The 56354-nt window shown below is 67.3% G+C and carries 50 protein-coding genes and 1 pseudogene (1 of these 51 running past the window's edge); 10 read left to right on the top strand and 41 right to left on the bottom strand.

The genetic code is table 11. The annotated features are described in order from the left end of the window. The 7 genes in view from trbL to trbB are tightly spaced (at most 29 nt apart) and all read right to left on the bottom strand, a layout consistent with a single transcriptional unit that may run on beyond the window. Nucleotides 1-1011, bottom strand: partial view of a P-type conjugative transfer protein TrbL gene (gene trbL / locus ACSSVZ_RS06790; RefSeq protein WP_453969035.1) — the 5' portion only. It extends 270 nt beyond the left edge of the window; the window shows 1011 of its 1281 coding nt (coding positions 1-1011); the start codon lies at nt 1009-1011; its stop codon lies off the left edge, out of view. Then, on the bottom strand, nt 1008-1268 hold the full coding sequence (gene trbK-alt / locus ACSSVZ_RS06785; RefSeq protein ID WP_453969034.1) for a putative entry exclusion protein TrbK-alt: 261 nt from the start codon (nt 1266-1268) through the stop codon (nt 1008-1010). The genes trbL and trbK-alt overlap by 4 nt, the downstream gene beginning before the upstream one ends. Before the next feature lie 9 nt (nt 1269-1277). Continuing rightward, complete coding sequence (trbJ, locus tag ACSSVZ_RS06780) at nt 1278-2012, bottom strand: P-type conjugative transfer protein TrbJ (protein ID WP_453969033.1); 735 nt, start codon at nt 2010-2012, stop codon at nt 1278-1280. After that, nucleotides 2009-4438 (bottom strand): conjugal transfer protein TrbE, encoded by a 2430-nt coding sequence (gene trbE, locus ACSSVZ_RS06775; RefSeq protein WP_453969032.1) that lies wholly within the window; start codon nt 4436-4438, stop codon nt 2009-2011. Before trbE ends, trbJ begins: the two co-directional genes overlap by 4 nt. Before the next feature lie 12 nt (nt 4439-4450). Further along, the gene (locus ACSSVZ_RS06770; protein ID WP_453969031.1) at nt 4451-4723 is read right to left on the bottom strand and encodes a VirB3 family type IV secretion system protein; all 273 of its coding nucleotides are present in this window, start codon (nt 4721-4723) and stop codon (nt 4451-4453) included. After that, nucleotides 4723-5022, bottom strand: coding sequence for a TrbC/VirB2 family protein (locus ACSSVZ_RS06765; protein WP_229646956.1), 300 nt, complete (start codon nt 5020-5022; stop codon nt 4723-4725). Before ACSSVZ_RS06765 ends, ACSSVZ_RS06770 begins: the two co-directional genes overlap by 1 nt. Before the next feature lie 29 nt (nt 5023-5051). Continuing rightward, nucleotides 5052-6038, bottom strand: coding sequence for a P-type conjugative transfer ATPase TrbB (trbB, locus tag ACSSVZ_RS06760; RefSeq protein ID WP_453969030.1), 987 nt, complete (start codon nt 6036-6038; stop codon nt 5052-5054). 441 nt (nt 6039-6479) lie between these two features. Here trbB and ACSSVZ_RS06755 point away from each other — a divergent pair, with 441 nt between their 5' ends. Continuing rightward, a complete protein-coding gene (locus ACSSVZ_RS06755) occupies nt 6480-8327 on the top strand; it encodes a Z1 domain-containing protein (protein ID WP_453969029.1) in 1848 nt (615 codons plus the stop codon). Between the two features lie 282 nt (nt 8328-8609). Here the strand turns inward: ACSSVZ_RS06755 and ACSSVZ_RS06750 are convergent, their stop codons facing one another. The 15 genes from ACSSVZ_RS06750 to ACSSVZ_RS06680 form a co-directional block, all read right to left on the bottom strand. After that, nucleotides 8610-9788 carry a hypothetical protein gene (locus tag ACSSVZ_RS06750; RefSeq protein ID WP_453969028.1) on the bottom strand — a complete coding sequence of 393 codons (1179 nt, stop codon included), beginning with the start codon at nt 9786-9788 and terminating at the stop codon, nt 8610-8612. Continuing rightward, nucleotides 9785-12436, bottom strand: coding sequence for an ATP-binding protein (locus tag ACSSVZ_RS06745; RefSeq protein ID WP_453969027.1), 2652 nt, complete (start codon nt 12434-12436; stop codon nt 9785-9787). The genes ACSSVZ_RS06750 and ACSSVZ_RS06745 overlap by 4 nt, the downstream gene beginning before the upstream one ends. 128 nt (nt 12437-12564) lie before the next feature. Further along, nucleotides 12565-12993: a CopG family transcriptional regulator gene (locus ACSSVZ_RS06740; RefSeq protein WP_453969299.1), complete on the bottom strand. Its 429-nt coding sequence runs from the start codon at nt 12991-12993 to the stop codon at nt 12565-12567. A gap of 5 nt (nt 12994-12998) precedes the next feature. Then, entirely contained in the window at nt 12999-14978 is a 1980-nt protein-coding gene (locus ACSSVZ_RS06735; protein WP_453969026.1) for a conjugal transfer protein TraG, read from the bottom strand. A 24-nt stretch (nt 14979-15002) separates the two neighbouring features. Next, nucleotides 15003-16742 (bottom strand): relaxase/mobilization nuclease domain-containing protein, encoded by a 1740-nt coding sequence (locus ACSSVZ_RS06730; RefSeq protein ID WP_453969025.1) that lies wholly within the window; start codon nt 16740-16742, stop codon nt 15003-15005. A 243-nt stretch (nt 16743-16985) separates the two neighbouring features. Further along, nucleotides 16986-17762 (bottom strand): lytic transglycosylase domain-containing protein, encoded by a 777-nt coding sequence (locus tag ACSSVZ_RS06725; protein WP_453969024.1) that lies wholly within the window; start codon nt 17760-17762, stop codon nt 16986-16988. Nucleotides 17763-17804: 42 nt separating this feature from the next. Then, nucleotides 17805-18350: a S26 family signal peptidase gene (locus ACSSVZ_RS06720; RefSeq protein ID WP_453969023.1), complete on the bottom strand. Its 546-nt coding sequence runs from the start codon at nt 18348-18350 to the stop codon at nt 17805-17807. Then, nucleotides 18347-18874, bottom strand: coding sequence for a DUF2840 domain-containing protein (locus ACSSVZ_RS06715; protein WP_453969022.1), 528 nt, complete (start codon nt 18872-18874; stop codon nt 18347-18349). The genes ACSSVZ_RS06720 and ACSSVZ_RS06715 overlap by 4 nt, the downstream gene beginning before the upstream one ends. Further along, a complete protein-coding gene (locus ACSSVZ_RS06710; RefSeq protein ID WP_453969021.1) occupies nt 18871-19128 on the bottom strand; it encodes a hypothetical protein in 258 nt (85 codons plus the stop codon). Before ACSSVZ_RS06710 ends, ACSSVZ_RS06715 begins: the two co-directional genes overlap by 4 nt. Next, nucleotides 19125-19778 carry a ParA family partition ATPase gene (parA, locus tag ACSSVZ_RS06705; protein WP_453969020.1) on the bottom strand — a complete coding sequence of 218 codons (654 nt, stop codon included), beginning with the start codon at nt 19776-19778 and terminating at the stop codon, nt 19125-19127. The genes ACSSVZ_RS06710 and parA overlap by 4 nt, the downstream gene beginning before the upstream one ends. Next, on the bottom strand, nt 19775-20929 hold the full coding sequence (locus ACSSVZ_RS06700) for a replication initiator protein A (protein ID WP_453969019.1): 1155 nt from the start codon (nt 20927-20929) through the stop codon (nt 19775-19777). The genes parA and ACSSVZ_RS06700 overlap by 4 nt, the downstream gene beginning before the upstream one ends. A gap of 15 nt (nt 20930-20944) precedes the next feature. Continuing rightward, nucleotides 20945-21226 (bottom strand): helix-turn-helix transcriptional regulator, encoded by a 282-nt coding sequence (locus ACSSVZ_RS06695; RefSeq protein WP_149578527.1) that lies wholly within the window; start codon nt 21224-21226, stop codon nt 20945-20947. A gap of 140 nt (nt 21227-21366) precedes the next feature. Further along, nucleotides 21367-21870: a DUF2285 domain-containing protein gene (locus ACSSVZ_RS06690; RefSeq protein ID WP_453969018.1), complete on the bottom strand. Its 504-nt coding sequence runs from the start codon at nt 21868-21870 to the stop codon at nt 21367-21369. Further along, nucleotides 21791-22135: a transcriptional regulator domain-containing protein gene (locus ACSSVZ_RS06685; protein ID WP_453969017.1), complete on the bottom strand. Its 345-nt coding sequence runs from the start codon at nt 22133-22135 to the stop codon at nt 21791-21793. The genes ACSSVZ_RS06690 and ACSSVZ_RS06685 overlap by 80 nt, the downstream gene beginning before the upstream one ends. 127 nt (nt 22136-22262) lie before the next feature. Further along, nucleotides 22263-22520: a DNA -binding domain-containing protein gene (locus tag ACSSVZ_RS06680; RefSeq protein ID WP_453969016.1), complete on the bottom strand. Its 258-nt coding sequence runs from the start codon at nt 22518-22520 to the stop codon at nt 22263-22265. A gap of 207 nt (nt 22521-22727) precedes the next feature. Between ACSSVZ_RS06680 and ACSSVZ_RS06675 the strand changes: the two genes are divergently transcribed. Next, nucleotides 22728-22946, top strand: a complete 219-nt coding sequence (locus ACSSVZ_RS06675) for a helix-turn-helix domain-containing protein (protein ID WP_138397488.1) — start codon at nt 22728-22730, stop codon at nt 22944-22946. Between the two features lie 180 nt (nt 22947-23126). On the opposite strand, the gene ACSSVZ_RS06670 is transcribed toward ACSSVZ_RS06675, so the two are convergent. Beyond that, on the bottom strand, nt 23127-24080 hold the full coding sequence (locus ACSSVZ_RS06670; protein ID WP_453969015.1) for a substrate-binding domain-containing protein: 954 nt from the start codon (nt 24078-24080) through the stop codon (nt 23127-23129). A gap of 227 nt (nt 24081-24307) precedes the next feature. On the opposite strand from ACSSVZ_RS06670, the gene ACSSVZ_RS06665 reads away from it, so the two are divergent. Continuing rightward, a complete protein-coding gene (locus tag ACSSVZ_RS06665; RefSeq protein ID WP_453969014.1) occupies nt 24308-25156 on the top strand; it encodes a sulfite exporter TauE/SafE family protein in 849 nt (282 codons plus the stop codon). A gap of 86 nt (nt 25157-25242) precedes the next feature. Here ACSSVZ_RS06665 and ACSSVZ_RS06660 read toward each other — a convergent pair whose 3' ends face one another. The 7 genes and pseudogenes from ACSSVZ_RS06660 to ACSSVZ_RS06630 form a co-directional block, all read right to left on the bottom strand. Then, on the bottom strand, nt 25243-25572 hold the full coding sequence (locus ACSSVZ_RS06660) for a DUF736 domain-containing protein (protein ID WP_453969013.1): 330 nt from the start codon (nt 25570-25572) through the stop codon (nt 25243-25245). 650 nt (nt 25573-26222) lie between these two features. Further along, nucleotides 26223-26663: pseudogene (locus tag ACSSVZ_RS06655) on the bottom strand (hypothetical protein). Nucleotides 26664-26800: 137 nt separating this feature from the next. After that, complete coding sequence (locus ACSSVZ_RS06650; protein WP_229644176.1) at nt 26801-26968, bottom strand: hypothetical protein; 168 nt, start codon at nt 26966-26968, stop codon at nt 26801-26803. A 387-nt stretch (nt 26969-27355) separates the two neighbouring features. Further along, entirely contained in the window at nt 27356-28279 is a 924-nt protein-coding gene (locus ACSSVZ_RS06645; RefSeq protein ID WP_453969012.1) for a DUF2493 domain-containing protein, read from the bottom strand. Nucleotides 28280-28582: 303 nt separating this feature from the next. Beyond that, complete coding sequence (locus ACSSVZ_RS06640) at nt 28583-29620, bottom strand: DUF7146 domain-containing protein (RefSeq protein WP_453969011.1); 1038 nt, start codon at nt 29618-29620, stop codon at nt 28583-28585. A gap of 91 nt (nt 29621-29711) precedes the next feature. Next, nucleotides 29712-31775, bottom strand: coding sequence for a ParB/RepB/Spo0J family partition protein (locus ACSSVZ_RS06635; RefSeq protein ID WP_453969010.1), 2064 nt, complete (start codon nt 31773-31775; stop codon nt 29712-29714). A gap of 173 nt (nt 31776-31948) precedes the next feature. Next, entirely contained in the window at nt 31949-33145 is a 1197-nt protein-coding gene (locus ACSSVZ_RS06630; protein ID WP_453969009.1) for a DUF932 domain-containing protein, read from the bottom strand. Nucleotides 33146-33365: 220 nt separating this feature from the next. On the opposite strand from ACSSVZ_RS06630, the gene ACSSVZ_RS06625 reads away from it, so the two are divergent. Continuing rightward, on the top strand, nt 33366-33962 hold the full coding sequence (locus tag ACSSVZ_RS06625) for a hypothetical protein (protein ID WP_453969008.1): 597 nt from the start codon (nt 33366-33368) through the stop codon (nt 33960-33962). Nucleotide 33963: 1 nt separating this feature from the next. Continuing rightward, nucleotides 33964-35052, top strand: coding sequence for a helix-turn-helix domain-containing protein (locus ACSSVZ_RS06620; RefSeq protein ID WP_453969007.1), 1089 nt, complete (start codon nt 33964-33966; stop codon nt 35050-35052). Between the two features lie 15 nt (nt 35053-35067). Here the strand turns inward: ACSSVZ_RS06620 and ACSSVZ_RS06615 are convergent, their stop codons facing one another. Beyond that, on the bottom strand, nt 35068-36129 hold the full coding sequence (locus ACSSVZ_RS06615) for a site-specific integrase (protein ID WP_394036800.1): 1062 nt from the start codon (nt 36127-36129) through the stop codon (nt 35068-35070). A gap of 112 nt (nt 36130-36241) precedes the next feature. Here ACSSVZ_RS06615 and dusA point away from each other — a divergent pair, with 112 nt between their 5' ends. Together dusA and ACSSVZ_RS06605 are read left to right on the top strand one after the other, a co-directional pair. Continuing rightward, nucleotides 36242-37240 carry a tRNA dihydrouridine(20/20a) synthase DusA gene (gene dusA / locus ACSSVZ_RS06610; protein WP_453969006.1) on the top strand — a complete coding sequence of 333 codons (999 nt, stop codon included), beginning with the start codon at nt 36242-36244 and terminating at the stop codon, nt 37238-37240. A 514-nt stretch (nt 37241-37754) separates the two neighbouring features. Further along, entirely contained in the window at nt 37755-38591 is an 837-nt protein-coding gene (locus tag ACSSVZ_RS06605; RefSeq protein WP_453969005.1) for a DUF2189 domain-containing protein, read from the top strand. Nucleotides 38592-38777: 186 nt separating this feature from the next. On the opposite strand, the gene ACSSVZ_RS06600 is transcribed toward ACSSVZ_RS06605, so the two are convergent. The 3 genes from ACSSVZ_RS06600 to cobA all read right to left on the bottom strand — a co-directional run bounded on the left by ACSSVZ_RS06600 (nt 38778) and on the right by cobA (nt 45033). Then, nucleotides 38778-42608: a PAS domain S-box protein gene (locus ACSSVZ_RS06600; protein WP_453969004.1), complete on the bottom strand. Its 3831-nt coding sequence runs from the start codon at nt 42606-42608 to the stop codon at nt 38778-38780. Nucleotides 42609-42902: 294 nt separating this feature from the next. Continuing rightward, the gene (locus tag ACSSVZ_RS06595) at nt 42903-44210 is read right to left on the bottom strand and encodes a cobyrinate a,c-diamide synthase (protein WP_453969003.1); all 1308 of its coding nucleotides are present in this window, start codon (nt 44208-44210) and stop codon (nt 42903-42905) included. After that, nucleotides 44200-45033 carry a uroporphyrinogen-III C-methyltransferase gene (gene cobA / locus ACSSVZ_RS06590; protein ID WP_453969002.1) on the bottom strand — a complete coding sequence of 278 codons (834 nt, stop codon included), beginning with the start codon at nt 45031-45033 and terminating at the stop codon, nt 44200-44202. Before cobA ends, ACSSVZ_RS06595 begins: the two co-directional genes overlap by 11 nt. Nucleotides 45034-45065: 32 nt before the next feature. Here cobA and ACSSVZ_RS06585 point away from each other — a divergent pair, with 32 nt between their 5' ends. Further along, complete coding sequence (locus tag ACSSVZ_RS06585; RefSeq protein WP_453969001.1) at nt 45066-46163, top strand: cobalt-precorrin-5B (C(1))-methyltransferase; 1098 nt, start codon at nt 45066-45068, stop codon at nt 46161-46163. Nucleotides 46164-46166: 3 nt separating this feature from the next. Then, the gene (locus tag ACSSVZ_RS06580) at nt 46167-46913 is read left to right on the top strand and encodes a cobalt-precorrin-6A reductase (RefSeq protein WP_453969000.1); all 747 of its coding nucleotides are present in this window, start codon (nt 46167-46169) and stop codon (nt 46911-46913) included. Here the strand turns inward: ACSSVZ_RS06580 and cobM are convergent. The 7 genes from cobM to ACSSVZ_RS06545 form a co-directional block, all read right to left on the bottom strand. Continuing rightward, the gene (cobM, locus tag ACSSVZ_RS06575) at nt 46885-47688 is read right to left on the bottom strand and encodes a precorrin-4 C(11)-methyltransferase (RefSeq protein WP_453968999.1); all 804 of its coding nucleotides are present in this window, start codon (nt 47686-47688) and stop codon (nt 46885-46887) included. The two genes, ACSSVZ_RS06580 and cobM, sit on opposite strands and share 29 nt — an antisense overlap. Beyond that, nucleotides 47685-49511, bottom strand: a complete 1827-nt coding sequence (gene cobJ, locus ACSSVZ_RS06570; protein WP_453968998.1) for a precorrin-3B C(17)-methyltransferase — start codon at nt 49509-49511, stop codon at nt 47685-47687. The genes cobM and cobJ overlap by 4 nt, the downstream gene beginning before the upstream one ends. Further along, nucleotides 49502-50209: a precorrin-2 C(20)-methyltransferase gene (gene cobI, locus ACSSVZ_RS06565; RefSeq protein WP_453968997.1), complete on the bottom strand. Its 708-nt coding sequence runs from the start codon at nt 50207-50209 to the stop codon at nt 49502-49504. The genes cobJ and cobI overlap by 10 nt, the downstream gene beginning before the upstream one ends. After that, nucleotides 50206-51411 (bottom strand): precorrin-6y C5,15-methyltransferase (decarboxylating) subunit CbiE, encoded by a 1206-nt coding sequence (gene cbiE / locus ACSSVZ_RS06560; protein WP_453968996.1) that lies wholly within the window; start codon nt 51409-51411, stop codon nt 50206-50208. The genes cobI and cbiE overlap by 4 nt, the downstream gene beginning before the upstream one ends. Continuing rightward, nucleotides 51408-52064 (bottom strand): precorrin-8X methylmutase, encoded by a 657-nt coding sequence (locus tag ACSSVZ_RS06555; protein ID WP_453968995.1) that lies wholly within the window; start codon nt 52062-52064, stop codon nt 51408-51410. Before ACSSVZ_RS06555 ends, cbiE begins: the two co-directional genes overlap by 4 nt. Further along, nucleotides 52061-53293: a sirohydrochlorin chelatase gene (locus ACSSVZ_RS06550; protein ID WP_453968994.1), complete on the bottom strand. Its 1233-nt coding sequence runs from the start codon at nt 53291-53293 to the stop codon at nt 52061-52063. The genes ACSSVZ_RS06555 and ACSSVZ_RS06550 overlap by 4 nt, the downstream gene beginning before the upstream one ends. 194 nt (nt 53294-53487) lie before the next feature. Continuing rightward, on the bottom strand, nt 53488-54078 hold the full coding sequence (locus tag ACSSVZ_RS06545) for a HupE/UreJ family protein (RefSeq protein ID WP_453968993.1): 591 nt from the start codon (nt 54076-54078) through the stop codon (nt 53488-53490). A gap of 416 nt (nt 54079-54494) precedes the next feature. On the opposite strand from ACSSVZ_RS06545, the gene ACSSVZ_RS06540 reads away from it, so the two are divergent. After that, nucleotides 54495-56279 carry a putative bifunctional diguanylate cyclase/phosphodiesterase gene (locus tag ACSSVZ_RS06540; RefSeq protein ID WP_453968992.1) on the top strand — a complete coding sequence of 595 codons (1785 nt, stop codon included), beginning with the start codon at nt 54495-54497 and terminating at the stop codon, nt 56277-56279. The last annotated feature ends 75 nt before the right edge of the window (nt 56280-56354 follow it).

Here is a 56354-nt window from a genome sequence, read left to right as displayed (position 1 = left end):
GACGCCGGACACCCCGGATTGACCGGCAGCTCCCGCGCTGTACGCGGATGCGGCTCCTCCGGCGAGGCTCACGCCAGCACGAGCCGCAGCGGCTGTTCCGGCGAGCGCAGCACCTGCCCCTCGCACCGCGAGGCCAGCCGCGCCGGCTCCCGCGAGCGCAGCACCTCCCCCAGCAAGGCCGGTCCCCACGGCAGCGCCAGCGCCCAGCTGTGGCGCGCCGGTGATCAGTCCGGTGGCGATGCCGGGTCCGAAGATGCCCAGACCGAGGAGCGCCAGTGCTGCCAGCACGGCGGACAGGGCCTGGCTGATGGTCGGCTGGGCATCGCCATAGGAGGTTGTGAACTCAGAGAACAGCCCGGAGCCGATGCCGACGATGACCGCCAGCACCATCACCTTCACGCCGGACGCCACAATGTTGCCGAGCACCTTCTCGGCAAGAAAGGCGGTCTTGCCGAAGAAGGCGAAGGGGATGAGCACAAAGCCGGCGAGCGTCGTCAGCTTGAACTCGATGAGGGTGACGAAGAGCTGCACCGCCAGGATGAAGAAGGCGATCAGGATTAGGAGCCATGAGACCAGCAGCACGGCGATCTGCACGGCATTGACGAAGATCGCCACCGGCCCGGTGAGCTGGCTTGCGGCATCCAGCAGCGGCTGGCCGGCGGCGAGCCCGACTTCCGCGAGGCGCCCCGGGCGCAGGAACTCCGCCGTGCCGATGGCGGACCCGCCGGCCTTGAGGCCGAGCCCGGCGAAGCTCTCGAAAACGATCTTCGCAAGGCCGTTGAAGTTGCCGATGATCCAGGCGAAGAAGCCGATGGCGAGCGTCTTCCTCACCAGCCGGCGCATCACGTCCTCGTCGGCGCCCCAGGCCCAGAACAGACCGGCAAGGGTGATGTCGAGGGCGATCAGCATGGAGGAGAGGCCCGTCACCTCGCCCTTGATCAGGCCGAAGCCGGAATCGATGTAAGTGGTGAAGGTGTTGAGGAAGGTGTCGATGACGCCCACGTCGTTCATGGCGTCCCTCCCTCGGCCGGCTTGCCGAAGAAGCGGCGACGGCTCTCTTCCCAGATCGCGGCGCAGCGCGCGTCGATGGGGTCAGCGATCTCAATCTGGGCACAGCCCTTGAGATCCGCCGACGAGACAGGTGCCACCTTCTCCCTCACGACGACGTTTGGCTCCGCTCGCCGGCCGGCTGCGGTGGCCAGCGCCGCCAGCACGGCGCCGACCACGGCCGCGACCATGAGAGTTCTGAGCGCGGTGCCCTGATCCATGATGGCTCCTCAGTTGCCACGGAACATGGTGACGGCAGACGGCTGGTAGCTCGACCGGTTGGAGAAGCGGCGGTAGCGCTCCTGCCCCTCCGACACCGCGGTCGCCTGCTCGGCTTCGGACAGGGCCTGCGCCCTTCCGCTGGCGGCGACCACGGCAGTGAGATCGGACAACTGCTGGGCCTGGAGCGCCTGGAGCTGGTTGCCAGCCTGCATGGCCTGCAGCGCACCGGTCGCCGCCTGACTCTGGTCCAGCAACGTCGCGTTCTGCTGGCGGTTGGTGTCGAGATTGCCGACGACTCCGGCCTGCACCCGCATGGCGTCCTGAAGGCCCGCGACTGTGGTCTGCCAGAGGGTCTTGGCCTGGGCGACCAGGGCGGCATCCGTGGCACTCAGGGAGACCGAGCCGTACTGACCCTGAAATGCCCGGTCGATGGCGGTGACGTCATAGGTGATCTTCTGCGCTTCCCCGAGCAACTGCTGGGTCCGCTGGGCCGGCTGCTGGAGCGCACTCAAGGAGGAGTACGGCAGGCTCGCGAGGTTGCGGGCCTGGTTGATCAGCATCTGCGCTTCGTTCTGCAGCGAAGTGATCTGGTTGGTGACCTGCTGCAGCGCCCGTGCCGCCTGGAGGAGGTTCTGAGTATAGTTTGAGGGGTCAAAGACCACGGCCTGTGCTGCGGCGGGCGCGAGCGGGCACATGAGGAGCGGCGCGGCGACGAACGCCGCCCGCAGCATCGAGCGGATCATGAGCGTGTCTCCAGAAGGTCGAGGGTGGGGATGAGGTCGGCGGCCCAGCCGAGGCCGCGATGCCGCTGCCAGGCGGCGAGGAAACCATCGCGCCCATGCTCGGCGAGGATCTGCGAGAGCGCAGCCTGATCGGTCTTGGACCCGGCGGCGCACAAGGCGAGAGCCACCTGCGAGAGCCCGAGCTCGAACAGGCGGTTGCCGCGTCGGGACTGGCAGTAATAGTCCCGCTTGGGCGTTGCCCGCGCGAGGATCTCGATCTGCCGGTCGTTGAGGCCGAAGCGTCGGTAGATGGCCGTGATCTGGGGCTCGACAGCCCGCTCGTTGGGGAGCAGCAGCCGGGTCTGACAGCTTTCGATAATGGCGGGGGCGATGGCCGAGCCATCGATGTCCGAGAGGGACTGGGTGGCGAACACCACGCTGGCGTTCTTCTTGCGCAGGGTCTTCAGCCATTCCCGCAGCTGGCCGGCGAAGCCCGGATCATCGAGGGCGAGCCATCCCTCATCGATGATCAGGAGGGTGGGCGATCCGTCGAGCCGATCCTCGATGCGGTGGAACAGATAGGACAGTACGGCCGGCGCTACGCTCGTGCCGATCAGTCCTTCGGTCTCAAAGGCCTGGACGGACGCCTGCCCCAGGTGCTCGGCCTCGGCGTCGAGCAGCCGGCCATGGGCGCCACCGATGCAATACGGGCGCAGGGCCTGCTTCAGCGCATTGGATTGGAGCAGGACGGCAAGGCCGGTGAGGGTGCGCTCTTCGACGGGCGCGGAGGCGAGCGAGGAAAGCGCCGACCAGATGTGCTCCTTCACCTCCGGGGTGACGGAGACGTCTTCCCGGGTGAGGATCGCCACGATCCAGTCCGCCGCCCATGTGCGTTCAGGCAGTTCATCCACGCGGGCGAGCGGCTGGAGCGCGATGCTGTCCTCGGCGAGGCTTCCGCCCAGATCATGCCAGTCGCCACCCATGGCGAGGGCCGCGGCTCGGATGCTGCCGCCGAAATCGAAGGCGAACACCTGGGATCCGGCATAGCGCCGGAACTGCAGGGCCATGAGCGCCAGCAGCACCGACTTGCCGGCGCCGGTCGGGCCCACCACCAGAGTGTGCCCTACATCTCCCACATGGAGCGAGAAGCGGAATGGGGTCGACCCCTCCATCTTACCGTAGAACAATGGTGGCGCCGCAAAATGCGCGTCCTGCTGGTCGCCCGCCCAGACCGCCGAGAGCGGGATCATGTGCGCGAGATTGAGGGTGGAGATGGGCGGCTGGCGGACATTGGCATAGACGTGCCCGGGCAAGCTGCCGAGCCAGGCGTCCACGGCATTGATGGTCTCGACCATGGCGGTGAAGTCGCGCCCCTGGATCACCTTCTCCACCAGCCGGAGCTTCTCGTCGGCGATGCGGGGATCGGCGTCCCAGACCGTCACCGTCGCCGTGACATAGGCGATGCCGGCATGGTCGGCGCCGAGCTCCTGCAGAGCGAGGTCGGCGTCCTCCGCCTTGTTGGCGGCATCCGAATCCACCAGCACCGAAGCTTCGTTGGTCATCACCTCCTTCAGGATGGCGGCGATGGACTTGCGCTTGGCGAACCACTGCCGGCGGATCTTCGTGAGAAGCCGGGTCGCATCGGTCTTGTCGAGGAGGATGGCCCGGGTCGACCAGCGATAGGGAAAGGCGAGCCGGTTGAGATCGTCGAGGATCCCGGGCGTCGTCGCCGTCGGGAAGCCCACGATGGTGAGGATGCGCAGGTGCTTGGTCCCGAGCATGGGCTCGAGCCCGCCGGTGAGCGGCTGGTCGGCTAGCAGCGCGTCGAGATACATGGGCGTCTCGGGAACGCGGACCCGCTGGCGCCGTGTCGAGACACAGCCGTGCAGATAGGTCAGCGTGTCGGCGTCATCCAGCCAGCGGCACTCGGGCATGAAGGCTTCGACGAGCCGCAGAATGCGATCCGTGCGATCAATGAACCCGCCCAGAGCTTCACGGGGATCGAGCCCTTTCCGCTCGCTGCCCTCATAGAGCCAGCTCTCGGCCCGCGCGGCATCCTCCACCGGCGGGAGCCAGGTGAAGGTCAGGAAATAGCTGGATTCGAAGTGGCTGCCGGTTTCCGCGAAGTCGGCCTTGCGTTCGGCCTCGACCAGCGCGGAGGCGGGATCGGGGAAGACGCTCGTGGGATAGGCGCCCGCCGCATGCCGCTGGGCCTCCACAAAAAGTGCCCAGCCGGAGCCGAGGCGGCGAAAGGCGCTGTTGAGGCGACCCGCCACCGCCACCAGCTCGGCCGGCACCGCGGAATCAAGGTCCGGCCCGCGGAAGCGAGCCGTCCGCTGGAAGCTGCCGTCCTTGTTGAGGACGACGCCAGAGCCGACCAGTGCCGCCCACGGCAGGAAATCCGCCAATCGGCTGGCGTGACGCCGGTACTCCGCGAGGTTCATCATGGTGCGCGCCCCTCAGACCGACAGATGGGAGGGGATGCGCAGATGGCGGCGCACCACGTCCACGAAGAGCGGATCGCGCTTGGCGGCCCAGACGGCGGCGAGATGGCCGACGGCCCAAAGGGCGAGGCCGACGAGCCAGAGCCTCAGCCCCAGCCCGACGGCGCCGGCGAGGGTGCCGTTGAAGATCGCGATCGCCCGCGGCGCGCCGCCGAGCAGGATCGGCTCGCTCAGGGCCCGGTGGACCGGGACGGAGAAGCCTGGCACCCCGCCGAGATCGCCCGGCATCAGACCAGGGCTCCGCCGCTGAAGGAGAAGAAGGACAGGAAGAAGCTCGATGCGGCGAAGGCGATGGAGAGGCCGAATACGATCTGGATCAGCCGGCGAAACCCGCCGGAGGTGTCGCCGAAGGCGAGTGCGAGGCCGGTGGAGATGATGACGATCACCGCGATGATCTTGGCGACCGGCCCCTGGATCGAATCCAGGATCGACTGCAGCGGTGTCTCCCATGGCATGGAGGAGCCGGAGGCGTGGGCCGCGGAGACAACACACACGCAGGCGGTGGCGCCGGCCACGGCCTTCAGCAGCCGGCGGTAGAACGGAGGGAGTGTGAAAGTCACGGGGAGGTTCCTTCTTCGGAGGGAGCGGTGATGGGGAGGACGCGGTAGTCGCCGTCGGGCCCGAGACCTTCGACGTGCGAGAGCTCGGAGAGGCGGCGCGCGGAGCCCCGGCCCGACAGCACGGCGATGAGGTCAATGGTGTCGGCGATCAGGGCGCGCGGGACCGTGACGACGGCTTCCTGGATGAGTTGATCGAGACGCCGCAGGGCCCCGATGGCGCTGCCCGCGTGAATGGTGCCGATGCCCCCGGGGTGCCCTGTGCCCCAGGCCTTCAGGAGGTCCAGGGCCTCGGCGCCGCGCACTTCGCCGATTGGGATGCGATCCGGCCGCAGGCGGAGCGACGAGCGGACGAGGTCGGAGAGCGAGGCAACGCCGTCCTTGGTGCGCATGGCCACAAGGTTGGGGGCGGCGCACTGGAGCTCCCGCGTGTCCTCGATGAGGACGACGCGATCGGAGGTCTTTGCCACCTCGGCGAGGAGAGCGTTGGTCAGCGTGGTCTTGCCGGTGGAGGTGCCGCCGGCCACCAGGATGTTGGCGCGGGAGGCAACACCCTGGCGAAGAGCTTCCGCATGAAGCTCCGACATGATACCGGCGACCACGTAGTCGTCGAGCGTGAAGACGGCGACGGCCGGTTTGCGGATCGCGAAGGTCGGGGAGGCCACGACGGGCGGGAGCAGGCCCTCGAACCGCTCTCCCGTCCCGGGCAGCTCAGCTGACACCCGCGGCGCGCCGGCATGGACCTCGGCGCCGATGTGGTGCGCAACGAGGCGGACGATACGCTCGCCGTCCGCAGGGGCCAATCGCTCGCCCGTGGCGCTGAGCCCGTCCGACAGCCGGTCGATCCAGAGGCATCCGTCCGGGTTGAGCATGACCTCGACGACGGTAGGGTCCTCTAGGAGGCGGGAGATCACGGGGCCAAGCGCGGAGCGCAGCATGCGCATGCCCCGCGTCAGGCTTTCCGAACTGTGAGGTGAAGTCGCCATCCCATCCCCGCGCTTGTCGGGGACGACGCAGACGCGCCCCGGACGGGGATGATTAAAAGAGGGGGAAATTGGGAGGATTCAACAAGCCAATGCGGGCGTCGCGGTCTGGCGTGCAGATACTTGAGAACGGCGGGGTGCTGCTATTGTACCTGAGGAGCGAAGAGGCTCGGAGCAGAGGACATAGCGGACGACGAGAGCACAGGCTGTTGCTGCTTGAGACCAATGGGCATTAGCGGGCCGGTTCAAATAGTGGGAATGACCCATAGGCGACTTTCAGAGAGTCCGCTTTCGGGCACCAGCCCGGCTCGGTCCCCCGCCGGCCAGCATCGATTTTTCAACTGCCTGTGGACAGTCAGCTCGCGGGGGGGCCTGCGCCACACTGGCGCGACTTAGTCCCGCAGCGCATGATCTCGCATCCTAGGTCGATTCTGAGGTCCGGGTGTGTTCGATATCGAGAAGTTCAAGGACGAGGCAAAGCTGAAAGACCGCTACCCCAAACAGCTACAGCGCCTGAAACTTGCCGGGGTGCAAACCGACTGCGTCGAGAGCGCGGTCGAGGCTGCCATCGCCAAGATGACGACCGCCAAGACCTCGGCATTGGTTATCTATGGCGAGCCGCAGAGCGGAAAGACTGAGATGATGATCTGCCTAACGGCCAAGCTGCTGGATCAGGGCCACAAGGTCATCGTCCACCTGATGAACGACAGTGTCGATCTGCTGTCGCAGAACTTACGGCGCTTCAAGACCTCCGGTCTGGCGCCTGCGCCGCGCACCGCCACCGAGTTGCAGCAAACTGGGAAAGACCAAACGCCCGAGGAACTGATCGTCTTCTGCAAGAAAAACGGACGTGACCTGGAGAAGCTGATTACCCGCCTGTCGGGGGCCGGCCCAATCGTAGTGATCGACGACGAGGCCGACTACGCAACGCCAAACTCCAAGGTCAATCAGGGCATCAAAACCCCGATTAACGACCTGGTGGGCCAGTTGATCGGGGGAAACGGCTACTACATCGGCGTCACGGCCACGCCGGCGCGGCTGGACCTTAACAATACATTCCAAAACAGTACCGAGCAGTGGGTTAATTTCCCACCGCATGGAAAGTACACCGGTCAGGACACCTTTTTCCCGCTCAACAAGCAGCCTCTCTATCGCTTGACATGCCTGTCACAGGGCGGCAATTCGCAGGAGGCTCGGGATGCCCTGGTCCGATTCCTGGTCACCGCCGCCTATCTCAACGAAAAGGTGAACGCGACCGAACAGAACTATACGATGTTGGTCCACACCAGCGGAAAGAAGATCGACCACGAGGCCGATCGGGCAACGATCGAAGACGCGGTACTGGCCCTGACCAAGCCGGAGAGCCCAGCGTTCGCCGCCCTAGTCGCGCGGGTGCTCGCGACAGCCGAAAAGCTCTACCCTAAGGCAAACCCTGACAATCTCACCGGCTATGTGGTTGCGAACGCGTCGCGGGCGACACTGACGGTCTTGAACAGCGAGCGGGATCGCAAGGCGGCCGGCGACAACGCGACCGATCCGTCTTCGCCGTTCAGCATTATCATCGGCGGCAACATCGTCTCTCGGGGCGTGACCTTTCCCAATCTGCTGGCAATGTTCTTCACCCGCGACGTTCGGCACAGACTGCAGCAAGACACTTACATCCAGCGTGCACGCATGTTCGGGGCCCGGGGAAACTACCTTGAGCATTTCGAGTTGACCATTCCTGCCCAGTTGTACGCGGATTGGCACCGGTGCTTCGTGTTCCATCGCCTTGCGCTGGAGACCATCAAGGAGAACCTTGGCTCGCCCGTCTGGCTGGGGGACGGACGAGTGTCCGTGGCGTCGGGCGCCAGCATCGACAAGGCCACGGTGGCACTGGACAAGGGAGAGATGGCGTTCGGGCTATTCGACTTCAGTCCGGAGTTCGACCAACTGGTCATGCAGAACGCGACCGATCCGGCGACGCTCGCAGCGCTGCGCCACCAAATCGGCAACGACGCCTTGCCTGGCTTTCTCATCGAGTTCATCAAGGCGGTACTCGCCGGTGGTGGCGGTGGTCTAGCGATCCACAATGCCTCGTCCATCGCCAGTTACGGGGCCAGTGCCAACCACGTGGCGATCTCCCGCGCCCGCGGCTTCATGGGTAAGTCACAGCTGGAGCCGAAGAAATTCCCGACCGCCGTCCACCATGTGAAGATCTTCTACAACGCGGAAGGACGTGCACGCCTCTTCTACAAGAACCAGGGCAGCCTGCAATTCATCCAGAACCTCGCCTTCTCATTCGCCGCCTGACCAGTTCAGCGGCGCGGGGCCGCGCTGCGCACCTGGGCGGAACAGCGGTAGCGCCAGGATCCGGTGCATGTTCCCAGTACCGTGTCGCGTCGGCGACCAGAAACTTCGTCGTCGGCTCGCCGGTGTCGACCATTTGTCGGTTAAGGTAACGTTGTCGTTAAGTTGACGGAAATAGGTCAGCGGGTTGTGCAAAGTGCCCCATCAGTAATGCCTCGGCACGCATTCGATCCACACCAAGTGCATCGGCCTGGTCGGTCCATGATGTGTCACAGGAACTCGCGTCTAGGCCGCCCATTTCAGAACGGTTTCCTCCCGCATGCGCTTGGCCAAGGAACTCCCTTCGTTCGTCGGCAGATATCGATTCTGGGCCGGTAGGAGCCGAACCGACTGCTCGACGAAGGTCATCCCCTGCAACTCAAGCGCCTTGGACACCGCTGCCGAGTTCTCAATGAATACGCCCTTCAGGCACGAGTTTCCGACCACGAGCGTCGTCGTGCCGCCCGGCTTCAATATGCGGCGGATCTCGCCCGAGAGCGTCATCACGTCAGTGACGTAGCGGTCCACCATAGCGAGGTGCCGCCTCGGCAGCGCCGCTAGATCACCCAGCGCCGCGCGAACCTCTTCGTGCGCAGGATTGCCGACCTCCGGACCGCGTTCAGCTCCTATGCTCGTCGAGCGAATGGTTCGCAACTCGCTCAGGCGATGACCCAGCCAGACGAGCGAAAGCCGATGCCCGCGCATGTAATCGATGGCATTCAGATAGGGCGGCGAGGTCAGAACGGCGTCTGCAGTGTGGTCAGCAAGGGTCAGGGACCGGGCGTCGCCGAGCCCCACTACGGCACTACCGGCAGGCGGCGCGGCGAGAAGGCGTTTGCGGACTATCTTCAACGATCGTTCAAGGCCCTGGTTGACGCAATAGTTGGACTGCAGCGCCACCCGGTGCGGGCGACTATGCGAGGTATCGCGGGCGAGGCTGGCGCACTGCTCCTTGGTAACGATAATTCGACTCAAGGCGATTCGGATGACATCCAGCGCCGGAGTGTCCTCCGCCGTGGCGCCGTCGGAAAGCTTCTGCAGGGCGGCTGCCCAGCACCGGAGGTCGGACACTTGGGGCTTACCGAACCAGTAGGCGATGAAGTTGCGGGTCTCCTCGTCGCGATCGATCCAGGGCAATTCGACATCGTCCGGGTTGGTGGCGAGCGCCATCTTCGCGGCTTCGGCGTAGAGACTTCCGATCCGATCGTCCTGTACGCGCGTCGTCCAGACCCGCGACATCAGGACCGCCAGCGGGTCCAGATCGAAACCGATCGCCTGCAGGCCAAGGTCGCTAGCCTGACGGATGACCGTGCCGGAGCCCATCATGGGATCCACCACCACACCGCCGTCGGCGACCTGCTCAAGCGCCTGCAACGCCAGCTCCGGGGCCATCCGTGCCGGAAATGGGTGAATAGTGGCATTCATTGTTGCGCATCCCCCAGGACGGCATCAGCGTCAACGTCGGCGTGCAAGTTGTCGAGTTGCTTCTCGACAGCCGCCGCCACCCGCTCGGCGCTAGCGTTGACTATGATGCGCTCGTTGTCGTCTAGGCCGACCAGGTCTGGGATCAGGATTTGGAGCCCCCGAACCAGCCGAATGACATCTTCGTCGCGGACGGTGGGTACGCCCAGTTGACTACGGCAGGTGTAAGATACCAGAGACGCCTGCAGAGCGTCCGGCACCTTACCGCGCAGGTGCTCCAGAGCCTTCAGGAACACGTCGATCGTCAGCTTGCGCTTGCTTTTCAGCTTCCCTTCAAGCGCTTCGACCCAGGCGGTCACCACCTTGGGATCACGGAGCTTGAACATCGCCTCCAGAACATCCAGCGAGATGGCGCCATAAGTCACGGTGTACTCAAGGAGCTTGCCGAGATCGGCGGCTCGCATGGGTGTCACGCCCACCTGCTCACAGCGGACGGTGAGGGCTCCTTCCTCGAAACCGGGCGCCACGACCAGCGCGTATTGGGCACCATACCGTTTGCGGTGCTCCTGTACACCGTCCAGGGAGATGTTGCCGGTCTTCGCGGTCAGGTGCTTCGAGGACTTGGCGTCGTAGGTAAATTTGTAGAGCGGTGGCTCCGGCTCCTCTTCCGTCGGCTCCGGCTGCTGCGGTGCCGAGAAAGCGTAGGCGCTAGCGACGCCCTCGGGTTGGCCAGGCTTGGCCAGTTCCTTCACGGAAAATCCCAGGTAGCGCAGAGCGTCGGCGACGACGGTCTCGAGCTCCTTGCTGGCGCCGCTCTTGTGCTGTGTCCCAAGCAATAGCTTGGCTATGTGTGTGCCCGATTGCCTGCGCTGCAACGCCCGAAACCGCATGAGTTGGTCCCGATAATCACGCATGCTCTCCACTTTGGCCGGGTCGATACCGCTTTCCAAGGCATAGACGTCGGTCAGTAGATTCACCATGGCGATGGTGCGCACCAACTCCTTCTCCGCCTTGGTACGGGTGTGCTCCGCGACGAACGGGTGGTCGCGGTTGACGACAATGGTGCTGTCTTGAATCCTAAACCGCACAAAGCTGTCGTCGTCCGACCGCTCGTACTTTACCTTGCCAAGTGCGTTCTGGATGTGGTCGGCGGTATTTTTCCGCCAGTCCTCACGCTTCTGTTCGCGGTCGGAGATCCCCGTTTCGTCAAAAAGCCCCGGGATGGGCGGTTGGGTGCGCAGCGCCTCGGAGACGGCGCTGCGCAGTGGTGCCAGCGACACGACGCCCAGCGATCGTACCAGGACGTCACCGCCATCGGGCATCTCGGCATTGCTATCGCTGTCATAGGCCGACCGTGCAATGTTGAAGGCCTTGCGCAGAAACGCCCGGAAAACGTGCAGTGCGCGCTGCTCGCGAAACTGCTCACGATTGGTGTTCAGGTAGGGGTTCAGCCCGTCGGCACGCACGGTCATACGGAACCGCGCCCAGGCCGCGTGGCTCAGATTTTCAGCGCCGAAGCTCGGGTCCGACTGATTGACAACACGGCCGAGCACATTCACGAAGAACCCGTTTGAGACACCACGGTCCTCTGCCTTTCCCCCACTGATTTTCTCGTCGTAGAGGCGGATCCGCCCGGTCACCCGCCCGATACTAGGCAGGTCGATATAGGGATGAGGGGAGAGGCCGGATGTTACCTTGACGGTTGAACCAGCCTGGGTGGAAGTGGTGGCCGGCGCAGCGTCGTCCGGCTCTTCCGCGTTGTCGAGATTCAATTCGTCGAGCTTAAGATCCGGACCGATGCTCCATTCACGCGCGACACCAGCGGCGAGCTTCGTGGAGTTCAGCGCTTCTCCATTGATGCGAATGACCATCTCGCTACTCAGCGGCAGGGCGGCCTCGAGCATCCGACGCAGGACGCCCACTTTGAGTTCACGACCGGTGGGTTTCAGCCCCGACAGGATCACAAGGGTCCACGTACCTCTGCTCTGCCGCTTCAGGATCGACGCTGGTGCACCGAAATCGTCATCTGCTGCCGCGGCTCCAGGATCGAGTTGGACCCCTTCGGCGATGATCTTCAACAGGTCAGGACCATAGGCGACAGAGCCGATCGCCGTCTCGAGTTCCGACTCCCTGACTTCATAAAGGTCGAGAGTCAGTTCGCTGATGAGCTTGTCTGCGGCCGCGGTCCGGTCTACCTGGCCATAATCCATGGTGACCCGGCGGATAATCCCGTCAGCAGCCTTGCAGATGTACGTGAGTCGGCTCGCAAGCACATAGGTCGCAAGCTTGCCTATCCCGAATTTGCCAACCACCCGACGACCGTGCTGTTCGGGTTGGTCCCGCTTGGGCGAGAAGGCGATATGCCAGAGGTCGCGCAGGCCCTGCTCGTCCATGGATGAGCCGTTGTCGAGCACCGCCATCGTCGCGTCAGCGGCGGACAAGTCAGCTGGGATACGAATCTCAACATAGTCCGCGCCTGCGTCCCAGCCGTTAGAGATCAATTCCTCGAAGGCTTTCTGTGGCGACGAGTAGAGCTGTTCGCTGAAGTGCTCGAGGAAGCGGGTGCTGATCTCGACCGGGATTTCCGTGGTAGCTCGGCCGACGGCTTCGACGGCTACGACCGTCGCGTTCCCCGATTTTTTTTTACCCATGCTGATTCTGCGCTGACGTTGTCGAAACCCATCGTAACCATATACCCACAAGCTACGCTGAACGCACGGAATAACGTTCGCATTCCGGCTACGCCCGAATGGTTGCATCTGATGCACAGTGCTCATTGTCACGGTGTAGGAGCGGCTTGCTCCTCCGTGACCTCCTGAACGAGCTTCGGTCCCTTCGCGAGGCGCCGACCGAGCGCGACGATGAAGGCCTCATAGCGTTCCCCCGCCTTGGCCCTGGCTGCCTGTGCCGCGGGTTCGGGCAGTGCCGGCGTCGTAGCGAGCCAGAAGCGGATGAACACGGCCAGCGTCTCGACCGAGATGCCGACGTCGCGCTCCATCCGCGTCATCCGTCTGTCCAGCTGATCCAGGCGCTTGGCGATCGCGGCCTCGCGCCGCTCGGCTGCGTCGGGAGACAGGAACGATGCGATGGCAGCCTCCGCGATCAGCGACTGAGGCTGGTCCCGGCGCGCGGCATAATCTGCGAGCAACGCCATGGTGTCCGGATCGAGATAGACAGTGATCTGCGCCTTCTTCTTACGTGGGGCCATCGCCGTCACAGCTCCATGCCGTCGCGGGGGTCGAGCGAGACCTGACGCGCCACACCCTGCATGACGCGCGTCATGCGGCTGTTTCTGGCGAGGTCGTCCTCACTCTCATCCGCGAGGTCGATCTCGAATTCGTTCTGCGGTAATGCCAGCTCCTCGACCGGAACCACCCGAGCCAGCTCCGGCTGCTGTCGGCGCTCTGACCCGGTCGTATCCTCATCATCCCTTCCCTGCACCATCAGGCTCAGCTGCGACGGTGCGGGCAGCGGAAGGACGGTCCAGTCGTCGGCGCGCTGCTCGGTGGGTTCTGCAAGCAGAGGTGGCGACAAGATCCGCTCTCCGAGGCGCGCATCCTCATAGTACCGCGCCTTCTTCGCCCGGATCGGCGGGGTGCCTGCCACCATGACGATCTCGTCAGCGGGCGGCAGCTGCATCACCTCGCCCGGCGTGAGGAGCGGGCGTGCCGTCTCCGACCGCGAGACCATGAGGTGCCCGAGCCAAGGCGAGAGCCGGTGCCCGGCATAGTTCTTCATGGCCTTCATCTCGGTGGCGGTGCCGAGGGCGTCGGAGACGCGCTTGGCGGTGCGCTCGTCATTGGTGGCGAAGCTCACCCGCACATGGCAGTTGTCGAGGATCGAGTTGTTCGGGCCATAGGCCTTCTCGATCTGGTTCAGGCTCTGCGCGATCAGGAAGCTCTTGAGCTCGTAGCCCGCCATGAACGCGAGCGCACTCTCGAAGAAATCGAGCCGTCCGAGCGCCGGAAACTCGTCCAGCATCAGGAGGAGCCGGTGGCGACCGGCTTTCGCCTGCAGATCCTCGGTGAGCCGGCGCCCCACCTGGTTGAGGATCAGGCGAATGAGCGGCTTGGTGCGGTTGATGTCCGAGGGCGGCACGACGAGATAGAGGGTGGTCGGCTGCCGGTGCGCTACAAGGTCGGCGATGCGCCAGTCGCAGCGCCGGGTCACCTCGGCGACCACCGGATCGCGGTAGAGCCCGAGGAAGGACATGGCGGTGGAAAGGACGCCAGAGCGCTCGTTCTCGGACTTGTTGAGGAGCTCCCGTGCCGCGCTGGCGATCACCGGGTGGGGACCCCCCTCGCCGAGGTGCGGCGTCATCATCATGGCGGCGAGTGTCGCCTCGATGGGGCGCCTGGGGTCGGAGAGGAAGACGGCGACGCCGGCGAGGGTCTTGTCCCTTTCGGCATAAAGGACATGAAGAATGGCGCCGACGAGCAGAGCGTGGCTGGTCTTCTCCCAGTGGTTGCGCTTTTCCAGCGAGCCCTCGGGGTCCACCAGGATGTCGGCAATGTTCTGGACGTCGCGCACCTCCCACTCCCCGCGTCGGACCTCCAGCAGCGGATTGTAAGCGGCCGATTTCACGTTGGTGGGGTCGAACAGCAACACACGCCCGTGCCGCGCCCGGAAGCCGGCAGTGAGCTGCCAGTTCTCGCCCTTGATGTCGTGGACGATGGCCGAGCCGGGCCAGGTGAGGAGCGAGGGGACGACGAGGCCGACGCCCTTGCCGGACCGGGTGGGTGCGAAGCACAGGACGTGCTCGGGTCCATCATGGCGCAGATAGTCCCCTCCCTGGCGCCCCAGCACCACGCCGTCGGGACCGAGCAGCCCGGCCGCGCGGATCTCCTCGGGCTCGGCCCAGCGGGCGGAGCCATAGGTCTCGACGCGCCTTGCTTCCCGCGCCCGCCAGACCGAGAGCCCGATGGCGGCGGCGATGGATAGGAACCCGCCCGAGGCGGCGATGAAGGCGCCTTCTGTGAAGATCTCCGGCGCATAGGCGTCGTAGAAATACCACCACCAGAAGAAGGCCGGCGGGGGATAGACGGGCCAGGCGCCCAGCAGGAACCAGGGCGGGCCGAGCTGGTCCTGGAAGCCCAAGCGCCACGCCACGAACTGGGTGGCGCTCCAGGTGGTGGCCAGCACGATGGCCAGGACCAGGAGGATCTGGCCCCAAAGGATCTTGGTCGCGGACATGCGGAGCTCCAGCGATGTTGGGTGTCAGAGACCGAGGCCACGCTGGCGGCCGAAGGACCAGTCGATGCCGCCATCGGCGCGGGCGACACCCGAGAGGTGCTTGCCGAGGTGCTTCTCCAGGGACGGTGACCAAGGCACGAGCTGGAAGCCCAATCCATCGTCGATCATGGCAAAGCGGCCAGAGGCGAGCGCGAAGCGCTGGCGGTAGGTGCCGGAGACATAGTCTCCCGTTCCTGACCGATTGAACGGCTGCCCAGTCTCGGCGGCGAGCTTCTCGCCCAATGCCTCCACCTCTCGCCGGCGCAATGTCTCGATCAGGTCACGGGCGAAGGCGACGCGCTGGCCCTGCCGCTCGGCGAGCCCCTCCCGGATCAGGTGGTCGGCGCGACGCTCCATGGCATCGCTCACCTCGGCCCCGAAGCCGCCTTCGGAGAGGGATGCCGGCGCTCGGGAAAGCGCCTGACGATCAAGCCATGTGGCGCCCGATGCCGTAACCTGCTGATCGATGTTTAGATCGGAGCGGACGGCCAGTGCAATCCGCTGTTGGCCACGTCCATCCTCGAACCGCCTGAGCTCGACGATGGAGCCGGGACCGCCGTCGCCCGCCGCATCGAGGTCGGGCAGCCGGAGGTGGTGAGTGCGGCCGTCGACGCCATCCACCACAGCATAGGCGGTGCCCTTCAATTCATCATCGAGACCACGATCGACGAGACGGCCGATGACAGGCGCGTCCAGGGCCTCGCCGGCAAGCACATAGCTTGCGGGGCCTCGCTCGATCCCCTGGGCGGTGAGTGCCCGGTGTATCCGCTTGATGATGTCGCCGCGGTCGCCGAGAGCGCGCAGTGTCGCCTCAGCCTTCTCGTCGATGACCCATTGGCCGGGGCCGATCTCGTCCGCGAGGCCGAGGGTCTCGAGCTTGCGCAGCCGGCCCACCTTCAACGGAAGGAAGGCATCCGGCCCGCCATCGGCGTTATGCGCCACGTCAATGACACCGGCCTCGCGCTGATCGCGAACCAACTGGCGATCGAGATGGGTCCAGCCCTCCGCCTCCACCTGTCGCTCGACGGCGCGGTGGATGTCGAGGTCGGCGCGCGGGCCCAGCTCCTGCGTGACCAGATCCTGCGCGCGAGCGCGCATGCCCTCCTTGATGTAGTCGCGGGAGATGACGAGGTCCTGGCCGTCATCGGTCCGGCCCCGCACCAGAATGTGCAGGTGGGGATTGTCGGTGTTCCAGTGGTCGACGCCGACCCAGTCGAGCTTTGTGCCGAGGTCCTTCTCCATCTGACCGACGAGGTCGCGGGCGAACGACCGGAGGTCGGCTATGTCCGCCGCGTCCTCGGGCGAAACGATGAACCGGAAATGATGCCGATCGTCGGCGCAGCGCTCCGCGAAGGCGCGGCTGTCCCCCTCCTCGGCGCCCGGCCCGAACAGGCGCACCTTCTCTCCGTCCCGGGTCACCCCCTCTCGCCGCAGATAACTCAGGTGCGCGACGAGCGGCGTGGCCCGCGCCGTATGCCGCACCACACGGGTCTTGATGACCACGACACGCGAACGCCCAGTGAGCAGACGGTTGGCGACGACGCTCGCCGTCCGGCCGCGGCCGAAGTGCGAGCGCGCGCCCGGCGAGATGCGTCCGGATCGAGAAACGTGCCCGCCGGCCTTCTGGGCGGCCGCGAGCGCCTGGGCGATGAAAGGCCGGGCCCGCTGCGCTCGGGTGGATCGGATGCGGCCGGGCCTGACACGGAACTCGCGCTCATCGGCCATGGCGTGACCCCGCAAGGTGCGAGAAGTCCTGCGGTGGCAGCGGCTTAAGTGTTCGACACACATTGCCGATCAACGCCGCAATGTGTGTTTGGTCGCGAATTTCCCAATAGAAACAACCGCCCAACCGCAGCGCACCCTGCGCCCTTTTATCTCGCCATCGGTCGGTCGTTTCCCAGTCCTTCCGCCCCGTCCTTCGCTTGAACGGCAGAAAACCCGACGAGGTGCGAATGAGCCCGGACGTGGTCATTGCACGCCTCCCGAGCCACCAAGAGCCACGAAGAGGCCTTCCGCGCGCGGAGCGATCGCTGAGACATCCCGTACGTCGGGCGTCGGCTGGGCACGATCGTGTGGCGCCGGATCTGCAGCCGAAGCGCGGAACGGCTGCACCGCAAAGAGGGGGGCTTGAGCCCAGGAGGGCGTCTCGACCGCCGGCGGAGCGGCCGACTTCAATGCGGACGGCTCGGCCTCGCCGCGCGCGATCTCTGGCACTAGCTTGTCGACATAAGTGCGCGTCTCCGGTGACAGGGCACGCCCCTTGCGCGAGGCCTCATAGCGGCCAGGACCTGCATTGTAGGCGGCGAGGAAGCCGGGATTGCCGAAGCGATCGAACAGCTCCCGCAGATAGGCGGTCCCGGCCATGATGTTGTCGTGGGGATCGTAGGGATCGTCGCCGAGGCCGTAATGGATGCGCAGTTCGGCCCACGTCTCGGGCATGATCTGCATCAGCCCCATGGCGCCCTTCGGCGACGTCAAGCGCGCATCGCCGTCGCTTTCCGCGCGCATCACGGTGCGGATCCAGGTGGCTGGAATGTCGAAGCGCTCCGCGGCCTCAGCGATGAAATCGGCGTAGCGATCGACGGCGGCTGACACGTTCCGGCTCACCTGCACTTCAGCCGCCGCGGCCGTCGTCGACCAGCCGGAGGGCACCCCGGAAAGGAGAAGGAGGACGGCGGCACGACGGCCGTTGCGCGATCGCAGCAGTAGGTGCACGGCAGGCGAAATCAATCCGGTCCGCAGCATGGCGGCCTCGCGAAGCTGATGATGGTTGAGGTGAGGCGGCGCTCAGCGCGTCGGCGCACGCCAGACGAAGTGCCCGTCGCCGGCCTCGTCGGTGTAGAGCGGCACGGCGCGGCCGATCACGGTGCTGGCGGGCAATGGTCCGAAGTACCGGCCATCCAGACTGTCCGGTACGTCGAAGTTCATGAGGAAGAGCTCACCTTCCGCGACGCGCCGACAGCCGCGCCAGACCGGTAGGGGGCGGCCCATACGGTCGCGTTCCAGCGCTTCGCCGTAGGCCACGCCATCCACGGTGATGATGCGGTCCCTGCGGCAGACCTCCTGCCCGGGAAGCGCCGCCACGCGCTTCATCAATGGGACGCCGGCGCCCACATAGCCGCGTTCCACCAGGAAGCGGGCGAGCACCGCCGACGGCGTGACGGCGAGGAGGTCCGTGACCTCCAGCCTGCGCGCCGGCTCGATGGCATAGAGCCCGACGGGCGCGCTGGCGGAGACGTTCCACACCATCTTGAGCGGCGTGGGGACTAACGAAGCGGCTGCTGCGCCCATGACAGAGAAGTAGGTTACCATCACGTAGCCAAAACGGGTCATGCCTCGCACTCCCGCCGCTTGAGCCAGGCGGCATGGCGCTCCAGCGTGTAGGCGCGCGGCATATGGCCTGCCGCGAGGCGGTTATGGACATGCCGCCAATGGTCCGGCGCTACATCCGCGCCGTGGATGCCGATGGCCTCGACGGCATCCATGTGCTGGAGCACCTTCTCGACCTTCGGCCAGCCATCGGCGCGTAGCAGGATTTCGCCGCCCGGGCGCACGAAGGGCAGCGTCTGGTAGGCCTCGCCGGGTGCGACGGCGCGCACGATGTCGATGCGCGACACCACGGTGCCGAAGTCGTTTGCGGCCCAGCGGACGAAGGCGAAGATGGAGTTCGGCGCAAACGATACGATGCGGCGGCTGCGGTCGAGAGTTTGTGCCTGCGCAGGCCGGCCGAAGCGGATCCAGTTCTCGATCCGCTTCTCGATCCAGGTCAGCTCCACATGGGTCAGCGGATCTGATGTCGGCGCGGCGGGAGACGGGGCGATGGGTTTGGGAACGGAGGATGGCAGCGCCTGGCTCATGATGAGGCCGCTCCTGATGTCGGGGGGAATTCTCGGGCGAGGAGATCGCGGAGCATGTCAGCAACGGTCTGGCCGCGACTGAAGGCGGCGATCTTGATGCGCCCGCGCAGGTCGGGCGTGACGTCGATGGTGAGGCGCGCGGTGAAGGCGCCGGATGAGGCATCACCTACCGGCTTGGCCTCGGCGGCCTTGATCCAGTGCTCCGGATCAGCCGGGCGCGCGGCGAAGCCCTTACGGGTGGGTCGCGCCGTCATGGCGAAGATCTCGAACCGGCGAAGTTGGCGATCTCCGCCGCGAGAGCCGTGACCTCCCGCGCCGCCGGCCCGTCCGCATCGAGCTCGCTGACGAGCCGCCCCGACTGCGCCGACATGGCGAAAGCGACGCGCTGGCCAATGGTGGTTGCGAGCACGGGCGGATCGTGATCCGCCAGCGTTTCGGCCGTCTCACGGGCGAGCACCGTGCGGGCACCGCAGCGGTTCAGCACGAAGCGTGCGGCCAGCGCCGGTCGGTAAATGCGCGCCTCATTGAGGAGCGCGAGCATCTCCGCGGAGGCCCAGCCGTCGAGGGGCGAGGGCTGCACCGGGATCAGCACCAGGTCGGCGGCGAGGAGCGCCGAGCGCATGAGGGCGGCGACACGGGGCGGCCCGTCGATCACGATCATGTCGGCATCCCGCGCCAGCTCGGGGGCTTCCCGGTGCAGCGTGTCACGAGCGAGGCCGACGACACCGAACAGACGCGGCAGGCCCTCACGGCTGCGTTGCTGCGACCAGTCCAGGGCCGAGCCCTGGGGATCCGCATCGATGAGCGTGACCCGCTGACCACGGCTCGCCCACGCGCCGGCAAGGTGCAAAGCGAGCGTCGTCTTGCCGACGCCCCCCTTCTGGTTGAGCAGCGCGACGATCATCGGGGATCTCCCGATGTGTCGGCAGGCATCATCTCGGTTGCGGAAAGAGGTTCTTGCGCCTGAAATCCGTCTTTACGGAAAGACGGAAGACCTTCATCCTTAGAGGTGCGCGGATTGGCGGGTTTTTGGGCCGGCTGACCGTAGTTATCCACACCGCCTGCGCGCCTTTTAAAGTTAGACTCTATGTTAGAGTCTAAGTTAGGAGCGCGATTTTGCGTTTTCGGGCTTAGGGTTAACCCCTGTTTCGGTTCCTGAAAGCACGAGCGGCCGGTTCCTGATGGCACGTGGCACCGGGTTCCCGATGGCACGAAGGGATTCACAGGTTGTCCACAGGCCGGCTCGAAAGCGAGCAGCGTGCGCGCACCGGCGTCAAACTCCAGGAACAGGGTGTAGCCGGGCAGCGGCTGGCGGCGGATGATGTCCCGCAGCTCGAAGGCGAAGCGCTTGAAGGGCGAGAGGCTGCCCGATTTCAGGTGGAGATGGCGGAAGTCGAAGCGCCAGCCGGCGTGCTGGCGGCCGCCGTGCTTGCGCACCAGCCGGTAGAGCCAGCGGTCGAGACCACCCGTCAGCTCGAAATACGCCCGGTCGATGGTGAGGACGAGGGCGTCCTCCACGATGGCGCAATAGAACCAGTCGGGGACGATGAGCTCGATTCCCGCGGGCCTGCCATCCCGATCGGTGCGCTCCTTCCACTCGTTGATCCAGGAGAAGCGATGGCGCCGTCCCTCGGCCGGCTGGCGGATCGAGGTGGACACGGTGGTGGACTGCAGCCGGTCGAGCGCCGCCTTCAGGCGCTGATAGTCCCGCACCGAGGTGCCGCGCCCCACGAACCTGAGGATTTCATAGGGGGTGGCGACCATGAAGCGCGACGTGCGCAGGCCAGCGTCGCGGGCCTCCACGATCTGGCTTGCCGCCCAGATCAGGATGTCGGCGTCCCAGATGGTCGCCATGCCGTGGTCAGGCACGGCCTCGACCCGGATTGAGACATCGCCGGCGGCAAAATCGATGGGCGCGATACGATGGGTCTTGGAGAGGGAGAAGAAGGGATAGGCCATGAGATCCTGCGCATCTCGTGGCGCGAACGCGCCGGGAAGCGCGCGGAACAGATCGAGCTGTCCGCGCTCCGGCTGGGAGCGATGCCGCGCCGCCATGGAGAAGGGTTCCGATCAGCGTGCGAAACGGTGGGGCTCGACAACGCCGGGCAGGGCGTGGCGCTTGGCCGGCAGCACGCAGCCGCGCGGATCGGAGGTGGAGGTGACGGCGCCACGGGCGACCCAGGCCTGCAGGTCCTCGATGGCATAGACGACGCGTCCGCCGAGCTTGCGATAGCCGGGTCCGGTTCCGTAGGTGCGGTGCTTCTCGAGCGTGCGGGGCGAGAGGCTGAGGAAGACGGCGGCTTCCTTGGTGCGCAAGTAGCGTGGCGGCAGCGGGACAGCGTCGGGTCGCATGGATCGAACCTCCGTGGGCGATCTCGGGCCGCTGGTCATCAGCGGCGGATGGCGATCACGGTGGCGAAGGGCAGCCGTCGAGGGGGATGGGGAATTTGAGGGGGGCGAAAATCCCCACCCTCAGGATGCCGTCGCTACGGCTATGGTCTTCTGCGATGACGCAGGAGCTTGAGATAACCGCCGCCGATCATGGCGAGGCCACCTTTGACGAGGCCGATGACCTTGTCGCGCAGCGCCGAGGTTTTCCAGGGCTCGGACGCAACGCGCTTGGGGCCGTAAAGGACCGCGGCGATGTCGCGATAGCTGGCGCCGTTCGCCCGACCATCGGCCGCCAGCATCATGGTGCGCAGCCGGCCACGCTGCTGCGCGGTGATGCGAGTGTCGGGGATCGCCGGCCGACCCTCGACCGCGCGCCAGAAGCGGGTCAGTGCCTCCACCCGCCCAATCGTGTCCACGTCCAGCGGGACCAATGCCGCCAGTGGCGCGTCGGGGCGAGTCCCGGTCAGCAGCAGCACCTGCGCGGCATGAGGTGCCGGACCATGGACCCAGTATCGTCCCTCGGTGCTATCGCGCGGCGCAACCATGCCGCCGAACGATACGCTGGGCGCGCCCGGAAGAAACGCGGGCTGTTGGGCGAGAAGCACGATGGCCGGATCGACAACCGGCGACCACGGGATATTCTGTTCCACAGCGGAGAGAGATGGCCGCGCGGCGAAATCGCAGCCCCCAGCGTTGCTCCACCTCCCGGGGGAGCGGGTCGGCGTCCGAGCCGGCCTTCACGAGGGAATGATAGTGCTCCTGGTAGGTCTGGTCCCGGCGCAGGCATTCCCAGGCGAGGCCCTCCGCCGACAGCGTGTCGAAATAGCTGTAGCTGGCATCCTCTCGCCAGCGCGATGTATCGGGCTTCATCACTCGTCTCCGCATCAAGCGTGCGTGTCGAGCAAGGACAATCAGGGATTGAGGGTATTGGGGGAAGTCGGCCGGGGAGCATCGCGTGATGCGGCTGCGGCATCACCCCTGCGAACGGGCCGCAACGTCAGACGGGACGGCGGAGGAGGTCCTTGTAGCCGCTGGAGGCCACCCATCGGGCCCGCACCAGGTGGCTGTCATGGACATGACGGGCCCGTTCGGGCTCCCGAGCCGCGTCGATGCCGAACAGCACCGAGGCGATGTCCTTCCAGCCGGCGCCATCCGCCGTGGCGTCCAAAAGGCGCGCATAGAGCTTGATGTGCGCCCGGTCGTAGTCGGTGAGCTCGGGAGCGATTGGGACGGTGTCTGCAAACGCGTCGGTCATGTCACCCCACGTTTCCATGCCTGGCGCAGCCTTCGTCCCTTCTAGACGACGGCGGATGGTGAAGCGAGCCCCGCACGCTCGGGGCATTCCCGGCGCCGCTCGGCGAGCGATTGGCATCGGCATTGCCGCCCTCTAACCCGCTAGGACCGCTTGATTACATATTATAGTTGATAAGCTCAAAGTGTGTAAATTGCGATCCGTCTGCGCATGGATATGCGCAAGCTGGTCGGCCGGAACTTCGCTCGCCTGCGTCAGGAGAAAGGCCTGACGCAGGAGGATGTCGAGGCGCGCTCCGGTTTCAGCCAGCAGTACATCAGCGGCCTCGAGCGTGGCCGGCGCAATCCGACGGTCATCACCCTCTACGAGCTGGCTCAGGCGCTGGGGGTCAGCCATGTCGAGCTGGTGCGGCCCGACGGCAACGACTGAGCGGTGAACTCGGGGGGCCGGCTTGATCAGCCGGGGCCTCGTCTGAGGCTCACTCGCCGCGCCGCCCGCTGGGGCGGGACCAGATCAGCAACTGCATTTTGCGCGCTTTGAAGGAGGACGGAGGAAAGCCCGTGAGCGGTCCGGCAATTCGCAGGGCAGAGGACGGCAGTGGATCCAGTCTTACGTCTCGGCGACGATCTTCCCGATGTCGGTGATGTCGTATCCGCCGATCCTCTTGAACTCGTTCTGGAACCGCTCGGAGCGCAGGATGCTGAGCATGGTCGCCACCTCCGCTGTGTCGAGATGCTCCTTTTTGACCACGAGGTCGTAGCGCTCCTTCTTCAGCGGAACGAACTCGACATTCTCCACTTGGCGGGCGACCTTCTCCATCCCCACTGCCACGTCGGCGTCGCCGCGGCCCACCGCGCTCGCCACCGCGAGGTGGGATTGGTTCTCGTTATCGTAGCCCTTGATCCGGCTGCCGTATTGACCGAGAAGCTTCAGGTTCTCGTCGAGCAGCACCCGTGATCCCGCCCCCTTCTCGCGGTTGATCATGGTGATGTCCTCGCGCGCGAAGTCCCGCCACGTCAGGATGGTCTTGGGGTTGCCGCTGGCGACGTACAGGCCCTGCATGCGGCAGGTGACGTTGACCACCGCACAGCGGATGCCGGGCAGCAGGGCGCGGACATAGGGCACGTTGTAGTCGTCGCCTGCGCTGTCCCACAGATGGGCGCTCGCGACGGAAACCTTGCCATAATAGAGCGAGACGAGGCTGTCGTAGCTGCCGATATAGGCCCTGAGCGCCATGACGCCGTGCATGCGCATGAAGTTGGACAGGATGTCGAGGATGAGGTCCTGGCCGCAGATGATGAAACCGTCCCTGGCGCGGCGCTCCGCCGACAGGTCGAAATACCGGTTCTCGTCGAATGCCGGGCGGCCTGCCGGCGCGAGCGCGCGCGCGGCCCTGCCGGAGCGCTCGATATAGTCGCGCACATGGGCCTCGGTGAAGCGGATCTTGCGGCCGACCTTGTAGAAGCCGATTCCCCCATTCTTGATCAAGGCATAGATGCCGCTGCGGCTGACGTTGAGCTGCTCGGCCACGTCCTCGACGGTCAGGGCGTTGCGCGTATCCATGGGCAAATTCCGCATATCACTTCATATTATTTCGTGCAGTTTGGCACAAAGATATGCGGATTGGCCACCGCAAGAATTGCACTCTTCCTGTAAAAGCACTCTTATTTGTCACGATTGATGCAGATCGAGAGGCCATCGAGCCGCTATTTCGTTCATTTAATACAGTTTCATATTATTTCGTGCATGAGGCCGGCCTCGGCTGTGCAGTCCTCGCCGGAGGCCCAACTATGTCCCACCAATCCATTCCACTGCCGCCCGAGCCTGCCGTCCCCAGAGATGAGAATGACGCCATCCCAAGCCGCCGGCCACTGCCCGCCTTCGCCGGCGGCGCTCTCATCGGCATCCTCGGCGGCCTCATCGGCCTGGGAGGTGCGGAGTTTCGCCTGCTGCTGCTGATCGGCCCGTTCCGCTTCCGGGCGCTCGAAGCGGTCATCCTCAACAAGGCCATGAGCCTAGTCGTCGTCGCCAGCGCGCTGCCGTTCCGGGCGGCGACGGTGCCCTTCGACGCGATCGCAGCCAACTGGCCGATCATCCTCAACCTGTTGGCGGGCAGCCTCATTGGCGCCTGGTTCGGTGCCGGCTGGGCCACCCGCTTGAACTCGCGCACCCTCTACAGGGTCCTGGCGGCCCTGCTGGTGCTGATCGCCGTCGCCCTCCTGTTCGGACATGGATCGACCGCAGCGTCTGCGCTGCTTTCGGGACCCTGGCTGATCGTCGCCGGGGTCGTGGCGGGATTCGCCATCGGCGTGGTCGCCTCTCTGATGGGCGTGGCCGGCGGCGAACTGCTGATCCCGACGCTGGTGCTCCTCTTCGGCGCCGACATCAAGCTCGCCGGCAGCCTGTCACTGGCGGTGAGCTTGCCCACCATGGTCGTCGCCTTCACCCGCTACAGCCGCGACAGCGCCTTCGCGACCGTTGTGCGGAACAAAGCCTTCGTCGCCGTGATGGCGGTGGGCTCCATCGTGGGCACCTTCATCGGTGGTCGTCTCCTCGGCCTCGTTCCCGACCAGGTTGTTCTCCCGATCCTGGCGCTGATCCTCGTCGTCTCGTCGGTGAAGGTGTGGCGGCATAGATAAGGCCTCCGAAGCAGAGCCGAAACTGATCCAGCTTCGGCTGGCGGAAGCCCCGCCCGGGCCGTCCGGGCGGGGCGTTTCTTGTGGCTTCAGTCTGCAGTGCGCCGCCCGCTCGGGCGGGACCAGATGAGGCTGAAGGTGTCGCTATCCTCGTCGTCGAAGAGGTTGGCGTAGATCGGGGCGTTGAAGCTCGGATCGTCGAGCTTGAGGCCCAGATAGTCGCGGCCTTCGCTGGAGCGCTTGGACCAGGCGGCGCCGATCTCGATCCGGCCCACCAGGACCCGGTGGCTGGGGGCGTTCTCACCGTTGGTCCGCAGGTCCGGGACGATGCGCACGCCCTTGGCCTGGACGCTGAGGGTGACGATCTCGCCGCTGAACTCGTTCGTGCCGGTCTTCTTGAAGGTGCCGATGGTGGCCATGGTAAATCTCCGTCTTCCGTTTCCGAGCCCGCACCATGCGGCCTCGATGGCGATCGGAAGGCCGGAGGCGACCGACGCCGCATCGCCTCGGGGTCCCCATCGCGCTGGCGCGATGGGGTGAGGATTGCGACCGGAGCGAAGCGGAGGACGGCGCGAGAGGGACTTTCTTGCCTCGCGAGGAATGACGGCTCCTCGGGGTCCCACGCGACCTGTCGCGTGGGGTGGGGTCCGGCAGGGGAAGAAAGTCATGATGCGCCGTTGCGGCAGAGGCGGTCGAGGCGCAGCCGCCCTTCGGCCAGATCCGCCCATTGGAGAGGCCGTTTGGAGCGGTCGACCGACGGATACCGAACGGGGATGATGGCGACCCGCCGCAACCTCACGGAAGACCGGCCTGATCCTCTTCGGCTTCACGTCCCCCGTTCCGGGCCGGCTCCGTGTGCTTCCGCAGCCAAGGTTACGACCGGCCAAGATCGCTGCCACCATGCGCTGGTCCGCGACTGACCGCGAGGCGTGGTCTCGGCTCAAGAAATCGCGATCGACCGCCGCTTGGGCCGTTGCCGCAAGCGGGGGCGCCACCGATCCCCATCCTCGGACAGCGCGAGCGGAAAAGCTCTTTCGGCTCCGGCCCTGCCGAATGACATGGAGCGTGCTCAGACCTGCGCAAGGTCTCGGCTGGACGGGCCGGCGGCTGCCATGCCCGCGACCCGCAACAGCGTCGTGATGCCGATGGCAACAGCACCGATGATCGAGAAGACGATCTGCCACGTCTCGGATGGCATGGCGAGCTTCGCGATACCCTACGTGGCGTGATAGCCGGCGATGACGGCCGGGATGACGAAGGCGAGCGCAATGGGGAGGCGCACCCACATCGGACGCACGATCACGAGCAGAACCTGGCCGATGCCGAGCGTGATGCCGCCGGCGATCAGGCCAACGACAATCGCACCGAGCCAGCCCGCGCCGGTTTGGTATGCCCAAGTGCCGGCGCTGACGGCGGCGAAGAACGGCAGCGCGAAGACGGCGAGCGTAAACAGCAGCCAGCAGAATAAGACGATGGCGGCGAGACCAAGCAGGATGCCGAGGAAAATCATGGTGGTGTCTCCGTGAGGACAGCTCTGACGGTCGCGCCTTCCACCACCACCACGGCGCGATCAGCAGCATAGCAAGAGAAAATGCATGCCGGAATCCCAGTAAGGGGGATACCCGGCACGTCATGCGTACACCTCCGCTATCTGGCGAAGGGATCGATTTCACGGACGATCTGCGAGGCGTCACCGTCGAACTCGTCGGCTGGTACGACCGAGAGGCTGCCGTCGCCGGCGCGGAAGATCACGATGACGACCATCAGGGTCTTGGCGAGGCTGAGGGCGAAGGCTTGCGCATCGGTGGAGGACATGGGGTCCGGCTCCTGCTCGAAGCGGAGGACCACCCCCCGCTGACAGGCTCCCGACGGGTCCGGCCGAGGGCCGCAATCACCGCGACGGCGAAGCACGAGCGGCGGCACGCTGTGCGTAGCCGACCCCTTGCGGGTTGATGGCGTCAGGCCCTCGGCCGGACCAAGGAACAGCGCAAGAAAAGCGGGGGGTGGATCGTCGCTCGAAGATCGGCAGGTGCGGCCGTCTCCCTGCATAAGCAGGCTCTGGAGGCTTTGTTCAGGTCCACGTCTGATGAGTACAGGTCCTGCTCGTCAGTCCGGTGAAAATCGATAACGGAGCCAGCACTTTCATGAGAAACGTTCAGGGCTCGTGAAATTCGATTGCGATGGTCGAGAAAGGGGCAGCGCTCACGCGCCGCCCGACCCGAACCGATAGACCGGGATGCCGAGCTTGCGGGCCTTGTCGGCGAGATTGTCCTGGATGCCGGTGCCGGGGAAGACGATGACCCCGATGGGCATCACCGCGAGCATCTGGTCATTGCGCTTGAAGGGCGCGGCCTTGGCGTGCTTCGTCCAGTCCGGCTTAAACGCGACCTGGGGCACCTTGCGCGCATCGGCCCAGCAGGCGGCGATCCGCTCGGCGCCCTTGGGCGAACCGCCGTGCAGCAGCACCATATCGGGGTGTTTGGCGTGCACTTGGTCGAGCTTGGCCCAGATGAGCTTGTGATCGGCCGTGTCACCACCGGAGAAGGCGATCTTCGGACCTGCGGGCATCAGCACCTCGGTCTCCGAGCGCCTGCGGGCGGTGAGGAAGTCGCGGCTGTCGATGAGAGCGGAAGTCAGATTGCGATGGTTCACCAGGGATCCGGTGCGTGGGCGCCAGACTGAGCCGGTGTGGCGCTCGAAGGCGTCGGCGGCTTCGTCGCGCATCAGCTCGAAGGCGTCGCGGCGCTCCACGAGGCTCTGCCCCTCGGCGATGAGGCGTTCCAGTTCCACCGAGCGCACCTCGCTGCCATCCTGCTCCTGCTGGCTGCGGCGCTGGCCCTGCTCGTTATCGTCAAGGGTGCCCGAGATCCGGCCGGCGGCCCGGTGGAAGAGATGGACGGTGGACCACAGGAGGTCGGGAAGGTCCGGCTCGAGGCGGGTGTCCTGCAGCGTCACGATGAGGGCGTCGAAGATGTCGGTGATGGCGCCGGTGATGCGATCGGCCTCGGGAAGCGGCCGGGGATCGGGCTCGTCGTCAAATGGGCGGTAGCCGTAGAGCTGGAGTTCCTGCAGCAGGTGATCGGTGGGAGAAGAGGTGTGGCGGGGTTCGTCGTGCTCGGCGCCCATGGGATGCTCCGTCGGTTGGACCGCAGCCTTGCGGCCTTCATGGCGACGAAGCCGGCGGGCGGGACGGACCTGCACCCCGCGGGACGCGCGGGGCCGGAGCGCAGCGGAGGATGGCGAAGGCCGGGGATTTTGCTTCGCGATGGAAAGGCGCGCAGCGCCGCCGGAAAATCGTCGGCCGCAGCCATTGTTGGGCCGGCACGTTTGCTGGCCGATCGCCCTCTGGAAGGCCAGGATGTGGTCCTCTCCGATGACGGGAAGCATCAATGCGCAGGCGAGACCGTGCCCTCTCTTCCTTGAGCGGGACTACAGGCGCAGCACCATGAATCGGGAAACGTCCTCTGCTGCGACCTGAGCTCGGATTCCGGCCCGAACGGCATCGACCCCAAAGGCGCGCAGATCCTCGTTGAAGTCTCCGAGAGCTGGGGAGAGCACGATGGCCTCGATCGTGGCAGCGTCCGCTCGTGCAATGAGGCTATCTCGCGCCCTGTCGCCGGCCGGATCGCTGTCGCGCACGATGTAGAGCCGCCGCAGGCCGGGGGGGAAGGCGATGGCGGCAAGGTGTGTGGCCGAGAGCGCCGCTGCCATCGGAAGGTTGGGCAGCGCCGTGCGCACGGAGAGGATGGTTTCGATGCCCTCTCCGACGGCTATCACGTCGTCAGCCCCGCCGAAGCGAACGGCATGCTCCAGCAGGTGACCCATGGCGCGCCGGGGCGTGGTGATGGCTGCCTTGTCCGACCCGTTCGGAGCGAGCCATGTTCGATGCACGCCCGTGATCTGTCCGCTGAGATCGGTGACGGCCGCGACCATGGCCGGTAAGGGCCGGATGGGGGTGTGCGCATCGGACCGGTAATAGCAGCGCGGGTGAAAGCGCAGGCTTCCGGTTTCGTGCAAAGCCGTGATGCCGCGGTTCCGTAGATACGCCTCTACGATTGTGCCCGGAATAGGCTCTGCGGCGGCGAAGAGCCGGCGAGCCGAGGTGACGGGGTCTCGCGAGGAGGATCGTTTCCCGCAATTGGGAGCTTTCTTGTTTCGGGAGGTCGGTGGAAGGCGAAGAAATGATTGAGCCTCTGCAGCCACATCGGTGAAGTGGGACAGGCCCCGACTTTCCCGGATCACGTCGAGGAGATCACCGTGCTCTCCCGTCGCTGCATCGGTCCATTTGCCGGCGGGGCCTTTCGCACAGTCTCGCAGCCGCACGAACATCGAGCGGCCGGGCGCATTGCGGACATCGCCCACCTGCCAATAGTGCCCCTGCCGCCGGCCGGCGGAGAGATAATGGCGACAGACCGCCTCTGCCTGTCGGCCGAGCCTGTGGGCCAGATCATGGGCCGCATCCGACATGGGGACGCTCCAACAGAAAGGCCCGCCGTCCGGGCCACGCGACAGGGGGATCGCGGAGCCACAGGCGGCGGGCCAGGTTGCCCGGGGAGGATTATTCGGCAGCGATCGAGGAGGAGATCGCTTCGGGCTCCTCAGTGTCGGCGAGGTCCTCGCTGTCGGCCATGGCCGTTTCGCCGTCGGTCTCCGCCGTCTCTTCGCCGGCGGTGTCGGAGGGCTGGGTCCGCAGCGCCTCCGGGAGCCAGCCGCTGTCGGCGAGAAGGGTTTCAGCCTCCCGCGCCATGTCGCCCTTCTTGAGGTGGGCAATCCGCTCCGCCGCACGTTCCCCCTTGGCCTCGGTCACCGCCTGCAGAATGCGGGCCTTGGTCACCCGGCCGAGGAAGGTGTCGACGGTGGGCTTCCATCCGGCCGCCGCCATGTCGAGCGACACCGCCTGCGCCAGCCTGTCGGCATGGGCGAAGGCGCGTGGACGACGGTTCCAGGCCTCATGCACCGCATTGACCGAGAGGCTCACCACATGGGCGAACAAGGCAGCGCGGCTGTCGTGGTCCCAGTCGCTCAGGGTGTCCCAGAGTGCGACCGGTTCCTTGGGCAACACCTTGGCCCAGCTTTCGTGCCGGATGCGGATGGCCTCTGCCGAGACGCTGTCGTTGAGACCCGGCGCCTGGGCGTTGAAAGACACGCTTTTCAGATCGAGCTCGAGGCAGCTGTCCGAGCCGTAGACGTAGAAGGCCTTCAGCGTGAGAGCGTGGACCGCCGCGAGGAAGGCCACATCGGGCTGCTCGCCCAGCGCATGGCGCAGGCCGAGGGTGCGATGGGTGGTCAGCTCCGTGAGCAGCCGGTCGGAGATCGGGGCGAGGCCGTCTTCCTCCTCGGGCTCAGCAGGGGCATCGGGTGTGGCCGCCTCCTGGAGAGAAGTCGATGCCACATGGTTTGCATCATCGGTCTCGGTGGAAGTGGCATGCTCCTCTTCGACCGGCACCTCGTCCTCCGGGCGGACATAGCCCCGCTCCACCCGGAGCTTGCCGTCCTGGGCGATGCTGACGAAGGCGCCGGCGCGGCCGACCTCCGCCGGATCGAACGCGAGGGGTCGCGTCTCGAAGGCCTCCAGCACCGCCTCGAGCTCACCGAGCCGCGCATCGACCTCCTCGGGAAGCTCGTCGGCATCGGCATGTTCTTCGGAGAGGCGATCATATGCGGCCTGGGCCGTCGCCCGAGCCGCCTCCTCCTCTTCAGTCAGCGGCGTGAGCTCACCCCGCAGCTGGCGCAGGCCGTAGGTGTGGCCATAGGCGAAGTCCGGCGCCACTTCGGTCCACTTCCAGCCTTCGCCGCGGATCCCGTCGGCCTCAATGGCGAGCTTCTCCGCCACCATGCGATCGACGAGGGTGACATCCTGCAGCCAGCCGCCGTCGTCCCCCTGGAACAGGTCGCGCAGCACCGTGCCACCGGCCGTCTCATAGGCCTCGATGCCGATGAACCGGGCCCGCTTGTCGCTGGCTCGGACGGCGCCCTCCGTCAGCATGCGCCGGACGACATAGGGCTGCTTGTCGTAAGCCTGGGCGAGACGCTCCAGCACCTGCTCCTGCCGCGCGTGATCGCCCGACACGGTGAAGGCCATGAGCTGGTCGAGGGTGAGGCCGTCCTCGGCGTAGACGTCGAGCAGCTTCGGCGACACGGAGGCGAGCTTCAACCGCTGCTTCACCACCGCCACCGAGACGAAGAAAGCCGCCGCGATCTCCTCCTCGGACTGGCCTTTCTTGCGCAAGGCGAGGAAGGCACGGAACTGGTCGAGGGGATGGAGGGGAGCCCGCTGGACGTTCTCGGCGAGGGAATCCTCCTCGGCGATGCCGCCCTCGCGCATGATGCAGGGCACGGGCGCGGTCTTGGCAAGACGCTTGCGCTTCACCAGCAGCTCCAGCGCCCGAAAGCGCCGCCCGCCGGCCGGGATTTCATACATGCCGGTCTCGACGCCATCCGCATCGATCACGGCTCGGACATTGAGGCCCTGGAGCAGGCCCCGCCGGGCGATGTCCTCGGCGAGTTCCTCGATGGAGACGCCGGCCTTCACCCGACGGACGTTGGACTGGCTGAGCACCAGCCTGTTGAAGGGAATGTCCCGCGAGGACGAAAGGGTGATCTTCTGAACAGCCGTGGCCATGGGATGCTTCTCCGCGACGGGCGGCCGGAGAACCTCTCTCTGGCCTCCAACCCGTCACGAAACACGGCGCCGCCCTCTGCCTCTGAGGACGGCGCCGTAAAGCCGACAATCCGGAAACCTGGAACGACACGGAGCCAGAAACACCGCAATCCGCATCTCAGGCTTTGCGGATCTCAGGCGGCGCGATCGAGCAGCTTCTTCGCCCGGGCCTCCAGATCGAGGCGCGCATCCTGGTGCGGCTTGTCCCGCGCCACCGCGGTGATGCCCTGCACGAAGTCGAAGATGCTCTCCGGCTTGCGGCCCTCCTCGGCGAGCACGGTCTCGATCACCTTCTGCGTCTCGGCTTTGGAGAAGCCCTTGCGACGCAGGAACTCAATGCGGTCCTCGTCGGTGCGCGCCACGATGCGCTCGCGCGCCGCCCTGATGCCGTTGACGAAGGGCATGGGCGAGGAATTGGCGAAGCGCTCCAGGGCCGGCGCTGCCTGATGGGCGAAGCGGGACGCGGCATACTTGGAGTGCCGGATGGTGATCTCCTCGAAATCCTCGACACCCCACAGGTTGCGGTTCTGGCACACCGCCCGCAGATAGAAACTGGCGATGCCGAGCGTCTTGGCGCCCACCTCTGAGTTCCAGCAATAGAAGCCACGGAAGAAGAGGTCGGGAGAGCCATCAGGCAGCCGCCCGGCTTCGATTGGGTTCAGGTCGTCCACCAGGAACAGGAAGACGTCCCGGTCGGAGGCGTAGAGCGTGGTGGTGTCCTTCGTGATGTCGACGCGGGGATTGTAGATGCCGGTCGACCAATCGAGCACACCCGGCACCTTCCAGCGGGTATCGCCCGTGCCGTTGCCGGCAATGCGGCGCACGGCGTCCACCAGCTCATGGTCATAGATGCGGCCGTAGTCGGGGCCGGTCACTGCCCGGAGCTCAATGCGGCCATCCTCCACCTCCAGCGTCTTCACCTGCTCGGCGCGGTGCGTCAGTAACCCGTGCTGCAGGTTGATGCCGGCGAGCGGCGCGGGAAGCTGCCGCAGATAAGATGCCGGTGCCCCAACGAGGCTCGCGAGCTGGCCAAAACTCCAATGGGTAGGGGCAACGGGAGCCTCCGTCCCCGGCAGCGCGAGCATCAGCCGGTCCGGCGCCTCTCGGCCCGCCTCGACGCGGATGGCGGCGCTCTCCACAGTGCGCGTCCGGCTCCGGTCGGACCGCCCGCGCACCGCGCCGTACAGCTCAGACAGGGACAGATAGCGCTCGTCCGCCGGCCGGGAGAACCACTCCGAGGACACGCGGCCGTTCCGCTCGCCCCGGCTCACATCCACCTTATAGGCGCCGGCACCTGCAGGCGCCGCGTCCAGAATCTCCACCTGGGCCATAGGTCGTCTCCATGACGGGCGCCGGAAGCCTCTCTCCCAGCCCTCAACCCGTCACGGAAATCCGGACCGAACTCTCACTCTATCGGGGAGCGAAGCTCTCGCACCGCCTTAAAACGACCGTTCGACAGGCCGAGGCAGCAACATTCCTGAAATTTTTTCGTTTGATTTACGAAAATTCCGGGGTATTGATCAATCATCGATAACAAGGTGAGTCGCCACCGTGAGCTATCCCGACGCCGACGAAGTGTACCGAGTGTTGAAAGACTTCGAAGAGCCGTTGATGGCCGTGCACCTCAGGGCGTGGGATCGGCTGGTCTCGAACCCGGATTGGCCATCTCTGGTCTTCGCCAGGACCGGAACGGGCATGATGCATGACTTCATCGTCCAGGAAGCCGGGGGCGAGTTGGACGACATGCCCGGGGTGAGCCGCATCGCGCACGATAAGAGCGTGCGCTATCTTTTCAAAGATCGCGTGTTGCTGCGATTCAAGCACGGCTCGGCAAGGGGACTGGGCAGCAACATCGATACCCAGGCCAATGATGATTTCATTGATGCCCAGGTCGATCTGCTCGGCATGCCTGAGGCGATGAAGGTCGAGTTGCTGTGGTACGAAAACCGGCTGCGCACCAAGCTTGATCGTGTCGAGGTGACCGCCCGAGACGGAAAGCATCGGCTCTGGGGCTACCCGATGGGTAGCGAGCCTGATATCGCCACGCTGCCGTTCGATATTCCGGTCGACCCTACCGCACCTGCCAGGACGGCGCCTCTGGTCACCGTGAGGCCAGTGCCAAAGACAGACACGAAGGACGACGAGTAGCATGCCATTTTCAGGAGCGATGCTCCGTCTTGCGCGGCAGAGGAGAGGTATCCGCCAGAACGAGGCGGCCCAGCAGCTGGGCGTCTCGCCGTCGGATCTGTCCCGCATCGAAAACGACGCCAAGGAGCCGTCGCAGACTTTCATCGAAAAGGCGGCAACGGCTTTCCGGGTGCCGGAAGGCTTTTTCGTACTGACAGATACCGTCTATGGTGCGCCAGTTTCGGTGCATCCCATGTGGCGCAAGAAAGCGGACGTCTCCGCCGGCGAGCTCGACGCTGTCATTGCCGAGCTCAACGTTCGCATCATGCATCTCCGCCGATTGCTGCAGGCCGCGGAAATCAATCCTAGCCGCACCATCCCGCAACTGGATATCGAGGAATATGGTGACCCGGAGACGGTAGCGGGTTTGTTGCGCAGGCACTGGATGATGCCTACTGGACCGGTGAAGAACCTCACCGCACTACTGGAAGAGGCCGGCGTTGTCGTCGTGCATTCCTTCATGGGCGGATCGTCTGTGTCCGGCGTAACCTTCCGTGTACCCGGCCTGCCGCCGCTTATCGTTCTCAACAGCGACCAGCCGGCTGATCGGATGCGCTTCACGCTGAGCCACGAGCTGGGGCACATCGTGATGCACCGGTTCCCGACGCCGACCATGGAAAAGGAAGCAAACGACTTTGCCAGCTGCTTCCTGGTGCCAACACGGGACGTCAAATCTCACTTTGGTACTGGTCGTGTGGACCTCCCAAGGCTCGCCGCACTGAAGCGTGTTTGGCGGGTGTCGATGGCCAGCCTCGTCTTTGCCGCTGACCGTGCCGGCAAGCTGACGCCGGCTCAGAAAAACTATATCTGGCAGCAGTTCTCGATCGCCAAGATTCGCATGGCTGAACCGCCGGAGCTCGACTTCCCGCGCGAGGAGCCGACGATCGTCAAGAGTCTTCTTCGAGCCCACATCGAGAACCTCGGCTATTCGATAGCCGATCTTGCACGCATATTGACGATGACCGAAGCTGAGCTACCGGATTTTTATGATTTTACAGAAGTCTTGCGCGATAAACCAACACGGCCGCTGGGACTACGCATCATCAAATAGCCCCCTTGCGATAAGCTAGGCGGCTCTCGTTGCTCGGATCGTGTGAAGCGCTTCCGGCTTGAGGTGGGTATAGCGTCGCAGCATCTTCCAATCCTTGTGACCGGTCACGAGCGCGACTTGTTCGATCGTAAATCCCGCTTCAAAAAGCCGGCTGGTGCCTTCGTGCCGCAGATCGTGGAAGTGCAGGTCCTCGATCTTGAGGTCTTCGCACTGACGACGAAACGCGGTGCCAACCGAGCGGCCGTTGTAGGGAAAGATGCGGCCTTCTCGAACGTTCGAGAAGCGCCCCTGCTCCTCGATGATCTTGCAAGCATCGTAACCCGACACGTCGAGCAGCGGGATGCGCTGATTGTTGCCGTCCTTCCTGCGAGGGTCCTTGCGGTCCCGAATAAGAAGCATCCGCGTTCTCGGATCGAAATCGCGCCATTCAACGCGGCAGATTTCTTCCTGACGCATCGCCGTTGCCACGGCGAAGCGCATGATCCTCCCGACGGGAATGACCTGCCGAGGGTTCTCGTCCAGCGCTGTGGCGATGCGATCGAGTTCGTCTTGCGTCGGCCGTCGATCGCGCTCGTTGCCTTTCCCGATCAAACCGAGCCGCTTCAATGCAATGCGCGCGAGATCCAGAGGCTCGGTCGAGATCGTCACACCATGGACCGCCGCAGCATGGGAAAGGACCGTCTTGATATATCCGAAGTCCATGCCAAGGGTGACCGGACCTGCGCCTTCCTTTGCACGGTCCCTGCCGAATTTAATGAGACGCTCGCGATCAAGCTCGGCAATTTTCAGATGGCCGAGCGTCTCGCCCAGGGAGATAAGACAAAAGTCCTTGGAGCGGCCGATCCTGATACCTACTTCTTCCATGTCCTGACGATGGAGCGCTACGAGATCGCGGAAGAGCTTCGCGTCACGAGACTTGCGCGTGATGGCGGGTTCCTGGCGGTCGATGCGGCGCTCCATGTCGAGCGCCCATTCCTCCGCATCCTTACGGCGCAGGAACGTCTCGTTGACGTACTGCCCCTTCCGACGGATCTGGGCTCTCCAGGAACCGGATTTTAGTTTAGTGAAGGTGGCCAATCCGTGTGCGCTCCGTGTGCACTGACGCGTCGGAAAAACGAAAATTGGGGCGCATCATGGCGTAAAATCGAGTGCACACGACGCGACCTAACGTTCTGAAGTTACGAAAATAATGTCGAAAAATCAAGAGTTTATATTTTCCGTGGCGCCTATGATGGAGTGGACGGACCGGCATTGCCGGGCGTTTCACCGGAAGCTGACGCGGCACGCGCTGCTCTACACCGAGATGGTGACCGCCCAGGCCGTGGTGCACGGCGACCGGGAGCGGCTCATCGGCTTTTCGCCCGCCGAACACCCGCTCGCCCTGCAGCTCGGCGGCAACGATCCGGTGTTGCTGGCGGAAGCCGCGCGGATCGGCGAGGCGTTCGGCTACGACGAGATCAACCTCAACGTCGGCTGCCCCTCCGACCGGGTGAAGGACGGCTTCTTCGGCGCCTGCCTGATGGCCGACCCGGAGATGGTGGCGCGCGGCGTCGCGGCCATGAAGGCGGCGGTGTCGATCCCGGTCACGGTGAAATGCCGCATCGGCATCGACGACCAGGACCCGGAAACGGGTCTCGACCGGTTCGCCGACGCGGTTGCCGCCGCCGGCACCGACGCGCTGTGGGTGCACGCCCGCAAGGCCTGGCTGCAGGGCCTGTCGCCCAAGGACAACCGCACCTTGCCGCCGCTGGACTACGACCGGGTCTACCGGCTGAAGGCGCGCCTCGGCGACCTGTTCGTCGGCCTCAACGGCGGCATCGCCACGCTCGACGAGGCGGAGGCGCATCTCGCCCGCGTCGACGGGGTGATGCTCGGCCGCGCCGCCTATCACACCCCTGCCCTTCTCGCCGCGGTCGACCGGCGGATCTACGGCGGCACCGCGCCCGATCCCGACCCGTACGAGGTCGCCGCCGGCCTGGTGCCGTACCTCGCCGACCTCGTCGCCGGCGGCGCCCGCCCGGCGACGCTGACCCGGCACATGCTCGGCCTGTTCCACGGGGCGCCGGGGGCGCGCGCCTGGCGGCGGGCGCTGGCCGAGGAGGCCTGCCGGGCCGGGGCCGGCGCTGAGGTGCTGGCCGACGCGCTGACGGCGCGGCGGCAGCTGACGGCCCGTCGCGACGCCGCCTAGAACATGTCCCGGTCAGATCGACGCGATCTGACCGAAAAGGAATTGCTCGAGGCATTGAATCTGGCGCCATTTCTTGGCGGTCGGGTGTGACCGCCTGACCGGGAAAAGGCATTGGAGCGTTTCCCGGTGACGGGGATGTCGGGTCTCCGTTCGAAACCGGGTCAAGACAGGCGGTTGGAGCCACTTCCATTCGATCAGGTGGAACCGCCCGATCGCAAAAGGCTCCGGCCCGCTCCGCGCAAACCGGCCCCGGTCCAAGCCAGGCCCCGCTCTGGGCCCGGTGCCATGAGCCATTTGCTTTTCCGGCCGGATCGAAGCGATCCGAGCTGGCGGACCGCCCGGATCCGGACGGGAAACCGGGGATCGCCAAGGCCGCGGCAACCGCAGGCCGTCCGCGCCCGTCGGCCGGCCCGTTGATCTGGAGCAAACCGCGCGGCGTATTTTGTTTCTAACGTCCGTTGCAGCATTCGGGACCGCGCGCTGAGCGCGACCCCGCAAGAAGGAGGGTTGCCGCATGGCGACCAGAAGCGCGAACCTCGGGAGGACGGCGATGATCCACGGCGAGCGGAGCGGGAAGGACCGGCCAGACGCGGCCGCGAACCCGGGCCGGCCGACGGTGCGCCCGATCACCTTCGCCGATGTCCGCGACGCCTTCGGCGCCGGCATGGCCGACTGGCGGGAGCATCCGCTCTCGGGCATGGCCTTCGGCCTCGTCTATGCGGTCGCCGGCGCGGTGATCCTCGCCGTGCTGCGCGCGACCGACAAGGACTACCTGATCGTGCCGGCGCTCAGCGCGTTCCTGCTCATCGGCCCCGGCGTCGCGCTCGGCCTCTACGAGATCAGCCGGCGGACCGAGACCGGCGAGGCGATCACCCTGCCCGCCGTGGTCGGCGCCGGATTCCGCCACGGCGGCGGCCAGATCGCCATCTTCGGATGCGTGCAGGTGATCATCTCGGTCTTCTGGATCGCCAGCGCCGACTTCCTGTTCGACGGCATGTTCGGCCACCCCGGCTGGTCGCTGGGCGAGCTCCTCGCCCGGGTCGCGACGACCGCCGAGGGCGCCCGCTACGCGGTGATCGGCACCGTCGTCGGCGCCGCGTTCGCCGGCGCAACCTTCCTCGTCGGCGTGGTGGGCGGGCCGATGCTGCTCGACCGCGACGTCGATGTGGTGACCGCCTGGACGACCAGCATCCGCGCCGTGCTGAAGAGCCCGGCGGCCTTTCTCGCCTACGGGGCGCTGGTGACGGTGATCGTGGCGGCCGGCATGGCGGCGTTCCTGGTCGGGCTGCTGGTGGCGCTGCCGGTGATCGGCTTCACCACCTGGCACCTCTACCGGCGCGCCGTCGACTGAAACCAGGTCCCGCACGGGGCGAAGTCCGGCTGGCCGAGGCCGTCCTGCAAGGCCGTCACATCTCGCCAGCGCCCGAGGGCGGGGACGCTCCGACGGCGCACGAACGGAACTCCGGTCGTCTGCTCCCGCAACGAACCGTCCCGAAACCGGATGCCGCTCGCGGGGTCGGTGCCCACGGCGTGGCTGTCAGTGGGCCGACGTGCCGCGGGCGCTCGCGTCGTTGGCCGCCCCCTCCAGCCGGAGCCGCTGTTCCATCGCCGCCGCGGTCATCGGCTTGCCGAACAGGAAGCCCTGGAACTGCCCGCAGCCGAGCTTGCGCAGGGTGGCGAATTCCTCTTCGCGCTCGACGCCCTCGCCCTGGATGGTCAGGCCGAGCTTCTGGCCGAGCACCACCATCAGCTCGCAGATCGCGTACTTCTCCACCGAGGTGTCGATGGCGGTGACGAAGGAGCGGTCGATCTTCAGCTTGTCGACGGGCATCTCGTGCAGCCGCTCCAGCGACGACGAGCCCCGGCCGAAGTCGTCGATGGCGATCTTGACGCCGAGGCCTTCCTTCAGGCGCTTCAGCAGCCGGTCGCCACGGTCGCCGGAATGCATGAGCGCCGTCTCGGTGACCTCGATCTCCAGGAACTCGCCCGGCAGGCCGGAATATTCCAGCGCCGAGCGGATGGTGGTCTCGGTGTCGTCGACGACCAGCTCGCGGGGCGACAGGTTGACCGAGACCAGGCCCGGCTGGAGCATCCGCGTCTGCCACAGCCGCATCTGGCGGCACGCCTCGAACAGCACGATCCGGTCGATCTCGAAGATCAGGCCGGTCTCTTCGGCGATCGGCACGAACTCGCCCGGCAGCACCAGCCCGCGGTCCGGGCTCTGCCAGCGCACCAGCGCCTCCATGCCGATGGTCCGGGTGCCGGTGATGTCGACGACGGGCTGGTAGTAGACGACGAATTCACGCCTGGCCAACGCCCCGCGGATCTTCGCCTGGACGTCGAGGCGCTGGGCGGAGGCCCGGGTGAAGGCGCCGTCGTAGAACTGGTAGCTGCCCTTTCCGCTGCGCTTGGCGTGATAGGCGGCCGCGTCCGCATGGCCGATCAGGTCCATCGCCTCCGAGCCGTCTTCGGGGAACTGGGCGATGCCGATCGACGTCTCGACGAAGATCTCGCGATCGCGGTCGATCTCGATGGGCCGTTCGAAGCAGGCCCGCACCCGCTCCGCCAGCGCGCTGGCCTGGAGCTTGGAACGCACCCCGGTCTGCAGGATCAGGAACTCGTCGCCGCCGAAGCGCGAGACGATGTCGGAATCGCGCAGCGCCGTGCGCAGCCGCTCGGCGACTCCGATCAGCAGCCGGTCGCCCATGTCGTGGCCGTAGGTGTCGTTGATGTACTTGAAGTCGTCGAGGTCGAGGAAATGCACCGCCACCCCGTGGCCGTCGCGGCCGGCGGCGGTGAGCGCGGTCTTCAGTTCGGCGACGAACTTGCGCCGGTTCGGCAGGCCGGTGAGCTCGTCGTTGTGGGCGAGCTCGACGAGCCGCTGCTCGGTCTGCTTGAGGCGGGTGATGTCGGTGAACACGCCCACGTAGTTGAGCACCTCGCCGGCCTCGCCGTACAGCACGTTGACCGAGCACAGCAGCGGAATGAGGCTGCCGTCCTTGCGGCGTCCCCAGGTCTCGCCCTTCCAGAAGCCGCTCTCGCGGACCGACCTGCGGATCTCGCCGATGAGGTCGGCGGTCACCTGCACGGGCGGAATGCGCCGCAGGTCCTGATCGGCGACCTCGGCCTGGGTGTAGCCGGTGATGCGCGCGAACGCGTCGTTGACGGTGATCACCTTGAGGCGCGCATCGAGCACGAAGACCCCGTCGCGGGTCGCCTCGAACACGGCGGCGAGCAGGCGGATGCGCTCCTGGCGCTGCTTGTCGTCGGTGACGTCGCGGCCGATCGACTGGATCTCGACGACGCGCCCGGCCGCGTCGAAGAGGGCGCGGTCCGTCCACTGGTGCAGCCGGAGACTGCCGTCCTTGCTGATCACCCGGTGTTCGAAGCCCTTCCAGGGAGCCGCCAGGGTGAAGCTGGTGTAGTGGTCGATCACCGCCTGCCGGTCGGCCTCGGGAACATGCTCGATGAAGCGGTAGCCCACCACCTCGTCGATGGCCACGCCGACCTGCCGGCAGTAGATCTCGTTGGCGAAGGTGATGGCGGTGTCCGGGGTGAACCGCACGATCATGTCGAGGTGCTGCTCGACGATGGAGCGATAGCGCGCCTCGCTGGAGCGCAGTTCCGCCTCCATCCGCTTGCGTTCGGTGATGTCGCGACCGATCGACTGGAACTCGATCAGCGTGCCCTCGTCGTCGAAGATCGCCCGATCGGTCCAGTACTGCCAGCGCACGTCGCCGTCCGGCAGCTCAATCTTGTACTCGAACGACCGCATCGGGTCGTCCGGCGTGACCAGGCTCAGGTGAGCCAGCGCGCGGGCGCGGTCGGCGGCCGGGATGAAGGCGATGAACGGCCGCCCGATGAGCTCGTCCATCCGGCAGCCGAAGGCTTGCGCGTAGGCGGGATTGACGTAGGTGAGCGTGGTGTCCGGCCGGAACCGGCAGATGAGGTCGACCTGGTCCTCGACGATCGACCGGTAGCGCGCCTCGCTCGCCTTGAGGTCGGCCTCGATCCGGAGACGGTCCGACACGTCGCTGATCACCACCGTGAAATAAGAGAGCTGGCCGTCCGCCCGGAACACCTCCGACAGCGTCACCTCCCCCCAGAAGGCGGCGCCGCCGGGCCGGCGGAAGCGGAGCCGGAACGGCGTCGGCGCGTCGCCTGCGAAGGCGGCCTCGAGCCGCTTGCGGAAGTGGCCGCCGCCATCCTCGAGGAACTCGCCGAGCGTCCGCCCGCGCACCGACGTGTCCGCTTCGACGAACATGCTGTCGAACGCCGCATTGGAATAGACGATCGGATGCGCGGCGGTTTCCGCGCACAGGATGGCGATGCCGGCGTCCGCCGCGTCCATGGCGACGGCCTGGACGCGGATCCGATCGACGAGCTGGCGGTGTTCGGTCGTCTCGCGGACGGCGCCGTGCCAGAGCAGGCTGCCGTCGCCGCGCCGCTCGGGCGTGGCATGGACCTCGACCCAGATCTCGCCCTTTTGCGGGTGGATCACCCGGTGCTCGTCGTTCCAGGTCCGCAGGCTCTCGCCGGCCTCCCTGGCGGTCCGCAGGATCCGGTCGCGGTCCCGGGGATCGATGCGATCGAGAAGGAGGGTGCCGTCGCGGCGCACCTCCTCGGGCGAGACGCCGAAGACGCCGCGGATGCCTTCGCTCGCATAGGAGAAATAGCCGGTGCCGTCGGGACGGACGACGCATTGGAAGATCACGCCGGGAAGGTTCGCGGCGATCTTCGACATGGTCGCCGCGTTCTCACGCATCTGCGCGTGCATGCGGTCGCGGGTCAGCCGCAGCGAGGTGGCTTCCAGCAGCGTCCGGTAGTTGTTGAGGCAGAGCAGGCCGAGCAGCGACACGTACAGGCACAGGATGCCCGCCAGCCCGTAGGCCGCGCCCGTTCCCCTGGCGATCAGCATGCCGACGAGCGGCCCGATCGCCAGCACGGCAAACGCCATCACCGACAGCGGGCTGGCCGAGCGCGAGGCCGCGTAGCCGCCTGCGAACCCGGCGAGGAAGAGCGGCACGAGAAAACCGGAGAGGCCCGTGCCCTGGTCCGGCCGGAACAGGACCAGCGCCGCGGCGCCCCACACGAGACCGCTCAGCGCCGCGCCGACGACGAACCGGGCATGCCAGTAGCCGGGCCTTTCGCCGCGACGGACCGACCGGCGAAAATGAAACACCAGCAGGATGTTGGCGCAGGCGACCGCGACCGAGGCCAGGAACAGGAGCGGGAACCACACGCCGGGAGACACTTCGCCGAGCGCGAAGCCCAGCACCAGCAGCGCAACCGGATGGAGCAGGACCTGGAACGGCGTCGAGCTACCCGCAACCAATTCGTTGAACGAACGGCGAATGGCGTGAGCCATCTCCTTCGTGTGCGGCCCGGCCGGCCGATCCGTTGAACCTAGGCGCTTCGTCATGGGTGCAGAAGTCTTTGCCGTTCGAAAGACAGGCGCGGCGGCGAAGATGCGCTGCCGCCCAGTCCGATTGAGCCTATCATCAAATTGTCAGACGGGACATCTCACGACTTCAACGCGCATCCCGTATCGAACGATCGCAGTCGGCCTCGCGGGCAGATCATTCAACTTTGCATTGCTGTCTCCGCCCCCAGTCTAGCTCCGATGGCGCGGCGCGATCGACCCTTCGAATCCACTGGGCCGTCAGCGGCCGTCCAGAATGTGGAGATAGGAGCCGCAGACCGTCCCCCGCACCGCTCCGGCCGCCGGCAGGCGCGCCCCGGCCGCGTCGGCGACCTCGTAGAGCGGCGATCCCGATGGCGGATGCGTCTGCGCGGAGTAGTGAAACTCGTGGCCGCGCAGGTCGGCGGGCCAGGGCAGCGGGCTGGCGTGGCGTGCGCTCCGGTAGCCCAGGCTGCGGCGGCGTTCGGCGAAGCTGGTGACGTGGTCGAGAAGCCCGGCCATCGCATGCTCCACGCCGTCGGCGTCGACGAGTCCGCGCCCCAGCACCATGAACCCGCCGCACTCGCCGTAGACGAGATGGCCGGCGGCCGCATGCGCGCGCAACCCCTGGTGGAAACGGCCCGCCGCCGCCAGCCGGCCGGCGTGCAGCTCCGGATATCCGCCCGGCAGGAAGACCGCGTCCGCCCCGGGGTCCGGCGCCTCGTCGGCCAGCGGCGAGAACGTCCGGATCTCGGCGCCCTGGGCCTGCCAGCCGGAGAGCAGGTGCGGATAGGCGAAGGCGAAGGCGGCGTCCCTGGCCACCGCAATGCGCTGGCCGAGGGGGGGAAGCGTCGGGTGCCGCGCGGCCTCGGGCGGAGCCGCCGCGGTCATCAGCAGCGCATCGAGATCGACGCCGGCCGCGACCGCACGTCCGGCGGCCTCGGCAAAGGCGGCGAGGTCGGGATGTTCGCCCGCCTGCACGAGACCGAGGTGGCGCGACGGCAGGACGAGCGCCGGATCCGTGCGGACACAGCCGAGGCACAGCTGGCCCGCCGCCTCCAGCGCGCCGCGCAGCATCGCCTCGTGGCGGTCGCTGGCGACCCGGGTCAGGATCACCCCGCAGACGTCGACGGTCGGGTCGAACGAGGTGAAGCCGTGCACCAGCGCCGCAACCGACGCCGACTGCCGGGACGCGTCGACGACCAGCACCACCGGCAGGTCGAGATGGCGCGCCAGATCGGCCGTCGAGCCGGGCCCGGCCACCGGGCCGTCGAACAGCCCCATCACGCCCTCGACGAGCAGCACGTCGGAACCGGCGGCCGCATCGGCGGCGATCGAGGTGACCAGGTCCGGCCGCATCGCCCACAGGTCGAGATTGGGGGCCGGCCGCACCGAGACCGCGTCGTGGAAGCGGGCGTCGATGTAGTCCGGGCCGGCCTTGGCCACGCCGACGCGCAGTCCGCGCGCCCTGAGCGCGGCGGCCAGCCCGAGCGTCGTGACGGTCTTGCCGGATCCCGACGACGGCGCCGCGATGACCAGCCCGACGGTTTCGGCCACGTCAGCCGACACGGCCGACCCCCATGCGCTCCACATAGCGGCCGACATCCTGGCGCAAGCTCACCGTGGGACCAACGACGACGATGGCCGGTGTGGTGAGCGTTCCCGACGCGGCGAGGGCACCGACCTCGCCGAGCGTGGAATCAACCACCTTCTGCTCCGGGAGCGTGGCATGGGAGACGATGGCGACGGGATCTGCGGGCGCGCGGCCGCCCTCCATCAGCCGGGCGGCGATGTCGGGCAGGTTCTTGACGGCCATATACATCACCAGCACCGGCGCCGCCGTGGCCACCGCCGACCAGTTGACCCCGGCCGGCACGGTGCCGGACGAATCGTGGCCGGTGAGGAACAGGACGCTGTGATTGGTGTCGCGATGGGTGACCGGAATCCCCGCATAGCCGACACCGCCGATGCCGGCGGTGATGCCGGGCACGATGCGAAACGGCACGCCTGCGGCCGCAAGGGTCTGGCATTCCTCTCCGCCCCGGCCGAACATGAACGGATCGCCGCCCTTGAGTCGCAGCACCCGCTTGCCCGAGCGGGCGAGATCGACCAGACGGGTGGAAATGTCATTCTGGTGAGCGGACGGCTTGCCGCCGCGTTTGCCGGCATATTCGAGAAGCGTCCCTTGCGGTACCCAGTCCAGGATCTCGGTTCCGACCAGTGCGTCGTAGATGACCGCATCCGCGCGCGTGAGCGCGTGATAGCCGAGCAGCGTCAGCAGGCCCGGCGCGCCCGGCCCGGCGCCGACCAGCCAGACGGTGCCCGGCTCGAAGTCGGGGAACGCCGTGCGGTCGAGCGCCGCGAAGGTCCGGTCGCCGCTGTCGCCGCTCATGCGGCACCTCCCGGCACGAGGCCCGTCGCGCCATGCTGACCGCACCGCCCGCCGACCTGCGCCGCACGCTGCGCCGCGGCTGGACCACCGGCGCATGTGCCACGGCGGCCACCAAGGCCGCCTACACCGCGCTGGTCACCGGCAGCTTTCCCGATCCCGTCGAGATCCTGCTGCCGAAGGGCGAACGCCCCGCCTTTGCGCTGGCCCTCGAAGACCATGGCGACCGCTGGGCATCGGCCGGCATCGTCAAGGACGCCGGCGACGACCCGGACGTCACCCACGGCGCCCTGATCATCGCGACCGTGCGCAGGGGCGTGCGCGGCACCGGCGTCATCTTCCGCGCCGGCAAGGGTGTCGGCACCGTCACCCGGCCGGGCCTGCCGATCCCGCCCGGCGAGCCGGCCATCAACCCGGTGCCGCGGGCGCTGATGCGCGCCGTCGTGACCGAGCTGGCGGACGCGCTGGGCGGGCCGCACGACGTGGAGATCGAAATCTCGGTGCCGACCGGCGAGAAGCTGGCGGCGAAGACCTGGAACCCGCGGCTCGGCATCGAGGGCGGCCTGTCGATCCTCGGGACCACCGGGATCGTCCATCCGTTCTCGTGCTCGGCGTGGATCCATTCCATCCACCGGGGCATCGACGTGGCGCGGGCAGCCGGCCTCACCCATGTGGCCGGCTCGACCGGCTCGACCTCGGAGGCGGCGGTGAAGGCCCATCACGGCCTCTCCGACATCGCGCTCCTCGACATGGGCGACTTCGTCGGCGGCATGCTGAAGTACCTGCGCAACCACCCGGTCGACCGGGTGACCATCGCCGGTGGGTTCGCCAAGCTGACCAAGCTCGCCCAGGGATTTCTCGATCTGCATTCCGGCCGCAGCCAGGTCGATTTCGAGTGGCTGTCGCAGACCGCACGAACCGCCGGTGCGGACGACGCCGTCTGCGCGGCGATCCTGGATGCCAACACCGCTGCCGAGGCGCTGTCGATCGCGGCGACGGCCGGCATCGACCTCGCCGGCCCGGTCGCCCGCGCCGCCCGGGCGCGCGCCGAACGCGTCGTTGAGGGCCACCCGGTCGCCGTCGACGTGCTGGTGGTCGACCGCAGCGGCCAGATCATCGCCCATGACGGATAGACCATGACCACCAGAATCCTGATCCTGGGCGGCACCACCGAGGCGCGCGACCTGGCCGACCGGCTGGCCGATGACGGCCGGCTGAGCGTGGTGACCGCGCTCGCCGGACGGACCGCCGAACCGGCCCCGCGCAAGGGCGAGATCCATCGCGGCGGCTTCGGCGGCGAGGCCGGCCTGGCCGGCTACCTGGCCAGCGAGGCGGTCGACCTGCTGGTCGATGCCACCCACCCGTTTGCGGCCCGCATCTCCGTCGCGGCCGAGCGCGCGGCCGCCGCCGCCGGACGTCCCCGTCTGCGCCTGGAACGGCCCGGCTGGACCGCCGAGGAGGGCGATCACTGGATCCATGTCGCGGATCTCGCCGAAGCGGCAGCGGTGCTTGCCCCCGGCGCCTGCGCCTTCGTCACCGTCGGCCGCCAGGAACTGTGCCCGTTTCTGCGCCGTCCCGACGTGACGATCGTGGCGCGCACCATCGAGCCTCCGGCGCATCCCCTGCCCGAGCGCATCCGCCTGGTGCGGGACCGTCCGCCCTACGGCCTCGAGCACGAACGCGCGGCGCTGGCCCGCTACCGCGCCGACGTGCTGGTGACCAAGAACTCGGGCGGAACAGCGACGGCGGCGAAGCTGGAGGCGGCGCGCGACCGGGCGATCCCGGTCGTCATGGTGGACCGGCCGGGCGGCCAGCCGCCGGCCGATGCCGCCGACGTCGACGGCTGCCTGGCGCTCATCCGCCGGCATCTTGCCGCTCCCTGACCGTCTCCTTCTTCTTCTTTTTCCCCGGCCGCAGGATGTGCTTGTGGTTGGGATCGTAGAGAGCGGAATCGGTGAAGTCCTCGGTGTCGAGCACCCGGCCGACCAGCACCAGCGCGGTGCGGGTGAGCTTGGCGGCGCGCACCTTCTCCGCGATGTCCGACAGCGTGCCGCGGAGGATCTCCTGGTCCGGCCAGGTGGCCCGGAAGATCACCACCACCGGGCAGTCGGCGCCGTAGTGGGGAACCAGCTCGCGCTCGACGTGGCGCAGGTTGCGCACCGACAGGTGGATCGCCAGCGTCGCGCCCGAGGCGCCCAGCGTCGCCAGGTCCTCGGCGTTGGGCATCGACGACGACTTCATCGCCGTGCGGGTGAGGATGACGGTCTGGGAGACGTCGGGCAGCGTCAGCTCCAGGCCGAGCTCGGCGGCGGCGGCGGCGAAGGCCGGCACGCCGGGGGTGATGTCGTAGGGAATGCCCGCCGCCTTCAGCCGGCGGATCTGCTCGCCGATGGCGCCGTAGATCGACGGATCGCCGGAATGGACGCGGGCGACGTCGTGGCCGGCCAAGTGGGCCGCCTCGATCTCCGCCATGATCTCGTCGAGGTTCATGGGTGCGGTGTCGATGACCCGGGCGCCCTCCGGGGCCTCGGCGACCACCTCGACCGGGACCAGCGAGCCGGCATAGAGGCAGACCGGGCAGGACTTGATGAGGGCGAGGCCGCGGACCGTGATGAGGTCGGGCGCGCCGGGGCCGGCGCCGATGAAATGGACCGTCATGCTGCCCCCCGCTTCGCCTCGTAGCCGCGCGGCGTGTAGACCCGCACGCTGCCGTCGCCCCGCTCCAGCGTCCTGGTCGCCGACGAGCCGACCAGCACCAGTGACATCATGTCGACGGTTGCCGGATCGAAGTCGGCGATGGTGGTGACCGCCAGCCGTTCGCGCGGCCGGCCGAGGTCGCCGGCCACCATCACCGGTGTATCGGCGGGGCGCGCCTCGGCGAGGATCGCCATGGCGCGCGGCAGCTGGTCGCGGCGGCGGAGCGAACGGGGATTGTAGAACGCGATGACGAAATCTCCTTCGGCGGCGGCGCGGATGCGGCGTTCGATCGCCTCCCACGGCGTCAAAAGGTCGGACAGGGAAATGCAGCAGAAGTCGTGGCCGATCGGCGCGCCGAGGCGGGCCGCAGCCGCCTGGACGGCGGAAATGCCGGGTGCGACGACCACCTCCACCCGGCGCTCGGCGTCGGTCGCGGCGGCATCGGCGAGGCACTCGAAGACCAGCGTCGCCATGGCGTAGATGCCCGCGTCGCCCGACGAGATCAGCGCCACGTCGCGCCCCGTGGCGGCCAGCGCCAGCGCGTGCCGGACGCGGGTGATCTCGGCGCCGAGATCGAACCGGTGCTCGGCCTGGCCGCGCGAGAGATCGGCGACGAGATCGAGATAGAGGCCGTAGCCGACCCAGTCGGTGGCGCGGGCGAGCAGCCGGGTCGCCTCGCCGCTGCGCCATTCCTCCTGGCCGGGACCGATGCCGACCACCGACAGGCGGCCGCGGGCGCGGCCGACGGCGGCCGGATTGATGGGGCGGGGCGCGATGGCCACCGCACACGTCGCCCGGGCGGACTTGGTCTTTTCCACCAGCAGCCGGCCCTCGGGTCCGGCGGCGGCGAGCGCCGCGCCCTCGCAGACCCCGGCGACGCCGACTTCGGCCAGCACCACGTCCGATGGGTTGGCGAGCCGCGGCTCGGCCGCGCGCAGCTCCTCGGCGGTGAGGAAGCGCGCCGGAACGTCCAGATGGGCGGCCAGGGCGTGGACCGCCGGCTCGTCGGCCTTGCGGTCGAGCGAGACCACACAGGCGATCGCCTCGTCGGCGAGATCGGCCTCTTCCAGCGCCTGGTCGACCAGCGCGATCAGGTCCTCCGGCGGACAGCCGCGATCGGTGCCGACGCCGAGCGCCAACGACCGGGGGCGGTAGACCAGCGCCGTCGTCTCCATGCCGTCGTCGTCATCGTCCAGCGGCCAGGCGCGCGCCACCGACGAGAGCAGCCGCACCTCGCCGAACTCCCAGCGCGGCAGGCGGGCGTCGTCGAGCCAGTCGAGCGCCGGATCGATGACCGCCGAGGCGCCGTCGAGAAGCGCCGCCATGGCCGCCTTGGCGTCCCACGGGTTGGACAGGCTCCAGCCCTCGGGCGGATCGTCGAGGGCGACGCCGAAGCGCAGATCGCCCGCGGTGGTGATGGCCGCGACGCCGCCGAGCGCGGCGGCGAGCTTGCGCGCCAGCTCGTTGGCGCCGTGATGGCCGCCGAGCACCGGCACGACCGCCGAGCCATCCTCCGACACGGCGACCACCGGCGGCTCGGACTGCTTGTTGGCAAGCGCCGGGGCCAGCAGCCGGACGATGACGCCGGTGGCGCAGATGCCGACGATCGGCCGCCCGGCCGCGAAGGCGGCGCGCATCTCGTCGCCGAAGCGGCCAGCGTTCGTCTCCTCCTGCCGCGCCGACTGGCCGGCCACGACCGTGCAGTCGCCGAGGATCTCGCGGACCCGCTCGGCGGTCTCGCGGCCGCGCTCGGTCAGCACGAAGAGGGCCGGCGTCATCGCCATTTTTCGTCTCCCCGGTAGACCAGGATGGTCGAGAAATAGGGCCGCGCGCCCTCGGGCAGCGCGTCCAGCCGCGTCACCGTCTGGTCCGGCGCCGTCGCGCGCTCGACCAGCACGGAAGAGGCTTCCAGCCCCTGCCCGCGCAGCACGCCGCGCACGGTGTCGATGTGGCGGCCGACCTTGACGATCGCCGCGGCGTCGCAGGTGGCCAGTTCCGAGGCCAGCCGTTCCGGCGGCAGCGGCGCCGGCAGCACCTTCAGGATCTCGTTGCGGGCGCAGAGCGGCCGGCCCGCCTCCGCCGCGCACGCCGTCAGCGAGGTGACGCCCGGCACCACCGTGGTCGGAAACCGCGCCGCCAGCCGCTCGAACAGGTACATGGCGCTGCCGTAGAACATCGGGTCGCCCTCGCAGAGCAGCGCCACCGTGTGCCCTGACGACAGCTCGGCCGAGATCCGCTCGGCGGCCTCGTCGTAGGCGGCCTGGCCCGGTTCGCGCGCCGTGCGCATGGGCATCAGGAAGCCGATCTCGCGGGTGCCGGGCGCGATGTGCGCCGCGGCGATCTGGCGGGCCCGCGCCGCGCCGCTCTCGGTGGTCGGATAGGCGACCACGTCGGCCGCCGCGATGATCCGCGCCGCCTTGAAGGTGAGGAGGTCCGGATCGCCGGGTCCGACGCCGACGACGTGGAGATGGCCGCCGCTCATGACTTCACCACCCGCCACTGCAGGACGCTCATGCGCGGCCGCAGCGCCCGGAACCGGCCGACGGCGTCCTGCTCGGCCACGTCGATCCGCACCAGCTCGCCGCCGTGGCGGCCCTGGCGGTCGATGAGCGCCGCGTCGCCCTCCAGCGTGACGGCGTTGGCGACCAGCCGGCCGCCGGGCGAAAGCCGCGCCCAGACGGTGTCGAACAACTCCGTATCGGACACCGCCCCGCCGAGGAAGACGGCATCCGGCGCCGGCTGCCCGTCGAGACTGTCGGGCATGTCACCGGCGGCGATTTCCAGGTCCGGGACGCCGAGGGCGCGCCGGTTGGCCTCGATCATCGCCAGCCGCTCCGGGGACTTTTCGAAGGCGATGGCGCGGGCATGGGGGGCGGCGCGCATCCACTCGATGGCGACCGAGCCGGAGCCGGCGCCGAGGTCCCACAGCAGCGCGCCCGGCGACGGCGCGAGCGCGGCCACGGTGACGGCGCGCACCTCGCGCTTGGTGAGCTGGCCGTCGTGGGCGAAGGCATCGTCGTCGAGCCCGGGAACGGCGGGGTGGGCCCGCGCGCCTTCGGAGGCGCGGACACGGATCGCCAGGGTGTTGAGATCGTCGAATCCGCCGCCGACGATGTCGGTGGGTTCGATGTCGGTGCGGCGCTCACGCTCCGTGCCCATCGCCTCCAGCACGATGATGTCGCTGTCGCCGAATCCCTGGGAGCGCAGCAGGCTGACGGCGGTGGCGATCGTGCCGGCATCGCTGGTGAGGGCCAGGATCCGGGTGCCCGGCTGGAGCGCCCGCGCCAGGGCATCGACCGAGCGGCCGTGCAGGGAGACGCAGGCGACCCCGTCGAGGGGCCAGCCGAGGCGCGCGGCGGCCAGCGAGAACGCCGACGGCGCCGGCAGCACGGCCATCTCGTCGGCGGGCACGTGGGATGCGAGCGTGGCGCCGATGCCGAAGTGCATGGGGTCGCCTGTGGCGAGCACCACGGTGGGCGTGCCCCGGCGGGCGTGGAGCGCGGCGAGCCCGTCGGAAAACGGCGTCGGCCAGGGGCGGCGGCGCTCGGCCGGCACACCGGCGGCCTCGAGATGGCGCTCGGCGCCGAACACCGCGTCGGCCGCATCAAGGGCCGCGCGGGCGCGGTCCGGCTCGGCGAGACGTCCGTCCGGGTGCATGCCGATGACGGTCAGCCAGACGCTCATGCGTCCCCTCCCCCGAGCAGCGCACCGTTGAGCGCACCGCCCGCCATGGCGCTGCCGCCGCGTCGGCCAAGCACGGTGACGAAGGGCACGTCGCCGGCGTGATCGACCAGTGCGTCCTTCGATTCGGCCGCGCCGACGAAGCCGACGGGGAAGCCGAGGATCGCGGCCGGCCGCGCGCCGTCGTCGAGCATCAGTTCCATGAGCGCGAACAGGGCCGTCGGCGCGTTGCCGACGACCACGACGGCGCCATCGAGCTCGGCGCGCAGCAGCACGAGGCCGGCGGCGGAGCGCGTCGTGCCGAGACGTTCGGCGTGGGCCGTGACGTCCGGGTCGTCGAGGCCGCAGACGACCCGCGCACCGGCCGGCAGCGCAGCGGAATGGATGGCGTTGGCGGTCATCCGGCTGTCGACCACCACCGGCCGGCCAGCCGTGACAGCGGCGCGCACGGCGGCGCCGACATCGCCGCCAAAGCGGAGGTCGCCGACGATGTCCGGCATGCCGCAGCTGTGGACGATGCGGGCAGCGACCGGCTGGTCGCCCGGCGCCAGCGCGCCGAGATTACAGGCCTCGGCCACCAGCTCGAACGAGCGCCGGTAGATCGCCGCGGGATCGCGGAGATAGTCGAAGCGCACCCTGTCGCCCGCGCCGGTCACGTGTCCGAGCCGGTCCCGCGGCGCGACAGCACGCTCACCGGCCCGAGCGGGTGATCGGCGTGGGGATAGGGATGGTGGGCGTGGTCGTGGCCGTGGTCGTGCCCATGAGAGTGTCCGTGATCATGGGCGTGCGCATGGCCATGATCATGGGAATGACCATGGTCGTGATGATGATCGTGCGCGTGGGTGTGGCCGTCGCCATGATCGTGGGAATGGTCGTGCGCGTGATCGTGATGTCCGTGCCCGTGGTCGTGGCCCGCCCCCACCAGGCGGCATTCGCCGGTGCAGAAGGTGCCGCAGAGCGCGCAGTCGGCCACCGACGAGCCCGGCGCAGAGGCCCCCATGCCCTCGACGTGGTGGTGGTGGCTCTCCTGGGGCAGGCCGACTTCGCCCTCGAAGCCCAGCACCGCCTCGCGGTACTTGCAGAGCGCGCAGTTCATCAGGTTCTGGCCCTGCAGGATCTCGCGCACGCGCTCGGCCAGCGTGTCGACCACCAGCGGATGGTCGTTGAGATAGGGCGCCTTCACCCATTCGATCTCGGGATGGCGGGCGGCGACGGCATCGGTGAAGCCGTAGATCCGGTCGATCAGGATGCCGGTGAACAGGAAGTACGGGAACACGATCACCCGCTTGAAGCCGAGCCGGGCGACGTGCTCCAGGCACGGCTCGACCAGCGGGAAGGTGACGCCGGAATAGCCGGTCTCGGCCCAGCCGAAGCCGAAGCCTTCCCAGAGCAGGCGGGCGATCTTGGAGACGTTGGAGTTGGCGTCCGGGTCGGAGGCGCCGCGCCCGATGACCACCAGGCAGGTCTCGTGGGCCGGCCGGGGACCGTGGGTGCGGTCGGCTTCTTCCAGGGCCGCGCGGATGCGGTCGCCGGCCGCCCGGATCATCTTGGTGTCGATGCCGAGCTCGCGGCCGTAGTCGATGCGGATGCCGTTGGCCGCGGCGTAGGTGTTGAGCACCGAGGGGATGTCGTTCTTGGCGTGGCCGGCGGCAAACAGCATGCCCGGCACGGCCAGGATGCGCTGGGCGCCCTTCTCGCGCAGCCGGTCGAGGCCGTCGCGGACCACCGGGTTGGCGAACTCCAGGTAGCCGTATTCCACCGGCCAGTCGGGAAAGCGGGTGGCGAGCGCGGTGGCCACGGTCGCGAACTCGGCCACCGCCGGCTGCGAGCGGGAGCCGTGACCGCAGATCATAACGCCGAGCGCTTGCGCGTCGGTGCCGGTCATGGAGTGAGCCTTTCCAATGCTGGAGCCCCAACGGCCGGCGACATCGCCAGGCCAGTAAAACCGGCTCCAGTTTCAACCACGTGAGCATGTCCCGGCGGGCCCGAACGGCACCAACCGGTGACGGGATGCATCAGGCCGGATCGGCGGGCGACACCCGATTGAAACGGGAGCCCGCCGAAACGCCGAGCCGGTCGTCAGCCGAAGAGCACGACGAGGCCGAGCGCGGCGATGGCGCCGCCGCCCATCTGGCGTGCCACGACGCCGGTGCGACCGGCGAGGAAGCCGGTCGACAAGCCGAGGCCGAGACCGACCGCGTGGAGGATCGCGGTCGCCGCAACGAAGCCGGCGCCGTATTCGAGCGCGGCGACGGAGGCCGGCATCTCGGTGCCGTGGGCATGGCCGTGGAAGAAGGCGAACACGGCGACGAGGGCGGCCGCGGCGACGCCGGTGAGGTTGGCGCCGAAGACGATGGCGAGGCCGAGCACCACCACCGAGCCCTTGATGCCGAGCTCGACGAGCGGCAGCGGGGCGCCGGAGACGCCGGCGATGCCGCCCACGATCATCACCGCCACGAAGGTCGCCGGCAGCGCCCACATACAGCGGCCACCCAGCGACGCACCCAGAAGGCCGACCGCGATCATCGCCAGCATGTGGTCAAGGCCACCGATCGGGTGGGAGAACCCGGCGGCGAAGCCCGACACGGAGCCCGCCCCGGTGTGGGCCAGCGCCGGCACGGCTGCGGTGGCGAAAAGGGTGACGAGAGCGAGCAGTGCACGAATGGCCATCAAAGCCTCCTTCCAATCGAATGCGCGCAACGATCCGATCAAGGAGGAGACAGCCCCACGCAAGGCGGGACCGGCACACTCGGCATCGGCAGCCACGGCCTTGGCCCCCGGAATGGGTCGGCCGCACCGCAATCGCTTTCAGTTCCTTGGGGAACGCTGCATGTTCTGTGGGCGTCAGCCTAACGGCAGCGAAGGACGGCCACAAGGGCGGCGGGCGATGCGGCCACAGCGGATTCCGACATCCGGCCGCCCTCGCATCGCGTATGATGGCGGATACATTCTCACGAAGTCATTTGACATCGAGTCCGAGACGACCTGACATGAATGCACCCAGTACCAGCTCGGACTTTTCGGACGCCGTCACCATGCAGCGACCGTTTACAGAAGACCGATCGAGCAGAAGCGTCCATCGCGACATGCGCTTTTACCGGCTACTCTCGAAGGTCCGCTGGCTGACCTATCCCGGCAAGATCCTGGTCGTGACCTTTCTCGGAATTCACGTTCCGTTGATCACGGTGGTGGTCGTCAGCCTGATGTATTCCCTGGCCGACCTCAACACCGTGCTGACGGTGCTCGGGATCCTGCTGGCCGCCACGCTCGTCGGCACCGGCCTGACGCTCTTCGTCATCTCGGACCTCCTGAAACCGATCCTGGAGACCTCGCGCGCCCTGCGCGACTATCGCGTCTCGCAACGGATGCCCGTGCTTCCGACCGGCTTCGCCGACGAGGTGGGCATCCTGATGCGCGACACGCAGGACACCATCCGGGACCTCGACGGACTGCTGATGCGGCTGACCTTTTCCGACGCGGAATCGGGCCTGCCGAACCGCTACCGGATCCGGCAACTGTTCCAAGAGCAGATCGCCGCCGGCGAACGGATCGCCATCGTCGCGCTGCGCGTGGTGAACCGCCCCGAAATCGAAGCCTTCTTCGACCTCGACACCGGTGCCGCCATGTTGGCCCAGTTCACCGAGCGGCTGACCCGGGAACCGGCGATCCTGTCCGTCGGCCGGGCTGCGCCGGGCCTGTTCAAGTTCTCGATCCGCTGGAAGGGGCATTCGGAAACCGCCCACGAACTGAAAGGCATTTCGGAGCGTCTGAGCGCGCCGGTCTCCGACGGCCGAAACGCGTTCTATCCGCGCCTGTTCATGGGCGTTGCCCGGCTCTCGGCCGAGCTCGTCGACGCCGACGCCCTGATGGCCGCAGCGATATCCGCCATGAGCGTGGTGGAGCCGTCGTCAGACTCCAACATCTACTTCTATTCCGTCGAAACGGAAAAGATGGCACGCCAACGCTTCCACATGGACCAGGAGCTCCGGGAGGCGATCGGCACCGACCAGTTCCAGCTGCACTATCAACCGATCATCGATTTCGCCAACAAGAAGGTCGTCAGCGCCGAGGCGCTGCTGCGATGGTACCACCCCGAGCGCGGGCTGATCCCGCCGAGCGACTTCATTCCCCTCGCCGAGGCCGCCGGAATCATCGTGCCGCTTGGAGCGTGGATCCTGAAGACCGCCTGCCGGCAGGCGGCCGCCTGGTCCGACGAGTTGATCAACGTGCCCCGCATCGCCATCAACATCTCGGCGCGGCAGTTTCGCGATCCCAACCTGCTCGCGACGATCGACGAGGCGGTGGCCGCCGCGGGGATCACCCACGACCGGCTGAAGCTGGAAATCACCGAATCGGTGCTGCTCACCGACATCCGCATCGCCAAGCGGACCATCGGCGAGCTGCAAGGCCGCGGCATCACCGTCAGCCTCGACGACTTCGGCGCCGAATACTCCAACCTCCGCTACGTCGCGAACTTCAACTTCGACGAGATGAAGGTCGACATGATGTTCGTGCGCAACGTCGACCTCGACGACCGGCTGAAGGCGATCTGCACGTCCATCGTCACGCTGTCGAACGGGCTCGGGATTCCGATCGTCGCGGAAGGCGTCGAACGTCCCGAGGAGATCGCGCTGCTGCACAGCCTCGGCTGCCAGATGTTCCAGGGCTACTTCCTGTCGCGGCCGGTTCCTGCCGACGAATTCCCAGCCGCCGTTCGGCGCATCCTGACGGACCTGGCCGATCCGGCGTTCACCACCGGGCGGTCTTCCCCGCCGTCAGAACCGGAAGCTTGCCTGTGCGGAGAAGGTGTGGGCGGTGAGGTTGTCGCGGATTTCGGCCTGGTAGGACGCGCCGAGGGAGAAGCGGTCTGAGGCGACGGCGGTGAGGCCGAGGCGGCCGAGGAAGGCGTCGGCGCCGACCTCGGCACCGTCGCTGTCGAACGCCGC

This window comes from Amorphus sp. MBR-141, from assembly GCF_053628695.1.
The sequence above is the reverse complement of the archived record's forward strand: the minus strand, read 5'-3'. Positions and strand labels throughout refer to the sequence as shown.

Bases quoted from the DNA above. Each gene is read 5' to 3' on its own strand.
- trbK-alt (WP_453969034.1), bottom strand. From the start codon at position 1,268: ATGGATCAGGGCACCGCGCTCAGAACTCTCATGGTCGCGGCCGTGGTC.
- trbJ (WP_453969033.1), bottom strand. From the start codon at position 2,012: ATGATCCGCTCGATGCTGCGGGCGGCGTTCGTCGCCGCGCCGCTCCTC.
- trbE (WP_453969032.1), bottom strand. From the start codon at position 4,438: ATGATGAACCTCGCGGAGTACCGGCGTCACGCCAGCCGATTGGCGGAT.
- ACSSVZ_RS06770 (WP_453969031.1), bottom strand. From the start codon at position 4,723: ATGCCGGGCGATCTCGGCGGGGTGCCAGGCTTCTCCGTCCCGGTCCAC.
- trbB (WP_453969030.1), bottom strand. From the start codon at position 6,038: ATGGCGACTTCACCTCACAGTTCGGAAAGCCTGACGCGGGGCATGCGC.
- ACSSVZ_RS06750 (WP_453969028.1), bottom strand. From the start codon at position 9,788: ATGAATGCCACTATTCACCCATTTCCGGCACGGATGGCCCCGGAGCTG.
- ACSSVZ_RS06745 (WP_453969027.1), bottom strand. From the start codon at position 12,436: ATGGGTAAAAAAAAATCGGGGAACGCGACGGTCGTAGCCGTCGAAGCC.
- ACSSVZ_RS06740 (WP_453969299.1), bottom strand. From the start codon at position 12,993: ATGGCCCCACGTAAGAAGAAGGCGCAGATCACTGTCTATCTCGATCCG.
- ACSSVZ_RS06735 (WP_453969026.1), bottom strand. From the start codon at position 14,978: ATGTCCGCGACCAAGATCCTTTGGGGCCAGATCCTCCTGGTCCTGGCC.
- ACSSVZ_RS06730 (WP_453969025.1), bottom strand. From the start codon at position 16,742: ATGGCCGATGAGCGCGAGTTCCGTGTCAGGCCCGGCCGCATCCGATCC.
- ACSSVZ_RS06725 (WP_453969024.1), bottom strand. From the start codon at position 17,762: ATGCTGCGGACCGGATTGATTTCGCCTGCCGTGCACCTACTGCTGCGA.
- ACSSVZ_RS06720 (WP_453969023.1), bottom strand. From the start codon at position 18,350: ATGACCCGTTTTGGCTACGTGATGGTAACCTACTTCTCTGTCATGGGC.
- ACSSVZ_RS06715 (WP_453969022.1), bottom strand. From the start codon at position 18,874: ATGAGCCAGGCGCTGCCATCCTCCGTTCCCAAACCCATCGCCCCGTCT.
- ACSSVZ_RS06710 (WP_453969021.1), bottom strand. From the start codon at position 19,128: ATGACGGCGCGACCCACCCGTAAGGGCTTCGCCGCGCGCCCGGCTGAT.
- parA (WP_453969020.1), bottom strand. From the start codon at position 19,778: ATGATCGTCGCGCTGCTCAACCAGAAGGGGGGCGTCGGCAAGACGACG.
- ACSSVZ_RS06700 (WP_453969019.1), bottom strand. From the start codon at position 20,929: ATGGCGGCGCGGCATCGCTCCCAGCCGGAGCGCGGACAGCTCGATCTG.
- ACSSVZ_RS06695 (WP_149578527.1), bottom strand. From the start codon at position 21,226: ATGCGACCCGACGCTGTCCCGCTGCCGCCACGCTACTTGCGCACCAAG.
- ACSSVZ_RS06685 (WP_453969017.1), bottom strand. From the start codon at position 22,135: ATGAAGCCCGATACATCGCGCTGGCGAGAGGATGCCAGCTACAGCTAT.
- ACSSVZ_RS06680 (WP_453969016.1), bottom strand. From the start codon at position 22,520: ATGACCGACGCGTTTGCAGACACCGTCCCAATCGCTCCCGAGCTCACC.
- ACSSVZ_RS06675 (WP_138397488.1), top strand. From the start codon at position 22,728: ATGGATATGCGCAAGCTGGTCGGCCGGAACTTCGCTCGCCTGCGTCAG.
- ACSSVZ_RS06670 (WP_453969015.1), bottom strand. From the start codon at position 24,080: ATGGATACGCGCAACGCCCTGACCGTCGAGGACGTGGCCGAGCAGCTC.
- ACSSVZ_RS06665 (WP_453969014.1), top strand. From the start codon at position 24,308: ATGTCCCACCAATCCATTCCACTGCCGCCCGAGCCTGCCGTCCCCAGA.
- ACSSVZ_RS06660 (WP_453969013.1), bottom strand. From the start codon at position 25,572: ATGGCCACCATCGGCACCTTCAAGAAGACCGGCACGAACGAGTTCAGC.
- ACSSVZ_RS06650 (WP_229644176.1), bottom strand. From the start codon at position 26,968: ATGTCCTCCACCGATGCGCAAGCCTTCGCCCTCAGCCTCGCCAAGACC.
- ACSSVZ_RS06645 (WP_453969012.1), bottom strand. From the start codon at position 28,279: ATGGGCGCCGAGCACGACGAACCCCGCCACACCTCTTCTCCCACCGAT.
- ACSSVZ_RS06640 (WP_453969011.1), bottom strand. From the start codon at position 29,620: ATGTCGGATGCGGCCCATGATCTGGCCCACAGGCTCGGCCGACAGGCA.
- ACSSVZ_RS06635 (WP_453969010.1), bottom strand. From the start codon at position 31,775: ATGGCCACGGCTGTTCAGAAGATCACCCTTTCGTCCTCGCGGGACATT.
- ACSSVZ_RS06630 (WP_453969009.1), bottom strand. From the start codon at position 33,145: ATGGCCCAGGTGGAGATTCTGGACGCGGCGCCTGCAGGTGCCGGCGCC.
- ACSSVZ_RS06620 (WP_453969007.1), top strand. From the start codon at position 33,964: ATGCCATTTTCAGGAGCGATGCTCCGTCTTGCGCGGCAGAGGAGAGGT.
- dusA (WP_453969006.1), top strand. From the start codon at position 36,242: ATGTCGAAAAATCAAGAGTTTATATTTTCCGTGGCGCCTATGATGGAG.
- ACSSVZ_RS06605 (WP_453969005.1), top strand. From the start codon at position 37,755: ATGGCGACCAGAAGCGCGAACCTCGGGAGGACGGCGATGATCCACGGC.
- ACSSVZ_RS06600 (WP_453969004.1), bottom strand. From the start codon at position 42,608: ATGGCTCACGCCATTCGCCGTTCGTTCAACGAATTGGTTGCGGGTAGC.
- cobA (WP_453969002.1), bottom strand. From the start codon at position 45,033: ATGAGCGGCGACAGCGGCGACCGGACCTTCGCGGCGCTCGACCGCACG.
- ACSSVZ_RS06585 (WP_453969001.1), top strand. From the start codon at position 45,066: ATGCTGACCGCACCGCCCGCCGACCTGCGCCGCACGCTGCGCCGCGGC.
- ACSSVZ_RS06580 (WP_453969000.1), top strand. From the start codon at position 46,167: ATGACCACCAGAATCCTGATCCTGGGCGGCACCACCGAGGCGCGCGAC.
- cobM (WP_453968999.1), bottom strand. From the start codon at position 47,688: ATGACGGTCCATTTCATCGGCGCCGGCCCCGGCGCGCCCGACCTCATC.
- cobJ (WP_453968998.1), bottom strand. From the start codon at position 49,511: ATGGCGATGACGCCGGCCCTCTTCGTGCTGACCGAGCGCGGCCGCGAG.
- cobI (WP_453968997.1), bottom strand. From the start codon at position 50,209: ATGAGCGGCGGCCATCTCCACGTCGTCGGCGTCGGACCCGGCGATCCG.
- cbiE (WP_453968996.1), bottom strand. From the start codon at position 51,411: ATGAGCGTCTGGCTGACCGTCATCGGCATGCACCCGGACGGACGTCTC.
- ACSSVZ_RS06550 (WP_453968994.1), bottom strand. From the start codon at position 53,293: ATGACCGGCACCGACGCGCAAGCGCTCGGCGTTATGATCTGCGGTCAC.
- ACSSVZ_RS06545 (WP_453968993.1), bottom strand. From the start codon at position 54,078: ATGGCCATTCGTGCACTGCTCGCTCTCGTCACCCTTTTCGCCACCGCA.
- ACSSVZ_RS06540 (WP_453968992.1), top strand. From the start codon at position 54,495: ATGCGCTTTTACCGGCTACTCTCGAAGGTCCGCTGGCTGACCTATCCC.